Below are 57,273 nucleotides of genomic sequence, written 5' to 3' on the forward strand. Positions count from 1 at the left end.
AGCGCGGCGGGCGCGCACAGCAGCAGGCCGAGGCGCCGCTCGGCACGCTTGTTGTCACTCAGCGGGGCGCGGGAGCCGCGCCGGGACCGCTGCTCCGGTACGGCGGCGCGCCGTCCGCCGGGCTGCTCGGCCTCGGCCTCGGCGGCGGCCTGCGCGCCGGCCGGGGTGGCGTTCACGCTCATGGCAGAACTCCCTTGGACTCCAGCGCGTCGGAGATCGCCTTGCGCAGCTCGTCGGCGGTCTGCTCGGGCCGGATCGCCGACGGCGGCGACAGGATCGCCGACATGACGGTGGAGATGCTCTGGTAGGCAGGGGTCAGCGGCCGCACCGCCGGCTCCTTCAGCTCCTCCAGGATGGTCTCCTTCATCGGGTACGCCTCGGTCATCTCCGGGTCGTCGTAGACGGCCTCGATGGTGGGCGGCACGCCGTCGTTGACGGCGGAGAACTTCTGGTTCTCGGCGTTACGCAGGCAGCGGGCCGCCTCGAACGACTCCTCCGGGTGCTTCGAGTAGGTGCTGACCGCCAGGTTGACCCCGCCGATGGTGACCTTGCTGGGGGTGCCCGGGTCGATGCCCGGCACCCGGGCCCACTTCACGTTCTTCGCCAGGTCGGGGTTGGCCTCCTGGAGCGCCGGATAGACGAACGGCCAGTTCACCTGGAACGCGCCCTTGCCGGACTGGAACTCCAGCCGCACCGGATCCTCCAGCGCGTTGCTGAACGACGGCGAGGTCACGCCCGACGTGGCGAACCTCTGGAGCTGGTCGAGCGCGCGGACCGCGCCGGCGTCCATCTCCGCCTTCTTGCCGTCGTCACTGAGGATCTTGCCGCCGGCGCTCTCGGCGAGCGTGTTGTAGAGCACCACCAGGCCCTCGTACTGGGCGCCCATGGTGAGCACCTGGTACGGCTTGCCCTGCTCCTTGAGCTGCTGGGCGGCCGAGATCATCTCGTCCCAGGTCTCCGGCGGCTGCGACACCAGGTCGGACCGGTACCAGAGCAGCTGCACGTTGGTGTTCTTGGGCGCGGCGTAGAGCTTGTCCTCGTACCGGGCGGTGTCCAGCGGGCCGGCCAGCGTGCCCTGCTCGACCTCGGCCTTGTCCTGGCCGGTCCACTCCCGGATCCACTTGGCGCTGGCGAACTCCTGGGTCCATGTGACGTCCAGGCCGAGCACGTCCATCCCGGTGTCCTGTGCGGCGAGCCGCCGTACCATCTGCACCCGCTGCTCGTCGGCCTCGCGCGGCAGTACCCGGTAGTCGATCCGGTACCGCCCCTGTGCCTGCGTGTTGCAGGTGTCGACGACCTTCTGCAGGTTCTGCTCCGGCGGGTAGTACAGGTTGATCGTGGGGACGCCGCCGTCGCCGCCGGATCCGCAGGCGGCCAGCGGGGCCACCAACGCCAGCGCGGCGGCTGCCGCCGCCGCGCGTCCGGCCGGCCGCCGTGCGGCCGTGTCGGGGACTGTCGTCATCACCCTCCCCCTCTCTTCGGCGAAGAACCGGGGGGTGACCCGTGCCCCGGTGCACGGCAATACGACCGGGGCATCGGCCCGATCGCCCGACGCCCCGGGCGTGTCGTGCGGCTGAACGTGCCCGACCTGCGACGGAGCGAAACATCACGGACATGTGACGGCGACGGCACGAACCGGGCCGGGGAGATCGACACGTCGTCCCACGTAGTGAAACGGCGAGGCTACCCAGCGTCAGCGGTCTGCACTAGCGTGGGGCTGGCTCCGTAGCCGGCGCGTCGCCGTCGACGCCGATGCGCCTCCGGCCGTCCCCCATCGCCCGCCCGATCGGTTGGTTCTGACGGGAAGTGCCGTGCGCGCGTTCCCCGGTTGGGCAGGATTCCCCCGAGGAGGTGCCGTCGTGCAGGACACCCGCGCTCTCGCCCTGACGTTCGAGGTGAGCGGCCTGCCCCCGGTCAAGACCGAGGCCCTGTCCATCTTCGCCGCCGGGCACCGGCAGGCGACGAGGGTCCGCACCCTGCTCCAGGCCGCCTGCACGGCGGCCCAGCGCACCGGGTGGACCCCGCTGACCGGTCCGGTCGAGGTGGACCTGACCCTGCGCTGTCCGCCCGGGCACCGCACCTCCGACGCCAGCACGCTGCTGGGCGGCGTGTGCGCGGTGCTCCAGGACAAGAAGAGGGTCTCCTCCATCGGCCTCGCCCACCTCGGGGTGCTGGTCGACGTCGCGCTCTGGTCCGACGACCGGCAGATCCGCCGGCTGTCGTACGTCGAGGAGCCGGCGGAAGAGTTCTCGTATCTGGTCCGGGTGTCGGCCGTACCGACGATGGTTTGACCGACGTCCGCGGTGGGGTACCGCGGACGCCGACGAAGGGAGTGCCGATGTCGGAGCCACATGTCACGCTCGACCCGAGCGGGCTCGATCCGGTGCAGCAGAAGCTGCGCGGCCCGCTGGAGGATCAGCTGACGTCGGCCCTGCAGGCGGCCGCCGACCGGGTCCGCGCCGGCTACGCCGGCGAGCCGGTGGAGGACGTCTGCCGTCGGTTGCTCGACGAGACCCGCTCCGGCCTGCACCCGGACATCGCGGCCGGCTTCCAGCCGGACATGGACGAGTTCTGCCGGGTGGCGGTGGCGATCGTGCGGGGCGAGCTGACCTGAGCCCGCGCCGGCACGGAGATTGAGTACGCGTACCGATGGCGGGTCCGCCCGGGGCGGCGAGAATACTCCCCGTGCGAACCCGAATCATGATCGTTCTTGCCGTGCTCGGACTGACCGGGCTGATGGCGACCACCGGTTGTTCCCTGCGGCAGAGCATCTGCGGCAGCGACGAGTACCCGGTGATCGCGGTCGGCCCGCAGGGCGGCAGTTCCTGCGTGCCGGACGGCGAGGAGCCGTCCCCGCCGTACGTGCGCTACCCGGAGGGCAAGGTGCCGAAGTACGTCGACGACGAGTGGGACGTCTACTGGCGCACCCACGGCATCGACGAGAACAACAGGGTCATCGACCGCTGACGCGGTCCCGCGTCAGCTCCGCCGGACGTCGACCGAGACGACGTGGGTGCCGTCCGGGCGGTCGGCCTCCCCCAGCCGCACCGGGAGCCGGCCGCCGTCGGGCGGCCGCAGGCCGAGCCCGAAGCTGAGGTGTCCCTCGTAGTCACCGGCCACCGCCCATCCGCGCAGCGTCGGGAAGCGGATCGCCGCCGGTGGCAGGTCCGCCGTCCCGCCGCCGCGGGCGTCGTGCGCCTGGGCCGGGTCGAACCGCACCGACAGGTACGCGGTACCGGGCAGCGTGACCGGCGCCCCGCGCCCCTCGGTCACCACCTGCGGCACGTAGGCGACCTCGTAGGACGGTGTGGGTCCGCGGAAGGCGAACGTGATCCGGCTGAACCCCTCCACCGGGTGGTCGCCGACGCCGATCGCCACCAGGACGGGTAGCGGTTCCCCGGGCGGCGGGGCGACCGGCACCCGTACCCGATGGGCCACCCGGACCGGGCCGGCGGGCACCGCCCAGCCCCAGGTGGCGTGCCAGGATCCGGCGGCCGGCTCGGCCGCGGTAGGCACCGGCGGGGTGGGCGTGGCCTCCGGCGTCCCGGTGGCGGCCGGAGCGGACGCCGCCGCGACCGTCGGGGTGGGCGCCGGGGACGCGCCGTCGTGGCCGGTCGCCGTGCAGGCCGCCGCGAGCAGCACGACCAGGCCGGCGAGCAGCGGTACGCGCTGAGGAGTCATGACTCAGTGTCGCTCCGTGACCGGCTCACGCACCAGAGGCGTCCCACCCGGAATCCGCCAAGCGGTGAAGGGTGCCGGACGGGTCAGGACCGGGTCCGCAACTCCCCGGTCCTGACCCCGGCCGTCCGGTTCGGTAGCGGTCTGCGCCACGGGAACCCGGCAGGCGTGGCACGACGCCTTCCGCCGGGCTCCGCGCGGCGAGCCGGTATGCCCGCACTCAGCTCCACGGTGCTCTCACCACCGGACTCCGGTGCGCCCCCGTCTCACCCCGACGAGACGTGGACGCCGGCTCAGGTTAGGCGCGTCCGCGCAGGCCGGACAAGCGATCACCGGCGACCGCGCCTGTGATTGATGTCTATGCCGAATTGCGGCATGTCGGCGTAACGGGGTCAGCCGGTTTCGCGCTGTTCGACTTCGAGACGCGGACTGCGCCCGGCCTGCCGCGCCGGCACGGTCCGCGCCGCGACGGCACCGGCGACGAGCGCCAGCGCGGCCACGTGCAGCGCCCGTACGCCCGCCGGGGCGGGGACGCCGGCGGCCGGCAGCGCGGGCATCAGCAGGGCGCCGAGGCCGGTGACCGCCAGCGCGACCCGCCAGAACACGTTCGGGTTCGCCTCCGGCGCGGATTCGGGTACGCCGCCCGCCCGCAGGGCGCGGCGGGCCTCGTGCACGGCCAGGACGACCACCAGCAGACCGCCGCCGAGGCCGGCGACGACATCCGCGAAATGGAACCAGTAGACGCCGGTCAGCGCGCGGAAGTCGGCGACGCCGAGCAGCCGGGGCAGTCGCTCGCTGTGACTGAGCCGGTCCCACGCCACGTGACTGAACGCGCCGATCAGCGCCGAGCAGACGGTCACCTGCCAGGGGTGACGCACCCGGGCCAGCGTCACGTACCAGGGCCAGCCGAACAACCGCTGCCCGGGCAGGTGCACCGCGATTCCGGCGACCACGCGGCGCACCACCCAGGCGTACACGAGGGCGACCGGCAGGCACCACCAGAGCAGTCCGCCGAGCGTGTGCGTCCGCAGGTTCAGGGCCAGCGGCGTGCCGGTGACCAGGTACCCGACGTCCGGCGCCACCGCGCCGGTGCACAGCGCCACCCCGTCGAACCAGCCCGGCCGCCACTGTTTCAGCGGCAGCACCGGCGCCAGGTGCGACGGGAAGGTCAGCGGCACGTCCCGGACGTTACCGGCCCGCTCAGAAGTGATGGACCAGGTCGGGGAACGCGGCCAGCCGGATCACCCGCTGGTCGGACGGGTCCAGCTCGTCGTGCTCCAGGACCCAGGTGTTCTCGTTCGGGATGAAGACCGCGTTCATCCCGGCGGCCCGGGCGGGCAGGATGTCCGAGCGCGGCGAGTTGCCGATCATCCAGGCGGCCGCCGGGTCGAAGGCGTGCTCGCGGGCCAGCCAGCGGTAGGTGTCGGCGTCCTTCTCCGGGACGATGTGCGCGGCCCGGAAGTGGTGCAGCAGCCCGCAGGCGTCCAGCTTGCGCTGCTGCTCCTCGCGCTCGCCCTTGGTCAGCAGCAGCAGCTCGTGCCGGCCGGCCAGGTCGTCGAGCGTCTCGGCCACGCCCGGCATCAGCTCCACCTGGTGCCCGACCAGCGCCGCGGCGAGCTGCTCGATCTCGGCGCGCTCCCGCGCGGTGGCCGGCCGCTCGCGCAGCTTCTCCAGGCACTCGCCGAGACTGCGCAGGAAGACCTTGCTGCCGTAGCCGTGCGCGACGGCGTTGGCGCGCTCGATGTCGTCGAGCACCGCGCGGATCCGGGCCCGGTCCAGCGTGGGGTGGTCCAGCCAGGTGAGGAAGTCGTCGATGACGCGCTCGAACAGGACGTTGTTCTCCCAGAGCGTGTCGTCGGCGTCGAAGACCAGCACGGCGGCGTCCCGGCGCGACGGCATCGTGTCCCCCTCCCCCTCGCGGACCTCGCACACCGTACTGCCCGGTCGCCGGACGGGCCACGCGGATTATCCGGTCGGCGGCCCGTTACCGGCGGCTACCCGACTGCGGAATCCCTGGTCCGACGGCATGCTTCGGCCATGACGATCTCACCCGATCATCCACCTGGACGACGGCGCCGGCGGCGCGCCGCCGTCGCGGTGGCCGCGACGCTCGCCGTCGCGGGCGCGGCGCTGCCGGGATCCCCGGCACTTGCCGTCAACGCCTCACACACCACAGTGGTCGGCACCGACCCCGTCGACTGGACGCCGCACGCGCTGGACGGCACCGTCCACCGCATCCTCCAGATCGGCAACCGCGTGTACGTCGCCGGCACGTTCACCAAGGTGCGCAACGCCGGCCAGTCGGCCCAGCTGGCGATGCCCCGGCTGGTGGCGCTGGACGCGACCACCGGCCGGATCGACACCACGTTCCGGCCTCAGGTCAACGGCGCGGTCAAGGCGCTCGCCGCCGCGCCGGACGGTCGCTCGCTCTACATCGGCGGCGCGTTCACCACTGTCAACGGCACGGCGGCGTCCCGGCTGGCCCGGATCGACGCGGCCACCGGCGCCCGGGTCGCCGGTTTCACCACGCCGGCGCTGAACAACCAGGTGAACGACATGCGCCTGGCCGGCAACCGGCTGATCGTCGGCGGCGCGTTCCAGACCGTCGGCGGGGTGACCCGGCGTGCCCTCGCGGCGGTGAACGCCACCACCGGGGCGGCCGACGCGTCGGTCAACCTGAACCTGGCCGGCCCGCGCACGACCACCTCCGGTGCCACCGCGCCGGTGAAGGTCGAGGCGCTGGACGTCTCCGCCGACGGCCGACGGCTGGTGTTCGTGGGCGGCTTCAGCAGCGTCGCGGGCGTGGCGCGGCACCAGATCGCCGTCGCCGACCTGAGCGCGGCCGGTGCAACGCTCTCCGGCTGGGCCACCGACCGCTACCAGCCGCAGTGCGCGCGGACGATGCCGGTCTACATGCGCGGCGTCGACATCTCGCCGGACGGCACCTGGTTCGCGGCGGTCACCACCGGCGGCCCGTTCCCGGGCACGCTCTGCGACACCGCGGCGCGGTTCGAGTTCGGTACGGCCACCGGCGGCAAGCAGCCGACCTGGGCCAACTACACCGGCGGCGACACGCTGCTGTCGGTGGCGGTGACCGGCGCGGCGGTCTACGTCGGCGGGCACCAGCGCTGGCTGGACAACCCGCAGGGCCGCAACTCGGCCGGTCCGGGCGCGGTGTCCCGGCCGGGCATCGGGGCGATCCACCCGACCACGGGTAAGGCGCTGCCGTGGAACCCGACGAAGGACCGGGGCGTCGGCACCCAGGAGCTGTACGCCACCGACCGCGGTCTGTGGGTCGGCAGCGACACGGTGACGGTGGCCGGCGAGTACCACGCCCGGCTGGCGTTCCTGCCGCTGCCGTGAGCGCGCGGGGCGCGGCGGTACTCCCGCCGCGCCCCCGCATGCGGGTCAGCGGCGCAGGGTGAGGATCAGGTCGGCGACCAGCGCGGTCCACCCCGTCTGGTGCCAGGCGCCCAGGCCGGCGCCGTTGTCGCCGTGGAAGTACTCCGGGAAGCAGATCAGGTCGCGCCAGTCCGGGTGGGTCTGGAACAGCTGCGCGGCCCCGTAGATCGGCCGCCGCCCCCAGCCGTCGCGGGTGAACAGCGAGATCAGCCGCGCGGACAGGTCGTCGGCGATCTCGTCGAGCGTGCGCTTCACCCCGGACCGGGTCGGGTACTCGACCTGCAGGTCGTCGCCGAAGAACGCGGCGTAGTCGCGCAGCGCGCTGATCAGCAGGAAGTTCGTCGGCATCCAGATCGGGCCGCGCCAGTTGGAGTTGCCGCCGAACAGGCCGCTGGTCGACTCGGCCGGCTCGTAGCCGACGCTGAACTCCTGCCCGCCGAGCGTGACGGTGAACGGCTTGTCCAGGTGGGCCCGGGACAGCGTGCGCAGCCCGTACTCGGAGAGGAACTCGTCGGTGTCGAGCATCCGGGCCAGCAGCCGTACCACCTGGTCCGGGGCGACCATCGACAGCAGTCGCTGCTGGCGGCCGTCCGGCCCGATCCGGCGGGCGCCGATCACCTCCGCGTACTCCGGGCGGTTGGTGAGGAACCAGCGCAGCCGCGCGCCCAGCTCGGGCAGACGGCGCATGGTCCGGGCGGTCAGCCGGGTGACGGCTGCGAGCGGCAGCAGCCCGACCACCGAGCGCACCTTCAGCGGCACCTTCGTCCCGTCGGCCAAGCGCAGCACGTCGTAGAAGAACGCGTCCTCCGCGTCCCACAGCCCCTGGTGGTACGCGGCGGCGGCGATGTACGCGAAGTGCTCGAAGAACTTGGTGGCGGTGTCCACGTACGCGCGGTCGTGCTCGGCCAGCACGATCGCCATGTCGAGCAGGTTGAGCGCGTACATGGCCATCCAGCCGGTGCCGTCGGACTGCTCCAGCACCCCGGCGACCGGCAGCGCGGCCGAGCGGTCGAACGGGCCGACGTTGTCCAGCCCGAGGAAGCCGCCCTCGAAGACGTTGTTGCCGCCGGTGTCCTTGCGGTTGACCCACCAGGTGAAGTTGAGCAGCAGCTTGTGCATCACCCGGGCGAGGAACTCGTGGTCGCGGGAGCCGTCGATCTCGAAGACCTTCAGCGCCGCCCAGGCGTGCACCGGCGGGTTCACGTCCCCGAACGCCCACTCGTACGCCGGGATCTGCCCGTTGGGGTGCAGGTACCACTCGCGCAGCAGCAGCAGGATCTGCTCCTTGGCGAAGCCCGGGTCGACCCGGGCGATGGTGACGCAGTGGAAGGCCAGGTCCCAGGCGGCGTACCAGGGGTACTCCCACGGGTCCGGCATGGAGATCACGTCGAAGCTGTTCATGTGCCACCAGGCGCTGTTGCGCCCGTGCCGCCGGCCGGCCGGCGGCGGCGCGGAGCCGGGGTCGCCGGCCAGCCAGCGTTCGACGTCGAAGTGGTAGAACTGCTTGCCCCACATCAGCCCGGCGATGGCCTGGCGGGCCACCAGTGCCTCGTCGGCGGTGGTGGCGGCCGGGATGACGGTGTCGAAGAACCGGTTCGCCTCGGCCCGGCGCGCCCAGAGCACGGTGTCGAACCCGTCGCCCAGGTCGGCCGCAGCGGGCGGCGAGGCGGCCGGCGGCGGCGCGGTACGGGTCAGCCGCAGCCGGATCTGCCGCTGCTCACCGGCCGGCACGTCGAGCACGTAGTGCAGCGCGCCCTTGGTGCCGGTGCGGTCCGGGTTGACGGTGGCGGCGCCGGCCACGACGTGGTCGTTGATGCCGTCCTTCGGGTACGCCGACCGCCCGGGCAGCCCCCAGAGCCGCTCGGCGTTCGTCTCGTTGTCGCACAGCAGCGGCACCGGGTCGCCGTCGCCGGACAGCAGGATCTGGCCGAGCACCCAGTGGTCACCGACGAGGCGGGCGCCGCCCCGATCCCCGGCCTCCTCGCCGGTCAGCTTCGGCATCCGGTCGGTGCCGGGCAGGCCCCACGCCCAGGTGTTGCGGAACCACAGGGTGGGCAGCACGTGCAGCGTCGCGTCCTCCTCGCCCCGGTTCGCCACGGTGACCAGCACGCACATGTCGGTCGGCGACGCCTTGGCGTAGTCGACTGTCACCGCCCAGTACCTGTCGTCGTCGAAGATGCCGGTGTCGACCAGCTCGTACTCGGTGTCGTCCCGGCCGCGCAGCGCGTTCACCGCGACCAGCTCGTCGTACGGGAACGTGGCCTGCGGGTAGTGGTAGCGCCAGCGCATGAAGGAGTGCGTCGGGGTGCTGTCGAGGTACCACCAGTACTCCTTGACGTCCTCCCCGTGGTTGCCGCCGTCGCCGCCGAGGCCGAACATCCGCTCCTTGAGGATCGGGTCGCGCCCGTTCCACAGCGCGAGGGCGAAGCAGAACGTCTGCCGGTCGTCGCAGACGCCCGCCATGCCGTCCTCGTTCCACCGGTACGCTCGGGACCGCGCGTGGTCGTGGGGGAAGTAGTCCCACGCCGTGCCGTGTTCGCTGTAGTCCTCCCGGACGGTCCCCCACGCCCGCTCGGACAGATAGGGGCCCCATGCGCGCCAGTCCTGCTCCCCGGCGTCGGCCTGGGCGAGCCGGTGCCGCTCGGGGTCGGGGGACGCGGAGGTCGACCGGTCGGTGATCACTGGCACATCTTCGACGCCACCGGGGTACTTCTCCACAGCGGCCATTGTCGCCGTGGCATGTCACACCTCGCTGCCGGTGGAGGAAAGTTGATCGACATCCGTTTCGGGCCGCGGGTCTGCGGCGAACTGTCCGCCGCCGCCGCGCGGGAATGGCTGGTCACGGACGGGCGCGGCGGGTACGCCATGGGCACCGTCGCCGGGCTGCGTACCCGCCGGTACCACGGGCTGCTCGTGGTGGCCGATGACACGCCGGCGTCCCGCAAGGTGGGACTCGTGAGCCTCGACCCGGCGGTGACGCTGCCGTCGGGGCGGCAGGTCCGCCTCGGCGCGCACGAGTGGTCCTCGGGCGTGGTCGACCCGCGCGGCTTCGAGCTGCTGGAGCACTTCGACCTGGCCGACGGGGTGCCGCGCTGGCGGTGGCGCGTCGGCGACGTGGTGATCGAACGGGAGATCGCCATGACGTACGGCCGCTCCTGCGTGGCGGTGGTGCACCGGTTGATCTCCGGTGGCCCGGTTCGGCTGGACCTGGCGGCGGCCTGCACCTGGCGCGACGCGCACGGCGAGCGGCGCGCCGACGGCCCGGCGCCCCGGCTGGAACCGGCGGCCGGCGGCGCGGTGGTCGACGGCGCGTACCGCCTGGCCGGGCCGGACTGGACGCCTGCGGGGCAGTGGTGGCACGGGGTGCGCCACCGGACCGAGGCCGAGCGCGGTCTGCACCCGGACGAGGACCTCTGGTACGCGGGCCGGTTCACCGGCGCGCTCGACGAGCCGGGCGCGACGGTGTCGGTGCTGGCCTGGGCGGACGACCTGGCCGAGGAGCCGCCACCGGCGACCGCCGTGGTCGAGGCGGCCCGCCGGCGTAGCCGCGCGGTGGTGGCGGCGGCGAAACCCGGCGACGCGGTCGAGGCGACGCTCGCGCTCGCCGCCGACGCGTTCGTGGTACACACCGCCACCGGCCCGGACGTGGTCGCCGGCTACCCCTGGTTCGGGGCCTGGTCACGGGACACGATGATCTCCTACGAGGGCCTGTTCCTGTGCACGAACCGCGCCGACGAGGGCCGCGACCTGCTGCGGGCGTACGCGGCCACGCTGAGCGAGGGCATGCTGGCGAACACCGCCGACACCGGCCGGGTCGAGTACAACACCGTCGACGCGACCCTGTGGTTCCTGCACGCGGTGCACCGGCACGTCACCGTCACCGGCGACACCGACCTGGGCGACGAGCTGCTGCCCGCGCTGCACGGCGTGGTCGAGGCGCACGTCGCGGGCACCCGGTACGGCATCGGCGTGGACCCGGCCGACGGGCTGCTGGCGCAGGGCGGCCCGCCGGACGTGGCGCTCACCTGGATGGACGCCCGGGTGTACGGGGTGCCGGTGACCCCGCGTACCGGCAAGCCGGTCGAGGTGAACGCGTTGTGGATCAACGGGCTGGCCGGGCTCGCCGAGCTGACCGAGCTGGCCGGACGCGACGCCGCCGCGCTGCACGCGCTGCACCACCGGGCCACCGCCGCGTTCCGGGAGCGCTTCCCCGCCCCGGCCGGCTGGCTGCACGACGTGGTGGACGCGCCGGCGCCCGCGTACCCGCTGGGCGGGGCCGCGCACCACGACGACGACCTGCTGCGCCCCAACCAGCTGCTCGCCTGGTCGCTGCCGCACGCGCCGCTGGAGCCGGACGAGGCCGCGCTGCGCCGGATCACCGAGGCGCTGTTCACCCCGCTCGGCCCACGCAGCCTCGCCCCGGACTCCCCCGGCTGGACCGGCCGGCACCGGGGCGGACCCGCCGAGCGGGACTCCGCCTACCACCAGGGCACCGTCTGGCCGTGGCTGACCGGGCCGCTGCTGGACGCGTACCGCCGGGCCGGGCTGCCCACCGACGACCTGCTGGTGGGCCTGGTGGGCCACCTCGCCGAGGACGGACTGGGGTCGGTGAGCGAGACCGCCGACGGCGCGGCGCCGCACGCGGCCACCGGCTGCCCGTTCCAGGCGTGGTCGGTGGCCGAGCTGCTGCGCGCGCGGCGGATGCGCCGGTAACGCGTTACAGACCGGCAACCGGCGCGTCGCCGCCGGTTATCGACCCCTCGGCAGGATGGGTGCCGACCCCACCGGACACCGCGGCGACGCCGCCGCCGGGGTGGGGACGCCACAACTCAAAGGGGGCCGCGTGTCAGCTGACGCCGAAGTGATCGACATCCAGCCCGCCCGGCGCCTGCGGGTGCTGCTGCTCTCCTGGGAGTACCCGCCGGTGCTCGTCGGTGGCCTCGGCCGCCACGTCCACGCGCTGTCAGTGGCGCTCGCGGCCGCCGGGCACGAGGTCACGGTCGTCACCCGCCACGCCGAGGGCGCTCCCCTGGAGGAGTACGCCGAGGGCGTGCGCGTCGTCCGGGCCGCCGAGGATCCGGTCCGGTTCCCGCTCGCCACCGGCTCGCTGCTGGCCTGGACGATGGCGTTCAACCACACGCTCACCCGGGCCGCGCTGCGCGCCGCCTCGTCCGGCACCTACGACGTCATCCACGCCCACGACTGGCTGGTCGCGCACACGGCCGTCACGCTGGCCGAGCACCTGGACGTGCCGCTGGTGACCACGATCCACGCCACCGAGGCGGGCCGGCACCAGGGCTGGCTGCCGGAGGAGATGAACCGCACCATCCACGGCGTCGAGCACTGGCTGAGCAACGCCTCCGGCCGGGTGATCGCCTGCTCCGGGTACATGCGCGACCAGGTGGCGCGGCTGTTCGCCGTACCGGCCGGGCGCATCGACGTGGTCGCCAACGGCGTCGACGACCGGGCCTGGCGGGCGCGGCCGCACGCGGTCGCCTCCGCCCGGGCACGCTTCGCCGCGGGCGGGCCGCTCGTCGGGTACGCCGGCCGCCTGGTCTACGAGAAGGGCGTGCAGCACCTGGTGCACGCCGTGCCGCACCTGGCGAAGCGGCACCCCGGCCTGCGGGTGGTGATCGCCGGGGACGGGCCGTACCGGGACGAGCTGGTCGACCAGGCGCGGCGGCTGCACCTCGGGGACACGGTCCGGTTCGCGGGTTTCATGGACGCCACCCAGCTTCCCGCGGTGCTCGCCGCCACCGACGCCACGGTGATCCCCAGCCTCTACGAGCCGTTCGGCATGATCGCGCTGGAGGCGGCGGCGGCCGGCGCGCCGCTCGCTGTGGCGCGTACCGGCGGCCTGGCCGAGATCGTCGAGCCCGGGGTGACAGGTGTGACGTTCCCGCACGGCGACCCGGACGCGCTGGCCGGCGCCGTCGACCGGCTGCTCGGCGACGAGGTGTTCGCCCGGCGGGTGGCGCGTGAGGCGCGCACCATGGTCAGCCGGCGCTACACCTGGTCGGCGATCGCCGCCCGGACCGCCGCCGCCTACGCCACCGCCCGCCGCGACCACGACGCGTTCCAGGCCCGCCGGGCCACCGCCCTGCTGGCCGGCGACCGGTCGCCGATCGCCGTCCCGGAGGGGAACCTGCTCGCCGGCGCGGCAAGTTAGCGCTGACATGCGATAGGTACCGTCCGATCCGTTGGCTATTGTGGACCACTGACCAGCGGTGAGGAGTGCGGTGCGGGAGGTAGTGATCGCGGGGCGGTACCGCCTGCTCGAACTGGTCGGCCGCGGCGGGATGGGCCAGGTCTGGCGGGCGCGCGACGAGGAGCTGCAGCGCGAGGTCGCGGTGAAGCAGGTCGTGCCGCCGAACTGGCTCGCCGAGAACGAGCAGGACGAGCTGCGCGCCCGTACGCTGCGCGAGGCACGTACGGCCGCGCGGCTCAACCACCCCAACGTGGTGCGGGTCTACGACGTGGTCCGGGTCCAGGGCGAGCCCTGGCTGATCATGGAGTACGTCCCGTCGCGCTCGCTTCAGGAGATCATCGAGACCGACGGGCCGCTGCCGCCCGGCCGGGCCGCCGAGATCGGCCTGTCGGTGCTCGCCGCGCTGCGCGCCGCGCACGACGCCGGGGTGCTGCACCGGGACGTGAAGCCCGCGAACGTGCTCCTGGCCCGGGACGGGCGGGTGCTGCTCACCGACTTCGGGCTGGCCGTGTTCCAGGGCGGCGACGGCGCGATGACCCGGCCCGGCCTGGTCCTCGGCTCCCCCCAGTACGTGGCTCCGGAGCGGGCCGCCGAGGGCGTGTCGAGCGTCGAGGCGGACATGTGGTCGCTCGGCGCCACGCTGCACGCCGCGGTGGAGGGCCGCTCCCCGTACGCCCGCAGCACCGCGATGGCCACGCTCGCCGCGCTCGCCACCCGGCCGCCCGACCCGGCCCCGCACGCCGGCCCGCTGACGCCGGTGCTGACCGGGCTGCTGCGGCGCGATCCGCGTACCCGGCTGGGGCACCGCGAGACGGCCCGCCTGCTCGGCGTCGCCGCGGTGTCGGAGGCCGACGCGGAGGCCGCCGGATCGGGGAGCCGCGCCACCGCCCCGCCGGCCGAGCGGCCCGCCGGCGGACGCGAGGCCGACGCGGCGGGTGACGAGCCGGGAACACCGGGGAACCCGGTGGCCCCGGGCGGCATCTACCCGGACCTGATGCCACCGGCCGCCGCCGCCCGCGCGTGGAGCCGGGCGGCGAAGCGCAGCGAGTGGGCCCCGCCCGCCGAGGGCGACCGCGCGCCACCGAGCGGCGAGGCGGCCGACGCCGCCGGTCCGGCCGCCCGCGCGGACACCGGCGCTCCGGCGTCCCCGGCCGGCCGCTCGGGCGCGCTCGGGCACACGGACGCCGGCGGTTCCTCGTCGCCGATCGGCCGCGCGGAGGGGAACCTCCGTGGGGACGCGGGCGGCGGCTCGGGCGCGGTCGGCGGCTCGGGAGCCGTCGGAGGCGCGGGCGGCGGCGCGGGCGCGGTCGGCCCGGGCACCGGTCCGCAGGCGGCCGGAGGCCCGAGGACGGTCGGCCCGGGCACCGGTCCGCAGGCGGCCGGAGGCCCGAGGACGGTCGGCGGCCCGCCCGCCGCCGGTGGACCGGCCGGGGACGGCGGTTCGGGCGCGATCGGCCGCGCGGCCGCTGTGGGCCGGGCGGCACCACCGACCAGCGCCCGGCCCGGTGAACCGGAACGCGGCCACGCGGCCGAGCCGGAGCCGGCCGCGACCGCCGAGCCGTCCCGGGGCGGATCCGCCCGCCCGGCCCCGATCAGCCTCGGCCCCACAGTCCTCACCAGCTTCGTCGACCCGGGCAGCCCGGGCGGCCCCGAGTCGGCGCCCCGCGCCGACGCCCTCAGCCCGGTGCACATCGTCGGCCCCGGCGCCGCGCCGGTCGCCAAGCCTCCACCGGTCGCCCACAGCGGGCCCGTCGACAGCGGCGCGGTACACCCGGCCCCGCCCCGGCCCGCCGGCGTCCCCCGCCCCGCCGATCCACCGCTCACCTCCGACGACGGGAACCCGCTGCACCGCTGGGGACTCATGCTGGGCGCCGTGCTGCTGGCGGTGGCGACCGGGGTGGGCACCGCGCTGGCGATCACCGGTGGCCGCGACGACGCGCCGCAGGCGGGCAGCTCCACCGAGGCCGTCGCCCGCCCCTGGGACCGTCCGCCCGGGCCGGGCGTGCCGCCTCCGCCGTTCCCCTGCGTCCGCCCCGACGTGGCCGGCACGCCGGTCCGCAAGGGACCGCCACCTGACGACCCGCCGGTGACCGTTCCGGCCGGCTGGGTCTGGCCCGCCGACACCGGCGGCTTCCGGATCGCCCTGCCCGCCGGCTGGCTGCAACTGCGCTCCGGTGACACCACCTGCTTCCAGGATCCGGGGACGCGGCGCATCCTGGGCGTCGAGCCGTACCCGGGAGGTGATCCGGTGGGCCGGCTGAAGTCGTCCGAGCGGGACCTGACCTCGGCCGGCCGGCTGCCGCACTACCAGAAGGTCCGGCTGGAGTCCGACGGCCCGGGCGCGGCGTGGGAGTGCCGCTGGACCGCGCCGTACGGGGAACGGATGCGTGCGTTGCGCGTCCTGCCCGGCGAGCGGGCCGGCTGGACGCTCGGCTGGACCACCTCCGACGCCGACTGGTCCGCCGCCTCCAAGCAGTTCGCCGTCATCCGCGCGAGCCTCGGCACGGTCCGGCCCACCCGTACCGCGGGCTGATGCGGCGCGGCGGACACCACTTCCCCAGTGGACCGTCCGGCTGATGCTCCGCTGTCGCACGGGCTGACTACAGTGGCGTAGTTTTTGTGGATCAAGACCTTCGGGAAGGGCGAGCCGAGATGATGGGACCGTCCCACGCGCTCTCGGGCGCGGCGGTGTGGCTGACCGGCTCCTGGGCCATGGCCCAGTTCGCGGACTACCACCAGACACCGCTGGCCCTGGCGGTGGGCACCGCGGTCTGCGCCGGCGGGGCGCTCTTCCCCGACCTGGACCTGTCCGGGAAGGTCACCCGCAACCAGGGTGGCGCCACCGTGGCCCGCACCTTCGGCGTGGTCAGCCTCTTCGTCGCCGAGGTGATGGAGAAGATCTCGCTCGGCGTCTACTACGCCACCAAGCTCAGCAAGGACCCGCGCCGCAACAACGGGCACCGCACGCTGACCCACACCATCCCGTTCACCGTGCTCGTCGGCTGGGGCACCACCGCGCTGTGCGCCCACTACGGCAAGTGGGCGGTGGTCGGCATCCTCTTCTTCATGATCGGCCTGGCGCTGCGCGGGCTGTTCGACGAGTGGGCCGAGCGTGCCGGCTGGGTGGTGGTCACGCTGGTGTCCGCCGCCGCGGCCTGGTTCACGTTCGCCAACCTGCCCGGGGACCGGGGCTATCCGATGATCGGGCTCGCGGTCGGGGTGGGCTGTTTCGTGCACATCCTCGGCGACATGATCACCCGGGCGGGGGTGCCGATCCTGTGGCCCATCCCGATCAAACGCCGGATGTGGACGATGATCGGCCTGCCCAACAAGATCGCTCTGCGGACCGGCAGCAAGGCCGAGACCGTGGTGCTGCGCACCGCGATGACGATCCTGTCCGTCCTGGCCGCGGTGGGGCTGGTCGCCCCGTCGGTGCTGCAGCGCTTCGACATCCAGGTGTAGGTCAGCGCGCCTCGGCGCGTACCGGGCGGGTGGTGGCCGCCCGGGCCCGGATCAGCCGGGCGGTCCAGCCCACGCCGCGGGCGGTGAGCGCGTAGGCCGCCGTCGGCGGGAGGGCCAGCAGCGCCGCGATCCCGGCCACCAGCGGCACCCGGGCGCCGGGCACGTCCGTGGCGACCGCCGTCGCGGCGGCGTACCCGGCGGCCAGCCCGACCGCGACGAGCCCGGCGTACGCGAGCGCCGGACCGGCACGCCGCCGTCCCGCCGCCGCACCGAGCGCGACGGCCGGCGCGAACAGCAGCGGCAGCGCCGCCACACCGAGCAGCGCCGCGATCAGCACCAGCAGCGGCCCGGCCAGCGGGCCGCCCGGGTCGGCGCCGGTGACCAGCGCGTACGCCAGCAGGCCGAGGTAGCCGGCGACCGCCTCCGCGACGACGACGAGCCACGCCGCGACTGCTCCGGCGAGATGACGAGCGACAGTGGTGCCCACGTTGTCCCCTCCCCCGTGCGGACGGCGCCACGACCGTCCTGTGGGCACGGTAGCGCCCGGGGTGGCGGCGGGTAGAGGCCGCACCCGGCATCACGCTGGGTAGGGAAGCAGGCGTCGTCGATCGTCCGTGCGGACGATCGACGACACGCTAATGCGCATTAGCGCCGAGGTCTGCCTACTGTCGCGCGCCCGGTCGGCCCTTGTCAAGATTCCCGCCCGAACAACCGCCGGACGGCGGCGGGCGCGGTTGCTAATCCGCATTACATCAGGGAGTTCATCGAACGGAAATCTTCCGGCCACCCCTTGACAGGACGCCGGGAGAGCAGAGAGGCTCCATCCCGACCCGATCGCTAATACGCATTACCGGAAGTGGAAGGACCGACGTGACCCCTCCCCCCAGGCGTGTCACCCAGCGTGACATCGCGCGCATGGCCGGCGTCAGCCAGGCGACCGTGTCGCTGGTGCTCAACAACCGCACCGACGCCGACGTCCGGATCGCGCCGGAGACACGGGACCGGGTCTTGCAGGTCATCGCCGAGACGGGATACGCCGCCGACCCGGCCGCCCGCCGCCTCGCCTCCGGGTTCAACCGGATCATCGGCGTCTTCACCTATGAGCCGGCCTTCCCCAGCGGCAGCCGGGACTTCTTCCACCCGTTCCTGCTCGGCATCGAGGAGTACGCCGAACGGGTCGGCTGCGACCTGCTGCTGTTCACCAGCGCCCCGGTGGTGGACGGCCGGCGGCGCATCTTCCACCAGGACAACCGGCTACGGCTGGCCGACGGCTGCATCCTGCTCGGCCGGGAGATCGACGGCGCGGAGCTGCTCCGGCTCAACCGTGACGGGTTCCCCTACGTCGCCGTCGGACGCCGCGACGACGCCGGCGGCCCGGTGCCCTACGTCGGCGCCGACTACGCCAGCGCCGTCCACCGGCTGGCCGAGCGGGCGGTGGAGCTGGGACACCGGCGCCTGACGTACGTGGGCATGGGCACCTCGGCCGAGTCGTCGCACGACCGGCGCAGCGGTTTCCACGCCGGCGCGACCGGCGCGGACAGCGCCCGCCAGATCACCGCGACCGCGGAGACCGCCGATGCCACAGTCGACGGCCTGCGGGCCGACGGCAGCACCGTCGCCTTCGTGGAGGACTTCGCCACCGCCGTGGCGCTGGAGGCGGCCGCCCGCCGCAAGGGGCTGACGGTGCCCGGTGACCTGTCCGTCGTGACGCTCGGCGACCCGACCGTCCCGGTGCCCACCGACATCACGTTCACCGGGTTCCGCATCCCGCGCGAGGAGATGGGCCGCCAGGCCGTCGAGGTGCTGACCGGCGTCATCGACGGCAGCGCCGGCGGCCTCCAGCAACGGCTCCTGCCCTGCGAACTCGTCGAGGGCGACACCCTCGGCGTCCCTGGATCGGCGGCCGACCGGCGCTGACACGCCCGGCCGCGCAACTGGAAGGAAGCAAGTGGTACTAATGCGTGCGGACGTCCTCGTCGTCGGGGGCGGACTGGGCGGTGTCGCCGCGGCGCTGGCCGCGGCCCGTGCCGGCCGGTCCGTCATCCTGACCGAGGAGTTCGACTGGCTCGGCGGGCAGCTCACCAGCCAGGCGGTCCCGCCGGACGAGCACTCCTGGATCGAGCAGTTCGGCGCCACCGCGAGCTACCGGGAGTTGCGCCACGGCATCCGCGACTACTACCGCCGCCACTACCCGCTGACCGAGCGGTCCCGGGCGTGGACCGACCTGAACCCGGGCGCCGGCTGGGTGAGCCGGCTCTGCCACGAGCCCCGGGTGGCGGTCGCCGTCCTGGAGCAGATGCTCGCGCCGTACCGCGGGTCCGGGCGGCTGACGGTGCTGCAGCCGTACCGGCCGGTCGCGGCCGAGACCGACGGCGACCGGGTCACCGGCGTCACGCTCGTCCACCGGGACCGCGACGAGCGGATCGAGGTGGAGGCGCCGTACGTCCTGGACGCCACCGAGACCGGTGAGCTGCTGCCGCTGACCGGCACCGAGTACGTGACCGGGTTCGAGTCGCAGGCGCAGACCGGTGAGCCGAGCGCGCCCGCCGAGGCGCAGCCGCTGAACATGCAGGCGGTGTCCGTCTGCTTCGCGCTGGACCACGTCGACGGCGACCACACCATCGACCGGCCCGCCGGTTACGACTTCTGGCGCGACTACAAGCCGGACTTCTGGGGCGACCGGCTGCTGTCCTGGCGGTCGCCGCACCCGCGCACGCTGGAGATCGTGGAGCGCAGCTTCACGCCGAACCCGGACGACGACCCGCTGGGCGTCAACGCCGACCAGCGGCTCAACCCGGGCGACGGCAACCTGTGGACGTTCCGGCGCATCGCGGCACGGCGCAACTTCGTCGACGGCGCGTACGGCAGCGACATCACGCTCGTCAACTGGCCGATGATCGACTACTTCGAGGGCCCGGTCATCGACGTGCCGAACGCGTCCTGGCACCTGTCCCAGGCGCGCGAGCTGTCGTACTCCGTCCTGTACTGGCTGCAGACCGAGGCGCCCCGCGCCGACGGCGGCACCGGCTACCCGGGGCTGCGGCTGCGCGGCGACGTGACCGGCAGCCCCGACGGGCTGGCGCAGGCGCCCTACATCCGGGAGTCGCGCCGCATCCGCGCCGAGTACACGGTGGTCGAGCAGGACCTCTCCCTGGCGGTACGCGGCGAGCACGGCGCGGTGAGCTACCCCGACTCGATCGGCGTCGGCATGTACCGCATCGACCTGCACCCGTCGACCGGCGGCGACAACTACATCGACGTCGGCTCCTGCCCGTTCGAGATCCCGCTCGGCGCGCTCATCCCGCAGCGGATGGAGAACCTGCTGCCGGCCGGCAAGAACATCGGTACCACGCACATCACCAACGGCAGCTACCGACTGCACCCGGTCGAGTGGAACGTCGGTGAGGTCGCCGGCCTGCTGGCCGACTTCTGCCTTGCGCGGGGCGAGTCCCCGCGCGCGGTCCGCGGCACCCCCCGCCTGCTGGCCGAATTCACGGACCGCATCTCGGCCGCCGGCGTGGAATGCCGCTGGCCGCAGATCGCGGGCTACTGAACCCCCGGTGAGGAGAAGAAAGTGAGATACGGAAGACTGTCCGGCCTGGTCGCGGCGACCATGACCGGTGTGCTCGCCCTGACCGCCTGCGGCGGTGGCGGCGACGCCAAGGACGACGGTCCGGCGAGCCTGCGGATGACCGTCTGGTCGGCGAACGAGGCGCACCTCAAGCTGTTCAACGAGATCGCCGACGAGTACCGCAAGAACAACCCGGACGTCGCGGAGATCAAGTTCGACCCGCTGCCGTTCGAGAACTACACCACGACGCTTACCACGCAGATCGCCGGCGGCAACGCGCCGGACCTCGCGTGGATCTTCGAGAACTCGGCGCCGGACTTCGTCGCCTCCGGCGCGCTGAGCCCGCTCGACGACACGTTGAAGAAGGCCGACGGTTACCAGTACGACGACCTGTCCCCCGCCACCCTGAAGCTCTGGCGCAACGACGGGAAGCTCTTCGCGTACCCGTTCTCGACCTCGCCGTTCGGCGTGTTCGTCAACAACGACATGCTGAAGAAGGCCGGGCAGAAGACCCCGGCCGAGCTGATCGCGGCCGGGCAGTGGAACTGGGACACCGCGCTCGCCGCGGCGGGCGCCACCGCCGCGAAGTCGGGCAAGGCCGGGCTCGTGGTCCGCGACTTCGACTACAAGGGCTGGGACAACCTGGCCACGTTCTGGACCGGCTGGGGCGCCCAGGCGTGGAGCGAGGACGGCCGCAGCTGCGGGTTCGACAGCCCGGAGATGGTCGAGGCGATGACCACGTTGCACAAGGCGATCTTCACCGGCAAGGCGCTGCCCGGTCCGGGCACGACCGCCGACTTCTTCGCCGGTGACGCCGCCATGACCGTCACCCAGATCTCCCGCGCCTCCCTGCTGAAGGAGAACGGCTTCGACTGGGACCTGGTCCCGCTGCCGGCCGGCCCGAAGGGCCCGTACGCGGTGGTCGGCCAGGCCGGCATCGGCGTGATGAAGAAGAGCCCGCACGCCGAGCAGGCCGCCGACTTCCTGGCCTTCTTCACCAACCCCGCCAACTCGGCGAAGCTGGCCCAGTTCTTCCCGCCGCCGCGGCAGTCCCAGCTGACCGCCGAGACGCTCGCGAAGACGAATCCGAAGCTCAAGCCGGAGCAGCTGCAGAAGGTCGTCATCGACGGCATCACCAACGGCACTGTCAAGCCCAGCCACTCCGGGCAGGCCGAGCTGAGCCAGCAGGTGCGCGCCGCGCTCGACCCGCTGTGGAAGGCGGACGCGGACGTCAAGGGCGTACTCGACGGCGTCTGCTCCAAGATCCAGCCGCTGCTGGCGAAGTAGGGCCGAGGATCATGAACCAGACGGACACCAGGGTGGGCCCGGCCGCAGCCGGGCCCACCCCGGGCCGGGCCCGGCCGTTCTGGACCACCCGCCGCCGGGACCAGCTCACCGGATACCTGTTCATCACCCCGCAGCTGCTCGGCAGCGTGGTCTTCGTGATCCTGCCGCTGGTCCTCGTGGTCTGGTACAGCCTGCACGAGTGGAACGTGCTGGCCGGCAGCTTCGACTACATCGGCACCGACAACTACGCCGCGCTGGCCGACGACCCCAACCTGGGCCCGGTGCTGCGGTCGACCGGCCTGTTCTCGGTCGGCCTGGTCGTGTTCAACCTCGGCCTGGCGTTGCTGCTGGCCGTCCTGCTCAACCAGAGGCTGCGCGGGACCATCGTGTTCCGCACCCTGTTCTTCTCCCCCGTGGTGGTCTCGCTGGTCGCCTGGACCATCGTGTGGGGCTTCCTGTTGCAGGACAACGGCGGCATCAACGGCCTGCTCGACACGATCGGCGTCGACGGCCCCAACTGGCTGCGCGGCGAGGGCACGGCGATGCTGTCGGTGATCGTCGTGCAGGTGTTCAAGAACGTCGGCCTGAACATGGTGCTGTTCCTGGCCGCCCTCCAGGGCGTGCCGGCCGATCTGTACGAGGCCGCCGAGGTGGACGGCGCGAGCCGGATGCGCCAGTTCTGGCGGATCACCGTGCCGCTGATCAGCCCGACGATCATGCTCACGTCGATCATCACGGTGGTCGGCTCGCTGCAGGTCTTCGCGCAGATCGCCGTGCTCACCCAGGGTGGGCCCGGCACCTCGACCACGGTGCTCGTCTACTACCTCTACCAGCAGGCCTTCCAGTTCCATCACTTCGGCTACGGCGCGACGCTGTCGATCCTGCTGTTCGTCATCGTGCTCGCGCTGACAGTGCTGCAGTGGCAGATGCGCAAGAGGTGGGTCTTCCATGAATCGTGACCTGTCCCGGCGGACCAAGCTGGTGCTCTACGGGGTGCTGATGGTCCTGGCCGTCCCGTTCGTGTTCCCCACCTGGTGGATGGTCACCTCGTCGCTGAAGCCGGTGGCGGACATCTTCTCCTTCCCGCCGCAGCTGCTGCCGACCGATCCGCGGCTGGACGCGTACCGGCGGGTGTTCGAGCTGCAACCGTTCGGGCAGCAGTACCTGAACAGCCTCTACATCGCGCTGCTGGTCACCGTCGGCACGCTGGCCGTGGCGTCGCTGGCCGGATACGCGTTCGCGCGGATCCGGTTCCGGGGGCAGAACGTGCTGTTCCTGGTCGTCCTCGCGGGCCTGCTCATCCCGAGCGAGGTGACGATCGTGCCGCTGTTCCAGATGTTCTTCAAGCTCGACCTGATCGACACCCACTGGCCGCTGATCCTGGTGCCGATCTTCGGCGCGCCGAGCGTGCTGGCGACGTTCATCATGCGGCAGTTCTTCATCAGCCTCCCCGGTGAGCTGGAGGAGGCGGCGCGGGTCGACGGGCTGGGACGCTTCGCCACGTTCTGGAAGATCGCGCTGCCGCTGTCCCGGCCCGCGCTCGGCGCGGTGGCCATCTTCACGTTCCTGCACAGCTGGAACCTGTATCTGGAACCGATCGTGTTCCTCTCCTCGCCGGACAAGTTCACCCTGCCGCAGGCGCTCACCCAGTTCGTCGACGCGTACGGCGGTCCGATGTGGGACGTCCAGCTCGCGGCGGCGTCGATGACCGCGCTGCCGGTGCTGGCGGTGTTCGTCATCGCGCAGAAGCAGTTCGTCGAGGGCCTCGCGCACACCGGTCTGAAGGGATGACCGATCCGGTCGTCGGGATCGACATCGGCGGCACCAAGACCGCCGCCGCCCTGGTCGGTCCGGACGCGCGGGTGCTCGGCCGCCGCGAGGTGCCCACCCCCGCGCGCGGCGGCCCGGCCGCGGTGCTCGACGCCGCCGCCGGCCTGGCCGCGGACCTGCTCGCTACCGCCGGCCCCGGGCCGGTCGGGGTGGGCACCGCGGGCACCGTCGACCCGGCGACCGGCGCCATCCGGTACGCCACCGACAGCCTGCCCGGATGGGCCGGCACCCCGGTCGCCGACGAGCTGGCCGCGCGGCTGGGCCGGCCGGTGCGCGTCACCAACGACGTCGCCGCGGCGGCGCTCGGCGAGTGCTGGGCCGGCGCCGGCCGGGGCCGGGGGCACGTGCTGCTGGCCGCCGTCGGCACCGGGCTGGGCGGCGCGATCGTCAACGACGGGCGGGTCGAGGGCGGCGCCCGGGGCGCGGCCGGCCAGCTCGGGCACCTGCCGGTCCCGGGCGTGCACCGGCTGCGCTGCGGCTGCGGCCGGTACGGGCACCTGGAGGCGATCGCCTCCGGCACCGGCCTGGCCGCCGCGTACGCGCTCACCGGCGGTGACCCGGTCACCGGCCGGGAGGTGGCGCGGCGCGCGGCGGCCGGTGACGCGACCGCCCGTCAGGTCGTCGACCGGGCCGGCGCCGCGCTCGGCGCGGCCCTGGCCGGGCTGGTCGCCCTGCTCGACCCGGACGCGGTGGTGGTGGCCGGCGGCGCCGCCGCCACAGTGCTTCCCGCCGCGACGGCCGCCTACCGGGCGGAGCTACCCGGCGGCTGGGCGCACGTGCCGCTGCTTCCCGCGGCGCTGGGCGCCGACGCGGTGGTGGTCGGCGCCGCCCGGCTCGCCACCGCACCGATCCACCACGACGGAGGAACAAGCACGTGAGTGTCCTGGACGAACTCGCAGGCGGTCTGGTCGTGTCCTGCCAGCCCCTGCCCGACGACCCGGACGACCCGATGCGCGACCCGTACGTCCAGGCCCGCGTGGCCGCCGCCGTGGTCCGCGGCGGCGCGGTGGCGGTCCGGGTCAACGGCCCCGACGACGTGCGGGCGGTACGCGCCGCCGTCGACGTGCCGGTGATCGGGTTGTACAAGCACGGCACGCAGGGCGTGTTCATCACCCCGACCGCCGGGCACGCCCTGGAGGCGGCGCGGGCCGGATCGCACGTCGTGGCGGTGGACGCCACCGACCGTCCCCGGCCCGACGGCCGGACCTTCGCCGACACCGTCCGCGCGGTGCACGAGCAGACCGGCGCGCTGGTCCTGGCCGACGTCGCCACGGTGGCCGAGGGCGTAGCCGCCGTCGAGGCCGGCGCGGACGCGGTCGCCACCACGCTGTCCGGCTACACGCCGGCCGGCCCACCGATCGACGGGCCCGACCTCGGGCTCGTGGCGCGACTCGCCGCGCTGCTGCCCGTACCGGTGATCGCCGAAGGGCGCTACCGGACCACGGACCAGATCAGCCGGGCCTTCGAGGCGGGCGCCCACGCGGTGGTGATGGGCAACGCCGTCACCTCACCGCTGTGGATCACCCGCCGGCTGGTTCCGGCCACCCCCCGGGCGGCGAGCGCGCCGGAGAAAAGGGAGCATCGATGAAGAGAAGAACCCTTCTTGCGGCCACCGGCGCGGCCGGCCTGGCCACCGTCGCCCTCGGCGGCCCCGCCTTCGCCCGGCCCGCCGGCCGGCGACCGAGCGTGGCGCTGGTGCCGCTGGACGACCGGCCGGTGAACACGTACTGCGCCGAGATGACCGGTGCGAGCGCCGACGCCGAGGTGCTGCTGCCGCCGCGGAACCTGCTGGGCCGTTTCTTCACCCCCGGTGACGGCGCCGGCATCGCCCGCTGGCTCGACGGCACCGCCCGCGTCGACGGATACGTGATCTCGGTGAGCATGCTGGCGTACGGGGGCCTGATCGCCTCGCGTACCGCCGCACCGGCCCTGGCCGACGCGTTGCGCAACCTGGAGGCGATCCGGCGGCTGCGCGCACGCTGGTCCGACGCGGTGATCGAGGTGCACGACACGATCCAGCGGCTCGCGATCACCAGCACCGGCACCGACCTGGACAACTACCGTGACCTGCTGGTCCAGTGGGCCAAGCTGTACGACCAGGTGGTCAACCTGGGCCAGGAGTCGCTGCGCGGCCAGCTCGACGCCGTGCGGGCGCGCATCCCGGACGCCGTGGTCGAGGACTACCTGGCCGCGCGGGCACGCAACCACCAGGTCAACCGGCTGATGGTGGAGTGGGTCGCGGACGGGACGATCAGCCACCTGGTGCTCTCCGAGGACGACACCGCGCCGGTCGGCCTGGCCCGCGCCGAGCGGGTCGAGCTGGAGGCGCTGGTGGCGCGGCTCGGCGTCGGCGACCGGGTGGAGATCTTCCCCGGCGCCGACGAGGTCAACGCGCTGCTCGTCGCGCGGGTCGTCGCCGCCGGTGCCGCACCCACCTACCGGGTGGAGTACGCCGGGGTGTCCGGCGAGGGCTGGACCGCCGCGCTGGAGGGCATCCCGTTCGCGGAGAACATCCGCCGGCACGTCACCTCGGTGGGCGGCCGGGTGGTGACCGGCGACGCGGACATCGTCCTCGCGGTGAACACCCCCTCGGCGGCGGCCGGGCAGCGGGCCGCCGACCTGGACGCGTTCGTCGGCCGCATCGGTGAGCTGCTGGCCGCCGGCACCCCGGTGATCGTGGTGGACCCGCTGATCGTCAACAAGGGCGACCACGACCTGGTGTCCCGGATGGAGGCCCGCCTGGACCTGCCGGCGCTGCTGTCGTACTCGGGGTGGAACACCGGCGGCAACGCGCTCGGGCTGGCGCTCGCGCACGGCACCGCGCGGTGGGCGTACCTGCGGTCGTCCGGCAGCGGCTTCGGCGTGCCGGAGCTACGCGGGCCGGCCCAGGCGCACGCCGAGTACCTGCTCTACCGGTTCGTCAAGGACGACCCCTGGAAGAACGTGGTGCAGGTCGAGGCGTACGCGCACGCCCGTGCGCAGGGCTGGGATCCGCTGGCGCTGACCGCCGAGCAGAAGCGCTACTTCGACGGCTGGGTGCGCGACCGGCTGGTACCGCTGACCGAGCGGTACTTCGCCGACCACTTCGCCGGGCACGAGCTGGTGCTCGGGGTACGCGGACGCAAGACGTTCACCGCAACGCTGGACCGGGTCACCGCGGTGCGGGTCGAGCTGCCGTGGGACCGGCTGTTCGAGGTCACGCTGGAGCCGAGCCTCCGGCTGCGCTGACCGGACGACGCGGGTGCGGTCCCCGGGGCCGCACCCGCGTCACCGGGCCGTCAGCAGGCAGAACTCGGTGCCGTCCGGGTCGGCCAGCACCACGTCGCCGGCGGTGTGCCGGCCCGTACCGGCCCGGGTCGCGCCGAGCGCCAGCAGCCGGTCGACCTCCGCGTCCCGGTCGCCGTCCGCGACCAGATCCAGGTGTACGCGGTCCCGCCCGCCGGCGTCCATCAGCGGCGGGCCGCTCCAGGTGACCTTCGCGCCCCCGCGCGGCGACTGGATCGCTGTCTCCTCGTCCTGGTCCCAGACCAGCGGCCAGCCCAGAGCCTCGCTCCAGAACAGGCCTGCCGCCCGGGTGCCGTCGCAGTTGACAGCGCCGACCGGGCCGCAGCCGGCGAGGAAGGTGTTGCCCGCCTCGATGACGCAGAACTCGTTGCCCTCCGGGTCGGCGAGCACCACCTGGTCGTCGTCCGGCCCCTGGCCGATGTCGATGTGCCGCCCGCCCAGCGTCAGCGCCCGGCCGACGGTGTCCCGCTGGGCCTGCGGTGACGCGCTGGTCAGGTCGAAGTGGATCCGGTTCTGCACCGTCTTCGGCGCATCACCGGGCAGGAACCGGATGCGGAAGTCGCTGTGGGCGTCGCCGCCCAGCGCCACGCCCTCACGCGGGTCGTCGAGGATCTCCCGGCCGAGCACTCCGGACCAGAACCGCGCGAGCCGCAGCGGGTCGCCCGCGTCGAGGCTGACCGCGTAGAGGTGAACCGCCATCCGCCCGTCTCCGATCGCCCGCTGCCGACTGGCCGCAGCGTAGGCCGGACCGGTCCGGTCGCGCACCCGGATATCCGGCGGGCTACTTCGCGGGCAGGGTGCGCGCGAAGCGGACGCCCCGGTCGACCCAGCGGGCCAGGTCGGCGTCGCGCTCGCAGGCATCCGGCGGCACGGTGACCCAGCCGCGCATCTCCCGGCCCCGCATGACAGTCGCGTCGGCGCCGGGCTCGGCCAGGGCACGCTCGGCCTCGGCCGGGTCGACCCGGACCATCAGGCCGCCCGCGCCGCGCACCACCACCGCCATGTTGCCGCACAGCATCATCGCCAGGCCGCCGAACATGCGCCGCTCGGTGATGCCGGGCTCGTGCCCGAGGGCTTCCCGTACCCGGTTCGCCAAGTCCTCGTCGTAGGCCATGACGGCATCGTGGCATCCGGGTCCGACAGCGGGGCGCGGGTCAGGCGCCGACGCGCTGTTCGGGGATGGACAGGCCGTAGAGCGCCATCAGCTCCGGGCTGTCGATCCGGCTGCCGTCGGCCACCGAGTCGCACGCGATGTCGACGATCTGGTCCTTGTGCGCCAGTAGGTACGGCCGCGCCCCGACGTCGGCGCTGGCCAGCGTGGCGATGCCGGACCAGTGCCGGCGGCCGAACAGCATCGGGTAGCCGCGCAGCCCGTCGTAGGTGGCGCAGACCAGCACGTCCGGGTACGGCAGCGCGGCGACCCGGCGGACCGCCGCCGCGGTGAGCCCGGGCATGTCCACCGGCACCACGACGACGGCCTCGATGTCGTCGTCGGTGAGCGCGGCGAGCCCGGCCCGGATCGAGGAGCCCACCCCGGTGCCCCACGCGCGGTTGACCACCACAGTGGCGCCGGTCAGGTCGGTGGTCTGCCGCACCTGCTCGGCCGCCGCGCCCAGGACGACCACGACCTGTGCGCAGCCCGCCTCGGCCATCGTGTCGATCATCTGGCTGACCAGCGGCTTCTCGCCCTGGTGCAGCAGCGCTTCGGGTCCGCCGATGCGGCGGCCGCCACCGGCGGCGATGATCATTGCAGCGATGCGGTTCAGCGGTGCCCCCTCGATCAGGGGACGGACCGGGCACAGCCGCCCGGTCCGTCCCGTCGTACGCACACCGGGCCCAACGAGCGCGGCCGGGAGCGGGTAGCGGGGCAAAACGGAAAATTGCGTGACTATGCCGCGTCCGCGTAGCAGTCCACTGAGGACAGGTCGAGCGGGAACCGGACCGGGGTGTCGCCGAACAGCAGCCGGGTGGCCCGCGCACCGGCGGCGGTGACCGCGTCGGCGACCGCCGCCGCCTGTCCGGCCGGGCAGTGCACCATCACCTCGTCGTGCTGGAAGAAGACCAGCTCCGCCTCCGAGCCGGCCAGCTCGGTGCGCAGCGTCGCCAGCAGCGTGGAGGCCCACTCGGCGGCGGTGGCCTGGATGACGAAGTTGCGGGTGAAGCGCCCCCGCGACCGCGCCGCCCGGGCCGACGGGCTGTGCGGATCGGCCCCACCGTCCGGCATCGGCTCCTCCCCCTCGGCGAACCCCGCCGACCCGGGCGGGCAGGTACGCCCCAGCCAGGATCGGACCAGCCCGCCCGCCTCACCGGTGCGCGCCGCCGCCTCGACGTGGCCGAACGCGGTCGGATAGTTCTTCCGCAGCACCGCCAGCGCCGGCACCGCCGCGCCGCCGGTCTGCCCGTACATCGCCCCGAGCAGGGCCACCTTGGCCTTCGCCCGGTCACCGGCGAACGCGTCCCGGGCCAGCGCGGCGTACAGGTCACCGGCACCACCCGCCGCAGCCAGCCGCTCGTCGCCGGACACCGCCGCGAGCACACGCGGTTCGAGCTGGCCCGCGTCGGCGACCACGAACGTCCAGCCCGGGTCCGCCACCACCGCCCGCCGGATCACCTTCGGGATCTGCAACGCCCCGCCGCCCCGGGTCGCCCAGCGGCCGGACACCACGCCGCCTGGCACGTACTCCGGGTGGAACCGGCCGCCGGACACCCAGGCGTCGCGCCAGGCCCAGCCGTGCGCCGTCCAGATCCGGTACAGCTCCTTGTATTCGAGCACCAGCGGCGCCGCCGGGTGCTCCACCCCGCGCAGCACCCAGGCGCGCGTGTTCGGCAGGTCCACGCCCGCACGGGCGAACGCCCGCAACAGCTCCGCGGGCGAGTCGGCGTGCACCTGGCGTACGCCGAACGCGTCAGCGATCCGGGCCTGCAACTCGGCCAGCCGGCGCGGCGGCCCGCCGACCGGGGACGGCTCGCCGAGCAGGTCGGCCAGGATCGCGTCGTGCACGTCGGCGCGCCACGGCAGGCCGGCCGCGCCCATCTCGGCCGCCACCAGCGCGCCCGCCGACTCGGCTGCCACCAGCAGCCGGAACCGGCCGGGGTGGGTGGTCGCGGCGATCCGGGCGAGCTGGTCGGCGTACACCCGGGTCAACGCCGTGATGCCCGGACCGGGCGGGCCCGACGGCGGCTCGAAGAGCGCGGCCTGGGCGTGGCCCGGCGGCTCCGGCGGACGGGGCGCCGGGTCCGGCGGGACCGGCGCGCCGGTGACCCGGGCCCAGGCGGCCGGCAGCGCGCGCGGCTCACCCCACCGGCCCGCGTGCCCGAGCAGCAGCGCCTCGGTCAGCTCGACGTCGTGGCAGCGGTCCAGGCGCACCCCGGCGCGCAGCAGCGCCGGGTAGACGCCCGTCCAGGCGGCCCAGATCCAGCGGGGGTGCCCGGCGGCCTCGCGGGCGGCCACGGCGGCGGCCAGGTCGGTGACCTCCTCGGCCGGGCCGGACGGGGTGCCGTCGGCGTGCAGCGGTTGCAGCACGCCGCCGCCCCGCTCGTCCGCCACCACCGCCACCAGCACGGACGCATTCTGCCCCCTCCCCCTGACACGCTCCGGGGTGCAAGGAAGGGCCCCCTCTTAACGCCTGCGGTAGAGGAAGGGCCCCTTGTTAACGCGGCGTTAACAAGGGGCCCTTCCTTGCACCCCGGAGGGTTACTTGCCGACGCCGGCGGTCAGGCCGGACTGCACCTGGCGCTGGAAGACGATGTACACGATCAGCACCGGCAGCATCGCCATGGTCACCCCGGCGAAGAGGCCGGACCAGTCGGACTTGTAGCCCTGGTTGACCGACAGCTCGATCAGCCCTTGGGCGATCACCTGGTTCTTCGGCTCGCCGGACACCGACTGCATGAGCAGCGTCGGCAGGTACCACTGGTTCCACTGGCCGAGCACGTTGAAGATGCCGATGCTGATCAGGCCGGGCTTGGCCATCGGCAGCATCACGCTGAAGAACGTGCGGGTGTGCGAGGCCCCGTCGACCTGGGCCGCCTCGGCGATCGAGTCGGGCAGCGTCCGGAAGAACGAGTGCATGAAGAAGATCGTGAACGACAGTGACCAGGCCACGTAGACCAGGATCAGCATGAGGTGCTTGTTCGGGCCGAGCAGCGGGAGGCTCACCCCGGTGTTGTAGACGCCCTTGAACAGCGGCACCGCGGCCAGGTAGATCGGCAGCGTCAGCCCGGACAGGAACATCCAGTAGATCAGCCGGTTGCCGCGGAACTCGTAGCGCGCCAGGGCGTACGCGGCCATCGAGCCCAGCAGCATCGTCAGCGTCACGCTGAACACGAGCACGAGCAGCGTGTTCAGGAAGAAGCTGTCGATCCCGGCGGTCCAGGCGCGGGCGAAGTTGTCCCACTGCAGGGCGTCGGGGATCAGCGACAGCGGCTCGCGGATCACCTCGGAGTCGGTCTTGAGCGCCGACATCACCACCCACAGCAGCGGGTAGACCACCATGATCGCCCAGACCGCGAGGAACAGGTGTGAGAAGCCGTTGAAGATCCGGCCGCCGAAGCCGTTGCCGACGTTCCGCCGGTCCGCGGGCGGCCGGTCCGGCGGTGCCGTGTCGGACCGGGCCGGGCCGGAGGTGTGGGTCACAGTGCTCATCGTCCAGACCTCCTCAGTACTCGATCCGCTCACGGCGGGTGATCCTCAGCTGGAGCGCGGCCAGCAGGATGGTGAAGATGGCCAGCGCGACGGCGATGGCGCAGGCGTAACCGAACTGGCCCTTCTGGAAGGCGTTGAACTGGATCACCGAGGCGAAGATCTCGCTGGCGTGGTTCGGCCCGCCCTGGCTCGGCGTCATGACGAACACCAGCGCGTACATGTCCAGCGCGATGAAGCCCAGATAGACCCAGGCGACCGAGATGCTGTCCCGCAGCAGCGGCAGCGTCACCCGGAAGAACGTGTGGAACCGGCCCGCGCCGTCGAGGATCGCGGCCTCGTAGATGTCCTTCGGGATCGACTGCATCGCGGCGGAGAACAGCACCATGTAGAAGCCGGCGCCGCTCCACACCGCGATGAACAGCAGCCACCAGAGCACCGCCGGCACGCCGAGGAACGGCTCCGGGTCGGCGGTGAAGGCGATCGGGTTGTCCGCGTCGACCAGCCCGATCTTGATGAGCAGGCCGTTGATCAGGCCCTGCCCGTCGGTGCGGTAGATCTGCTGCCACATGACGGCGATGACCACCAGTGACAGCACCTGCGGGAAGAAGAAGATGACCTTGTAGATCCCGGAGCCGAAGACTCCGCGGATGCCGGCCCTGTCCTCGCGTCCGCCCACGTTGAGCAGGAACGCGAGGAACAGGGCCAGCGCGATCGTGAACAGCGGCACGGTGACCAGGAAGAACACGTTGTGCCAGAACGCCTTCCGGATCAGCTCGTCGGAGAACAGCCGGACGTAGTTGTCCAGCCCGACGAAGCGCTGGGAATCGGAGTACCCGCCCCAGTCGGTCAGCGAGTATCCCGCCGCCTGGGCGAACGGCCACACCACGTAGAACAGGTACAGCGCGACGGGCAGGGCCAGGAAGCCCGTGACGAAACGCGCGACTCCGTGCCGCATTGGACTCACTTCCTCGCGGTGATCAGGCGGTGCGGGTCTGCTTCTTGATCGACGAGTCCTTGGCGACCTTGTCGGCGGCCGCCTGCATCTTGTCGACGAACTGCTGCGCGGTCAGGCGGCCGGCCATCAGCTCCTCGGAGAGGTTCTGGCTCTCCTTGTCCAGGTCGGCGTAGAAGTCCGGGAACTTCACCGAGATCAGGTCCGAGCTGCCGTTCTTCATCAGCGAGTTCGCCGAGGCCAGCGCGGTGTCCTGGACGTTGTCGCCGGAGCCCTTGGTGGAGGCCAGCGACTTGGTCAGCTCGGCGAACTTCGCCGAGCCGGCCTTGGAGAGGATGGCCCGCAGGAACTCCTTCGCGGCCTCCTTGTTCGGCGCCTTGCTCGGCACCACGAAGCCCTCGCCGGAGGAGGCGAAGACGTCCTTGGCGGCCTTGTCCCCGCTCTTGCTCCAGTAGTCGGAGATGGTCATCTCGAAGCCCGGCGGGATGGTCGCGGCCATCTCGTTCTTCAGCCAGGTGCCGACCTGGATGAAGGCCGCCTTGCCGTCCAGGAACGCCTGCTGCGACTGGGTGTGGTCGAGCTTGCCCGGCAGCAGCAGCTTGTCCTTGACCAGCTTCTCCCACGGCTCCAGCGCCGCGACGATGCCGTCGGCCTTCCAGGCGCCGTCCTTCAGGTTGTCGATGTCGACGACTGCCTGCTTGCCGACGGCCTTCCAGATGCTGGCGAACAGCGCCCAGCGCGGGTAGTAGCCGTGCACCGCGTCGTGCACGTACGGCGCCATGCCCTTGGCCCTGATCTTCGGCGCGAGCGCGAAGAACTCGTCCCAGGTGGTCGGCGCCGTCCAGCCTTCCTTCTTGAACAGGGCGGCGTTGTACCAGTTGCCCCACACCGTGTACGCCACGTTGACGACGTAGAACTTGCCGTTCTGCGTACCGTCGGCGACCGTGCCCGGCAGCAGGCTGTCGGCGACAGTCCCCTCGCTGTCCCAGGCCGGCGCGGTGAGCAGGTCGTCCAGCGGCTCGATCGCGCCTTCGTTGATCAGCGTGCTGCGGTCCATCATGTCGGCGCCCGAGTTCATCACGAGGTCGCTCGGCTGCGTCGCCATCTTGGGCTGCTCTTCGGTCTTGATCTTCTGGGTGGAAGACATGTTGACCGTGATGTTCGGGTGCTTGGCGTTGAAGATGACCTTGTCTTCCTTGGCCCACTGGTCGCCCAGGCCACCGTTGAAGACGACCACCTTGACCGCGCTGCCGTCCTTGACGCCGAACGGGTTGTCCTTGCTCTTGGCCGCGCCGCCGCCGTCGGACTTGCTCGGCTCGCTGCCGGCGCACGCGCTCAGCAGACCCGCCGCCGGTACGGCCAGCAGACCGGCCGCCGCGGCGCGCCGCAGCAGGGTCCGACGGCTGACGTCGCCGAACTTCTCGGGGGAAACCGACATCTTGTCTCTCCTTGTGGGTCGGGTCAGGCGGTCCGCCGGAGGCGCCCGGCGTACCGCGACTCGAGGGCGAGGTTGTGCTCGTCCCCACCGGGGACGTTGGCGGAGAGGTAGACAGGGGGTACCTCTCCGGCCTGGTGGAACCGTCGTACGACCTCCGCGGTCAGCAGCTGCGCCAGCAGCGCCGCGGTGACCGAGGAGACCGCACAGACCGCGCCGCCGCCCTCGAGCGGCAGCAGTGCGTCGCCGTACGGCGCGCCGTTGTCCAGCACGACGTCGGCGAGGTCGGCGAGCCGGTGCCCGGAGGGGTGCCGAGGAGCTACCCGGGCGGTGTGCTCGACCGAGGTGACAGCGATCAACGGGTGGCCGCCGCGCTTGACGAGCGTCGCCAGCTCGACCACCGAGCCGTTGATGCCGGACTGCGAGGCGACCACGAACACGTCCCCCGGCTGCGGCGCCGCCAGGGCGTAGAGCTGGTGCGCCACGGCCGGGTCGCGTTCCAGCTTCGGGTCGGAGAGCACGTCGCGGTGCGCGTCGCCGTGCAGCACGAGGTCGTGCAGGGAGAGCCGGTTGGCGGGGACCAGGCCGCCGGCCCGGGCGACCAGTTCGGCGGCGAACGCCTCCGAGTGGCCGGCGCCGAACGCCTGGAGGACGCCGCCGGCGCGCAGCCCGGAGGCGATCAGGTCGGCTGCCCGGTCCACCGCCACGGCCTGGCTGTCCACCAGCCGGTCGAGCACCGGGCGGACCGCGTCGGCGTACCTCTGGGCACTGATCATGAGAGGGCCCCCTTCGCGGCCTTGTGCCCGTCGACGGCCTGGGCGGTACGCCGGAAGGCCGCGTGGGCGCGGTCGTGGGTGCGCTGCGCCACCGCGATGTAGAGCAGGTCGAGCACGACGAGCTGCGGGTGCCGGGCGGAGAGCGCGTCCGGCCGGAACGTGGTGGCCTGGCTGGCGGTGACCAGCACGATGTCGGCCAGCTCGGCCAGCGGCGAGCGGGGGAAGCCGGTGAGCGCGACGGTGGTGGCACCGCGGCTGCCGGCCTCGGCGAGCAGCTCGATCGTCTCCCGGGTCTGCCCGGTGTGCGAGATGCCGAGTGCGACGTCCCCGGCGCCGAGCAGCGCGGCGCTGGCGAGTCCCCCGTGCACGTCGCTCCAGGCCCACGCGGCGACGCCGATGCGGTGCAGGCTGAACTGCATCTCCTCGCCGACGAGCGCGCTGCCGCTGGCCCCGAAGATGTTCACCCGGCTGGCCCCGGCGATGGCGACCGCCGCGCGTTCCACCTCGGCCAGGTCGAGCAGCGCGGCGGTGTCGTGCATGGCCCGCGTGTCGGCGGCCATGATCTGGTCGAGCACCCGGGACAGCGGGTCGCCGGGCTGGATCTCCCGTCCGATGTCGACGGTCCAGCCGGCCGAGCGGGCCCGGCCGGTCTCGGCGGCGATGCCGAGCCGCAGGTCCGCGTACCCCTCGAAGCCCATCGCCCGGCAGAACCGGGTGATGGTCGCCGGTGACGTGCCGCTGCGCTCGGCCAGTTCGACGATGGTGGCGCGGGCGGCCGCCTCCGGGTCACTGAGCACGTGCTCGGCGACCCGGCGCAGCGCCCCGGTCAGCTCCCCCGTGCCGGCCCGGACCCGGGCCAGCACCCCGTCGGTGCCCAGCCGGTCGGCCGGACCGGCGTCGACCACCGCGGTCGCCGCGGAAGTCTCCACCTCGTGCTCGGCCATCGGCGGGCGCCTTTCGGAAAAGAATGTTAACTGTTAGTGGTAAAAGTTCTTACTGAAGGGCCCTCCGTGTCAAGGGCGTGGGTGAAGTTTTCAAACTGTTACCTGCCGCACCGGCGCGATCTTGCGCCCGGAGACGCGGCCGACCAGCATGGGAGCCATGTCGGACACCGTCGTGGTCGGCCTCGACGTCGGGGGCACCTCCACCCGCGCCACAGCGCTGAGCCTCGACGGCATCCGCCTGGGCGCCGGCCGCGCCGGCGGCGGCAACCCCACCAGCCACGGCGCCGACCGGGCCGCCGCCGAGCTGCTCGCCGCCCTGCGCGCGGCGCTCGCCGGCATCGACCCCCATCGGGTACGCGCCGGCGCCATCGGCCTCGCGGGGGCCGGCCGCCTCCTGGCCGACCCGCACGGCCGGGACGCGTTCGACCGCGCGTGGGCCGAGGCGGGGCTACGGTGCCCGTACGCCGTGCACGGCGACGCGCTGGTCGCCTACGCCTCCGGCACCGCCACCCCGGACGGCACCGTGCTCGTCGCCGGCACCGGCGCCATCGCCGCCCAGGTACGCGACCTGCGGCTGGACCGCACCGCCGACGGCCACGGCTGGCTGCTCGGCGACGCGGGCTCCGGATTCTGGCTCGGCCGCGAGGCGGTCCGCCGGCTGCTGACCGACCTGGACCGCGCGGAGACCCCCGGTGAGCTGGGACGCCGGGTGCTGACGGAGCTGACCGGCACGCCCGCTGTGGACGCTCAGCCGCGCGTGACGGCCGGCGCCGTGGTGCAGGCCGTGACCCGGCGGCCGCCTGTGGAACTGGCCCGGCTCGCGCCGCTCGTGGTGTCGTCGGCACGGGACGGGGAACCGGCAGCCGCCGCGCTGATCGCCGAGGCCGCGGCGCTGCTGGCGGAGAGCGTCTCCCGCATCCGCCCGCCGGGCGCGGCCGATCCGGTGGTGCTCGGCGGCGGGCTGCTCACCGGCGACACCCCGCTGGCCGGCGCGGTACGCGCGGAACTGGCCGGCCGGTGGCCGGACGCGCCGCTGCACAGCGCCGGGGACGGTGCGGCCGCCGCGGCCTGGCTCGCCGCCCGCGACCTGCCCGAGGTGACCGACCCGGCGGCACTGCACACCCGCCTGGTGCCCCCACCCGCCTGACCCGCCCGCCCCACCGCGCTGGCCGCCGCACCGCCCTGGCCTGCGCTGTGCCGCGCTGCCGCCCTGCCGCGCTGCGCTGTGCCGCCCCTGCGGCGGGGCGCCGTTGGGTGGAACGCCATGGGTGTCAAAACGCCGGTTTGACACCCATGACGTTCCACTCACGGCTTCCGGCAGTTCTCGGCGTGAGCCGGGCGCTCCGGCTGATCAGTATCGGTCTTGCGAGTTCGACTGGGCCTGGTGCCAGCCCTGCGGAGCGGGCTGACCCGGGTGGGCCTGCGGCGTGGGGCCGTACTGCGTGGGCTGACCCGGGTGACCCTGGGGCGCGCCGCCCTGCGGTGCGGGCTGATTCGGGTGCCAGCCCTGCGGGGCGGGCTGGCCCGGGTGACCCTGCGGCGCGGCGCCGTACGGTGCGGGCTGACCCGGGGCGGGCGGGAACGCCTGGCCCGGCTGGCCGTGCCCCGCCCCCGGGTACATGCCGGGCTGCTGCTGGCCGCCCGGGTACTGCGGCGCGCCCGCGAACTGCTGCCCGCCCGGGTACTGCTGACCACCCGGGAACGACGGCCCGCCCTGGTACTGCTGCCCACCCGCGAACTGCTGCGCCGCGGCCTGCTCGCGGGCCTCCTTGCGCGCCTTGACCGCGCGCACGATCAACAGGATCGGCAGCACGAAGACGTAGAAGAAGATCCGGTAGCTGTCGCCGTCGAAGAGGAACAGCAGGTAGAAGCCGTACCCGAAGAAGGCCAGGCCGATCACCACGTTGAGGATCCGGGAGCCGGTCCCCTGTTCCTTGACGACCGCGCCGACGACGACCATCGCGATGCCGCCGAGCATCAGCAACAGTGTGTAGAGGAGGAAGAACATGAGATTCCTGTCGATAGATGAGCGTGCCGGCTCACCCTAGGTCAGCTCGATCTTCTCCACTGCCCCGTTGCCTGTGGCAACCACCTCACTTGAGCTGCCCGGCGGTCAGTCCGGACTGGACCTGGCGCTGGAACGCCACGTACACCACGAGCACCGGCAGCACCGCGATGGTCAGGCCGGCGAACAACTGGGCGTAGTCACCGGCGTATCCTTGGCTGACCGCGAGCGAACTCAGTCCCTGGGCGAGCATCCGGTCCTGCCCGTCGCCGGGCAGCAGCACCTGGGGCAGCAGGAACTGGTTCCAGTGGCTGAGGAAGTTGAAGATTCCGACACTGATCAATCCCGGTCGCGCCATCGGCAGCATCACCCGGAAGAACAGCCGGAAGTGCCCGCATCCGTCGATCAGCGCTGCCTCCGCCACCGACGTCGGCAGCGTCCGGAAGAACGCGGTCAGGAAGAACACGGTGAACGGCAGCGAGTACGCGGTGTAGACCAGGATCAGGCCGGGCCAGGTGCCGAGCATGCCGACGCTGCGGACCACGAAGAACAGCGGCACCAGCGCCAGGAAGACCGGGAACATCATGCCGCCGACGAACAGGTAGTAGACGACCTGCCGGCCGCGGAACTCGTAGCGCGCGAAGACGTACGCGGCGGTGGCGCCGAGCAGCATGGTCAGGCTCAGCGAGCCGGCCACCACGACCAGGCTGTTGAAGAAGAAGCGGCCGATGTGGGCGGTGGTCCAGGCGCGCGTCCAGTTGTCGAAGCGCAGCGCCTCGGGCAGCCCCCACGGCTCGGCGACGATCTCGCCGTTGGTCTTGAGCGAGCTGAGCACCATCCACGCCAGCGGCAGCACGGTCATGGCGCCCCAGAGCAGCAGGAAGCCGTGCGAGAAGACGTTCGCGACGCCCAGCTCGCGGCGCGGCGGCCGGTCGGCGGGGGTGGCCGCACGGGTCGCGTCGGCGGCCGGGGCGCCGGTGTCCACGGTGGTCACGAGTACTCGATCCGATCACGCCGGGCGGTGCGCAGCGCCAGCACCGCCACCGAGAGGGTCAGGAAGAACATCGCCACGCCGATCGCCGAGGCGTACCCGAACTTGTTCTCGCTGCCGAACGACGTGTCGTACATCCGCAGCCCGATCACGTCGGAGGAGAAGTTCGGCCCGCCGTTCGTCATGAGCTGGACCAGGATGAAGCCGTCCAGCGCGGCGATGGCGAGGTAGATCCAGGCCACCTGGATGGTGTCCCAGAGCAGCGGAATGGTGATCTTCCGCAGCATCGTGGTGCGGGACGCGCCGTCGAGCAGCACCGCCTCGTAGATGTCACGCGGGATGGCCTGCATGGCGGCGCCGAAGAGCACCACGTAGAAGCCGACGTTGCTCCACACCATCACCGCCAGCACGCACCAGAACGCGAAGCGCGGGTCGCCGAGCCAGGCCGGGGTGGCCAGCCCGACGGCGCGCAGGGCGCCGTTGAGCAGGCCACTCGTCGGACTGTAGATCTCCTTCCAGAGCAGCGCGATGATCACCACCGAGAGCACCTGGGGGAAGAAGTAGACGAGCCGGTAGACCGAGGTGCCGCGCACCCCGGTCACACCGGCCCGGCCCTTGCGGCCGCCCATGGTGAGCATGCTGGCGAAGAACAGGCCCAGCCCGATCGTCACCACCGGCACCACGGCGAGCAGGATCGCGTTGTTCTTCAACGCGTTCCACACGTACCCGTCGTGCAGCAGCGTGCGGAAGTTCGCCATGCCGACCGGGTCGGCCTGCGCGGAGTAGCCCATCCAGTCGGTGGTGGAGATCTGAAAGGCCTGGAGGTACGGCGACAGCACGAAGATGCCGTACAACGCCAGTGGTGGCAGGAGGAACGTGAGGATCAGGGGGAGGCGGCCCTGTCGCATCACGCGGACCGCTTGTACTTCTTGACCGAGCTGTCCTGAGCGATCGAGTCGGCGCCCTTCTGGCACTGGTCGAGGAACTCGGCCGGGGAGATCCGGCCGCTGAAGAACTCGCCGCAGGCCGCGTCGACCAGGTTGCGCTCCAGCTTGCGGTAGTAGTTGTTGTAGACCCAGTTGAAGCCCTTGGACCCGGACGCGTCGAGCGCCTTGACCACGGTGCTGAGCCCGTACGGCAGCTCGATGCCCTCGGTCGCGCCGGCGACGACGGGCAGGCTGGCGACCTTCTTGGTGAAGTCCTGCGCGCCCTTGCGGGACAGCATGGTGCGGAAGTACTCCAAGCCGCCCGCGACGTTGCGCGCCTTGGCCGGCACCATGAACGGCTCGCCCGCGGTGCCGCGGATCGCCTCGTACGGCAGCTTGTCGCCGCTGCCCAGGCTCGGCGTCGGCGCGACCGTCATGTTGAACCCGGCCGGCGTGACGTCCTTCTGCTCGCTCTCCAGCCAGGAGCCGCAGGAGATGAACGCGGCCTTGCCCTGGCACCAGGCGGTCTGCGACTGCTTGTGGTCCAGGCCCGGGGAGCCGTCGAGGATGAACTTGTCCTTGACGATCTGGTGCCAGGCGTCGGCGGCGGTCTTCATCGCGTCCGACTTCCAGGCGTTGGGCTCCAGGTTGTCGATCGCCAGCGCCACGGACGGGCCGCCGAGCTTGATCGCGGTGGAGATCAGCGGCCAGCTCATGTAGCGGGGGTGCACACCGGCGTACGTCCAGGGGGCGATGCCCGCGGCCTTGATCCGGCGGCAGAGCGCGATGTGGTCGTCCCAGGTCTTGGCGTCCTCCCAGCCGCGGTCGGCGAACAGCTTCGTGGAGTGCCAGATGCCGTACACCGTGTAGGTGTAGTTGAGCACCAGGAACCGGCCGTCGTAGGAGCCGACCTCGACGGTGCCGGGCAGCAGCGTGTCCTTGACCGTCTTGCCGGGCGTGTCGAGGCTCGGCGCGGCGAGCAGCTCCCCCAGGTCGGCGAGCGCGTTCTGGGAGACCAGGCCGTTGAAGTCGATCTGGCCGGCGCCGGAGTTGTTCACCACGTCGGGCGGGCTGCCGTCGACGAAGCGGGGCTGGAGCGTCTTGCTGATCTCCGCGGTGGCGGAGTGCTTGATCTCCGCCTTCGGGTAGCGCTCCTTGTACATGGCCTCGTGGGCCTTTGCGTAGTCCTCCCCGAACCCGCCGTTGAAGATCACCACCTCCAGCGGGGCGTCCTCGGCCACGCCGAGCGGGTTCTGCTCGCTCTTGGTGCCCTTGTACGCGCTCTTGTCGCCCTCGTCGCCCCCACCCGACGTGGCGCAGCCGGCGAGCAGCCCGGCGGCGGGGGTGGCCAGCAGACCGGCGGCGGCGCTGCGCCGTAGGATCTCACGCCTGTTCATCGCATCTCCTCGGTCCGGGTACGCGCGGTGAGCACCCTGTCGCTTGTCTTCACAAGACGCATTTCCAATGAAGAATTTCTACGACAGTGCGACGGGGACCACAAGACCTCTCGACCGATCCGTTATCCGTACCGGTCGGGCCCGGCTGGCCTAGCCTGAGCCCATGCGCCGCCTGCGGCAGCTCGCGCAACGCACGCCGCCGGGGCGGGAGCGCTACATCGACCTGCTCCGGGCGCTGGCCATCACCATGGTCGTGCTCGGCCACTGGGGTGTCACGGTCATCGGGTACGACAACGGCCGCCCCGCCGGTCACTCCGCGCTGGGGGATCTGCGCTGGGCCTGGCCGCTGACCTGGGTGGCCCAGGTGATGCCGGTGTTCTTCCTGGTCGGCGGCTACGCCAACGCCGCCTCGCTGGCCGCCCGCCGGCGCCGGGGCGGGTCGGCGGCCGGATGGCTGGTCGACCGCAGCGCCCGGCTGGTCCGCCCGACCACCGTGTTGCTGCTGGTCCTGGCCGCCGGCGCGGGGATCGCCACGCTGCGCGGCGCCGACCCGGCGCAGGTGCGCACCGTGGTCTGGTTCGCCACCATCCCGCTGTGGTTCCTGGTCGCCTACGTCGCGGTGGTGGCGCTGACCCCGCCGATGTACGCGCTGCACCGCCGGTTCGGGCTCGCCGTGCCGACGGCGCTCGTGGTGCTCGTCGCACTCGGCGACCTCGGCCGGCTCCTCGGCCCGGCCGCGCTCGCCGACGGCAACTACCTGTTCGGCTGGCTGGCCGTCCACCAGGTCGGGTTCGCCTGGTACGACACCGCCCGGGCGGACACCCACCCCGCCGACGCGACCGGCGCCGGGGAGAGCGCCGGCCCTGCGGCCGATGCCGACGCGACCCGCGCCCGGACCCGGGGCCTGCTCCGCCGTCGGCTGCCGCTGTCCCGCCGGGCCGGCGTGCTCCTGCTCGGCGGCGGCCTGGCCGCGCTGGTGCTGCTCACGGTCGCCGGGCCGTACCCGGTGGCGATGCTCCACGTGCCGGGCGAGCGGCTGGACAACGCGGCGCCGCCGAGCGTGGCGCTGATGGCCGCGGCCGTCGCCCAGCTCGGCCTGATCCTGCTGCTGCGGCGCCCGGCCGGGCGCCGGCTGCGCCGGTCCGGCCCCTGGCAGGCGGTGCTCGCCGTGAACGCCGTGGTGCTCACGCTGTTCCTCTGGCACCTGACCGCCGCGGTGCTGCTCGTCGGCCTGCTGGACGCGCTCGGCGTGCTGCCCACTCCCCCGGTTGGCTCGGCGGCGTGGTGGGCGTGGCGCGTACCGTGGCTGCTTGCGCTGGCCGCGGTGCTGGCCGTGCTGGTCGCCGTCTTCGGTCCGGTCGAGGCCCGCACCCGCCGCCCCGCCGCGACCGGGCCGGCCGGGGCGGGTGGCCGGCGGCTGCGCGCCGGTCTGGCCGTCGCCGGGTACGCGGGCGTGCTGGTCGGCCTGCTGTTGAACAGCCTCGCGCCCAAGGCGGCCCCGGAGCCGCTGGGCCTGCCCGCCCCGGCGCTGGTGGCGTACCTGGCCGGGGCGGGTCTGCTGCGGCTGCTCAGGTCCGGACCGGCGGGACGGCGCCGGCCGGGGTGACGGTCACGCCTCGATCGAGGCGCGGATCGCGTCGACCATGATCGCCAGGCCCTCCCGGGCCTCGTCCTCGGTCAGCGTCAGCGGCGGGCCCATCCGGATCACGTTGCCGTAGAGGCCGCCCTTGCCCACCAGCAGGCCGCCGGCCCGGCACGCCTCGAAGACGCGGGTGGTCAGCGCCGCGTCCGGCTCCACGGTGCCCGGGTGGACGAACTCGACGGCGAGCATCAGGCCCTTGCCGCGTACCTCGGCGACCTGGTCCAGCCCGGCGACGGCCGCGCGCAGGCCGTCGCCCAGGATCGCGCCGACCCGGGCGGCGTTGCCCTGGAGGTCGTGGTCGAGCAGGTAGTCGAGCACCGCGTTGCCGGCGGCGGTGGAGACCGGGTTCCCGCCGAACGTGGAGAAGCTGATCGCCGGCACCGACTCCAGCACCTCGGCCCGGCCGACCACCCCGGCGAGCGCGAACCCGTTGCCGATGCCCTTGGCGAAGGTGAGCAGGTCCGGCGTCACGCCGTGCGCCTGGTAGCCCCAGAAGTGCTCTCCGGTACGGCCCCACCCGGTCTGCACCTCGTCGCTGATCAGCAGGATGCCGTGCTCGTCGAGCACCTTCTTCCAGGCCGCGAACAGCCCGTCCGGGCCGTGCACGAAGCCGCCGACGCCCTGGACCGGTTCGGCGATCAGGCAGGCCACGTCGCCGGCGGTCTGGGTGGCGAGCACCTCGCGCAGATCCTCGACCGCCGCGTCGACCCGGTCGGCGGCGTCGAGCCGGGCCAGCAGCCCGCGCAGCCGTTCCCCGGAGTGCAGCCAGGCCACCTGCAACGGGTTGAGCGCGCTGGCCGACCAGCCGCGGTTGCCGGTGACGCCCATCGTCGCGTACGACCGGCCGTGGTAGCTGTTGCGCACCGCGAGGATCTGGTGCGAGCGCCGGTGGTTGGTGGCGACGAGCAGCGCTGCCTCGTTCGCCTCGGTGCCGGAGTTGGTGAAGAAGACGCGGGCGTCCGGTATGCCGGAGAGCCGGGCGATCTTCTCGGCCAGTTCGACCTGCCGGCGGATCAGGTAGAGCGTCGAGGTGTGCACGAGCCCGGTCCGCAGCTGCCGTTCGACCGCCTCCCGGATCTCCGGGATGTCGTGGCCGACCATCGTGGTCAGCACGCCGCCGAAGAAGTCCAGATAGGTCCGGCCGGCCGCGTCGGTGACCCGGCGCCCGGAGCCGGCGACGAGTTCGAGCGGTTCGGCGTAGTAGAGCGGCATCCAGGACGGGAGCACTGCCCGGTGCCGGGCCAGCAGGTCGTCGGAGGTCATCGGCGCACCCTTCAGCGGAGGTGGATCCCCGCACGCTCCCACCACGACCGGGGCCGGGACAACCGGCACTGTTCGAGTCGGCCCGGCGGTAGCATCCGCCGGGTGCGGACGGATCAGGTGACGTTGCCGGGCGGCGCGGCGGGGACGACGCGGGCCCAGCTCCTCGCCGGGGTCCGGTCCTGGGTGGAGTCGGCGCCGGTGCGGCAGCTCGTGGCGCACTTCGGCGGCGACTGGCCCGACGGCGACCTGGCGGCCGTGCTGGCCGGGCTGGACGCGTTCTCCGCCCGCCGCTGGGACTTCCGGCAGGGACGGGAACGCCCGGACGCCCGCGAACCGGCGTTCGACCCGGCCACCGCCGGACTGGTGCTGAGCACCGCCGCCACGCTGGGCCTGGTCCGCGCCGCCGCGCCGGCCCGATCCGGGTACGCGCACCTGCTGGTGCTCGGCGGCCTGGCGCACGCCTGCCTGCGGCGCACCGCGTACGCGGCGACGCTGGCCCGGACGGCGGCCGAGGTGACCGGCGAGGTGGCGGTGCTCGGCAGCTTCCGGCCGCTGTCGGCCGCCGAGTCCCGCACGCTCGACGCCGCCGGCCTGTCCGGCTGCGCCACCGAGGTGGACGTCCTCGACGCCGGGGTACGGCTGGCCTTCGGGGTGGACGCGCCGGACGACGAGCACGGCGAGCCGGCCGGTCATCCGCACCGGGCCTGGTCCTCGCGCACCTACCGGCCGGCCGGGCTGCCCCCGGTACGGGTGCTCGCCGCGCCGTCCAGCGAACCGGACCGCCGTCGAGCGCACACCGCCGACACGCAGCGGTTCTGGGCCGAGCACGTGCGGCTGCGCGCGGACGACCCGGTGCTGATGGTGACCGCCCCGATCTATGTACCGTTCCAGCACTGCGACGCGCTGCGGACGCTCGCCGTGCCGTACCGGTGCGGCATCGAGACGGTCGGTGTGGACCCGGCCGCGCGCGCCGCGGTCGCCGTACCGGAGCCGACCCTGACGCCGGGCCGCTACCTCCAGGAGATCCGGTCGGCGCTGCGGTCGATGCGCGCGCTGCACGCGACGCTGACGGCGGGCTGAACCGGCGTCCGGGCCGGTGCCCGGCGAACCGCCGCGCACCGGCCCGAGAGCCGGGTGTCAGTTGACGTAGACCGCCGGGCTGCCGGTCTTGCTGGTGTCCTTCACCGGCGAGTACGAGGCGGTGAAGTACGCGGTGCCGAAGCACAGCGACGGGCCGGAGAACTTGGTCAGAACCTGGTTGGTGAAGCTGATCGAGTTGGTGGCGTTGGACGCCGTACCGGTCAGCGTGTTCGTGCTGGTGCGGTAGACGCAGGTGATCGCGCCGAGCAGCGAGTTGAGCACGACCGTGCTCTGGATCGGCGCCGCGGCCGTGCCGGAGATGGTGACCACGCCCGCACTGGTCACCGACGTGGTGTAGGGCAGGTTGTTGACGGTGACGCTCTGCACGCCGGTGGTGCCGAAGACGTTCGTCGTGCAGCTGGTGAACGACTGCGCGGTGAGGCTCTCGGTCGCGGTGCCGGGTGCGGTCGGGTTGGTCAGCACCCTGGCGCTGAAGCTGGACGCGGCGCACTTGACGCCGGTGCTGCCGCTGGTCGAGGAGTAGAACGTGGCGTTGGTGCCGCTGCGCAGGCTGGCCTGGATGACGTCGCCCACCGACACGGCGGTGCCGGCGGCGGTCGGGTAGGTCAGCACGGCGCTGGCGAGCGAGGTGGTGGGTGCGGCGGTGGCGGGGGCGGCGCCGACCAGACCGGTCAGCAGCGCCAGGGCGGCGAGGCCCGCGCCGATGCGTCCGTACCTGGGCATGGTTGTTCCTTCCGGCGGTGGGACAGAAAACGGTGCCGGCGGCGTCCGGGGTGGACGGAGCCGGTGGGCGCGGCGGCCGGGACCGGGCCGTCGCGGGTGGTGGTGCGCCGTTGCGGCCTCAGCGGGCCGGGCGGCGTGGCGCAGTGCGGCGTCGCCGCGTCACCTGGCTCTCTCCGGCCTTGGGGGGACGGGTCCGCGCGGCGATAATGGCAGCCATCCGGCCCTCCTTCGACGCGTTCGGGTGACCGATCGGGAGAGATCACCAGCGGTGACGAGGCGTGAACTGAGCGTGTCGAAAGTTATAAACCCCGGAGGGTCGTAAAGTCAACGCATCAAGAAAGGTCGATGAGTGACAGTCCCGAGCCCGCCGTCGCCGGCGCCCGTGCCCCTGCCGGGCGCCCGCCACGGCCGTGACCCGGACCGCGCCATCAAGCGCGGCCCGCGCCGCGTGCCGGCCGAGGAGGTCGCGGCGACCCAGCGCGACCGCCTCTTCGACGGACTGGTCCGGGAGGTCGCCAGCCGGGGGTACGACAACGCCCGGGTCAGCGACATCTGCCACGCCGCCGGGGTCACCCGGCCCGCGTTCTATGCGCTGTTCAGCGGCAAGCAGGACGCGTTCCTGGCCGCGTACCGGCACGGCATCGCGGTGGTGTCGCACCTGATGGAGGACGCCTACCGCGACGCCGGCCCGGACTGGCCGCAGGCCGCCCGGGCGGCGCTGCGCACCCTGCTCGACGTGCTCGCGAGCGTGCCCGCCTTCGCCCGGATGGCGCTGGTCGAGGTGGATGCCGCAGGTCCGGACGCCCGCCGGGAGCGCGACGCGCTGCTGAGCAGCTTCCGCCGGTTCTTCGCCGGCACCGGGCCGGATCCGGCCGGTGTGGACCGGGACGCGCTGCTGTCCGTAGTGGTCGGCGGCATCCACGCCACCATCCGCGAGCGGGTGGCGCAGGGGCGGGCCGAGGAACTGCCACTTCTGCTGCCGGCCCTCACGTACGCGGCGACCGCGCCGTTCCTCGGCCCACGCGAGGCGGGCCGCGTGGCGCGGGCGGCGGGGACGGACGACGGCCCGGCCACCACCGCGCCCTGCGCACCCGGCCAGCCCTGACCGGTCGGAAACCGCAGCGGTTTTTCACTTTGGCCGCTTTTGGCAAATGCCGCCCAACGATCTGCTACAGGCAGTTGACCGCCCCTTTACTCAGCGGTAACTTCGGCCTGCGCCCCTCGGCGCGCACATCCTGCGAAGCCAATTCACATCGTCGCAGATGAATTGATCTCGAAAGGGGCCGGCATGTCGGAGCAGATCGATCAGGTCGAGACCGATCAACCGCGGAGCGGCGTACGCTGGCGCCGGTTCGCCGTCACGTTCGGCGCCGTGGCGGCCGGCGCGGCCGGCATGGTGGTGCTGACCGCACAGGGTGTGCTCGGCGCGCAGTTCGCCATCTCGGGCATGCCGTTCACGGTCACCGCCGACAAACTGGAGGGCACCGGGTTCGAGCAGTTCGCCACGCTCGACCAGATGATCCCGGACAGCCCCAACCAGGGCGACACCGGCGGCCAGGTGCTCGTGATCGTCTCGGCGATCGACAAGGCCGAGCTGACCAATCTCTGCCAGAGCATCAATCTGGGCGGGACCAACCTGCGGATCACCGCCGGCAATTCCGGGAAGCCCGTCTCCGCCCGCACGCTCGTGGTCGACGGCGACGAGATCGCCGGTAACGCCTCCTTCAAGAACATCGACGTCGGGCAGGACGCCAGCACCGTCGACAAGGTTCCCGGGGTCAAGGGCAACCCGGGCGTGTTCGCCCAGCAGGCCGACACCGTGACCATCACCAACCTGCGGCAGAACAACTACGCCACCACCGCCGCCGTCTTCACGCTGCCCAACCTGCGCATGGGCTTCAGCTCCGAAGGGTGCTGAGGTGAGCGCGGGACAGCACTCGGCGCCTGCCGCCGGCGTCCGGACACGCTGGCGGCGCTGGCGCCGGGCGCGGCCGTTCACCGCCGGGCTGCTCATCGCGCTCGGCGGCGCGGAGATGCTCGTGACGCTGCGCGCGCCGCTCGGGGTGCTGCTGCACGTCGGGCCACAGGGGCTGGCCGCCTACCTGGTCCCCCTGGTCCTGGTGATCTGCGGCGTACTGCTGATCACCACGCCGCAGCAACGCGTCTTCTACGCGGTGCTCTCCCTCGTGCTCGGGCTGGTCTCCTGGCTCACCTCGAACCTGGGCGGGTTCCTGATCGGCATGCTGCTGGCGCTCGTCGGCGGTGCGCTCGCGTTCGCCTGGACGCCGGTCAAGCGGCGGGCTCCCCGCGCCGGCCCGGCCGCGACACGCGCCGAGGCGACACCCGCCGACGCGACGTCCGCCGAGACGACGTCCGCCGACACGACGCTCGCTGGTGCGACGTCCGCCGGCACGGCGCCCGGGCCGCGCGAGCCGATGGACGGCTCGGCGCCCACCGAGTCGCTCGACGCGCTCCTGTCGGCCGAGCCGGGGCCGCCGCGGCACACGCGGGCGGAGCGCGGCTGACTCAGCGGGCGGTGTCCGCGACCGCCTGCGCGAACACCTCGGAGCGGTGCTCGAAGTTGCGGAACCGGCCGTAGCTCGGCGCGGCCGGGGACAGCAGCACCACCCCACCGGCCGGGGTCAGCTTGCGGGACAGCCCGACGGCGGCGACCAGGTCGTCGGCCAGCTCGGTACGCACCGACGGCAGTCCGGACAGCGCCTCCACGATGCGGGGGCCGCTGTCCGGCACGCCGATCACGGTGATCTCCCGGCCGGCCAGGTGCGCGCGCAACGGGCTGTAGTCCAGCCCCCGGTCGGCGCCGCCGACGATCACGGTCAGCGGCCGTCCCTCGTACGCGTCGATCGCGTGCATGGCCGCGTACGGGCTGGTGGCGAGCGTGTCGTCGACGAACGTGAGCCCGGACGGGTCGGCGATCTCGGTGAGCCGGTGCGCCAGGCCCTGGAACTCGGCGACCGCCACGGCGAGGCTGTCCTTGCGCGCCACCACGTCGACGCCGAGCGCGTCCAGCACGGCGAGCGCGACGCAGAGGTTGCCCTCGTTGTGCCGCCCGACCAGCGGCAGCACGGCGCGCGGGAACAGCGGCGTGTCCCGCAGGTGGAACCACGGCGTGCCGTCCGGCCCGGTGGCGACGTGCGTCGTGTCCGGCGAGCCGGCCCGTACCGCGGCCCGGTCGCCCAGCTCCGCCGCCAGCCGCGGGTCGGCGCCGTTGACCACGACGGCGTGCGGGCCGTGCGCGATCAGGTTCAGCTTGTCCCGGTAGTACTCCCGCTCGCCGCCGTGCGCGTCCAGGTGCTCCGGGAACAGCGCGGTCACCACCGCCACGCGCGGCGAGTCGGTCAGGTCGGAGCACTGGTAGCTGGACAGCTCCAGCACGTACAGCTCCGCCTCGGGCAGGTCCAGCAGCGGCACCCCGATGTTGCCGCCGAACACGTTCGGCCGGTCCATCGCGGTGAGCAGGTGACTGATCAGGCTGGACGTGGTGCTCTTGCCCTTGCTGCCGGTCACCCCGACGGTCCGGTCCGCGTGGTCGGCCATCCACAGCGCGCTGCCCTGCGTGACCGGCACGGACCGGCGGCGCAGCTCCACCATCCACGGGTGGGTGTTCGGCACACCCGGGGAGCGGACCACCACGTCGGCGTCCGCCAGGCGCTCGAAGCCCTCCTCGCCGGTGACGAGCGGCGCGGCGGCGGCCAGCGGACCGTCCCAGGGCAGGGTGAGGAAGTTGGCGCTGTCGTCGACGACGACCAGGCCGGCCGGCCCGTGCGCGGCGATCGCGGTCACCGCGGCCCGGCCCTCGCGGCCGGCGCCCCAGACGGCGACATGACGTCCGCGCAGATCAGACAGGCGCACGGGCTCTCCTCGGACTCGGTCGACGGCGGGCAGGGTCCGGCCCAGCCGGACACGGACGGACGAACCAGGGCCTAGTATGGCGTGTGCCCAACGAGCAGCTGCGGCGGATGGACGCCTTCACCTTCCCGTCCTACTCGATCGACTTCGCCACCGGCGAGGTCCTGTTCGACTACGCCCTGACCGGTCCCGACGGCGAGCAGCGGTTCACCGAGGTGATCACGCTTCCGCTGCCGGCCGAGCCGGTCTCCGACGCCACGGCTGCCACCCTGTCCCGGGTGCTGGAGCTGCTGCACGTGGTCGCCGGAGTCAGCTACTACAAGGCCGCCGCGCCGCCCCGGCTGGTGCTGCCCGCGCCGCTGGGCGCCGCCGCCGTCGAGCTGGTCACCGCCGTCTACACCAAGGGCCTCGCCGAGTACGCGTACCGCAACGAGCTGCCGCACGTGCTGGAACTGCGTCCCGAGGTGCCGTCCGGCACCGTGGACCCGGCCGTGCCGGTGGACAACTCCGACCGCCGTCCGCTGTCGGCGGTGGGCGGCGGCAAGGACTCGATCGTCACGCTGGAGGCGCTGCGCCGCGCCGGCCTCGACCCGGTGCCGTTCTCGGTCAACCCGAACCACGTGATCGTGTCGGTGAACGAGGCGTCGGACCTGGTGCCGCTGGCCGCCCGGCGGCGGCTCGACCCGGTGCTGTTCGAGCTGAACGCCGCAGGCGCGCGTAACGGGCACATCCCGGTCACCGCGATCAACTCGCTGATCGCCGTGGCCACCGCCGTCCTGCACGGGCTCGGCCCGGTGGTGATGTCGAACGAGCGCTCCGCGTCCGACCCGAACCTGATCTGGAACGGCCACGAGATCAACCACCAGTGGTCGAAGGGCGTCGAGGCCGAAGGGCTGCTGCGCGCGGCGCTGGCCGAGCACGCGGGGCTCACCGAGCCGTACTTCTCGCTGCTGCGCTCCCTGTCCGAGCTGCACATCGCCCGGCTGTTCGCCGAGATCGACCGGTACGACGCGGTGGTGACCAGCTGCAACGCCGCGTTCAAGCTGCGCGACGCGAGCGAGCGCTGGTGCCGCGACTGCCCGAAGTGCCGGTTCGTGTTCCTGGCCATGGCGCCGTTCATGCCCCGCGAGCGGCTGACCGGCATCTTCGGCGGTGACCTGCTGGCCGACGAGTCCCAGATCCCCGGCTACCGGGAGTTGCTCGGCATCGACGGGCACAAGCCGTTCGAGTGCGTGGGCGAGGTGGAGGAGTCGGTGGTCGCGCTGAGCCTGCTCGCCCAGCAGGACCAGTGGCGCGACGCCCCTGTGGTGCGCGCCCTGGTCGCGGCGCTGCCCGACACCGCCTGGCAGGCGGCGGCCACCTCCGACGTGTTCACCCCCGGCGGCGACAACTACGTCCCCGCCCTCTACGCCAAGACCCTGACCGCCCTGACCTGAGTTGACCTGACCCCTCCCCCCACCAGCCCGCCCCCTCCCCTCCCCGCCCTCGCCGCGTCGATCATGAGGTTGGCGGCACGAATTCGGGCAAAACCCCGGCCCAACCTCATGATCAACACTCCCGCCTGATCGATCTTGGAGTTGTGGCACCGCGCAAACCTCACATGAGGAGCATTACGGGCGCCACAACTCCAAGATCGGCGAGGAGCGGCCCGAGCGGGCGGCGATCATGAGGTTGGACCGGCGGTTCGTTCGGGATCGGCACCGTCAACTCATGATCGACGCGGGCGAGCCCGTGGGGCGGGGCTCGGGGTCAGGGGGTGCGGATGGCGTCGAGGGCCAGCAGGGCCACGTGCAGGGACAGGCACCTGTCGACCGAGTCGAGGTCGGCGTCGAGGATGCGGCCGATACGGGCCAGCCGCTCGTAGAACGCCGGCCGGGACAGGTGCGCCGCGGCGGCGCCGGCCGACTTGTTCCGTCCCTGCTCCAGGTACGCCCGCAGCGTGCCGAGCAACTGCTCCCGCGGGTGGTGGGCGTCGTAGGCGAGCAGCGGCCCGAGCTCCCGCTCGACGAACGTCTGCAACCGGGGCTCGTCACGCAGCAGGTGCAGCAGCCCGGCCAGCCCCACGTGCGGCAGCCGGTAGCAGGGCAGATCCCGAGGATCCCGCCGGGCCGCCTCGGCGACCTGCCGCGCCTCGATCAGTGACCGGCGTGCCTCGCGCAGGCTGCTCACACCGGACCCGGCCGCCACCACGATCGCGGCCCGGGGCGGCGCGTCGACCGGCCGCGCGCTCCCCGACGCCACGGCCCGTCCGCCGGGACGGTCAGGCGACTCCGGCGGGCGGGACGCCGGAGGGCGGGCGGGGACGGCGTCGAGGCGTACCCGGCGCAACGCCGCGGCGAACGCGGACAGTGCCTTCTCCTCGGCGGCCGGGTCGGGGAGCGCCAGCAGCGCGCCCACGGCCTGGTCGTCGAGCGGGCTGGTCAGCGCGGTGAGCTTGGCGTCCCGGACGGCCTGGCTGACCGCCTCGGCGAGGTCGCGCAGCCGGGCCGGGCCGGCTTCCGGGTCCTCGGCGTCGGTGTCGCGGCGCGCGCCCCGGCGGGCGGCCGGCTCGTCGTCGGGGGCGCCCGTGTCTCCGGCCGGCTCGTCGGCGCGGTGGCGGACCACGACGCCGACCAGGTGGCGACGGTCCAGGACGACGCCGAGCGCCTTGGCGCGCAGCGCCACCTCGTCCACCGGGCGGGTGTGGTCGATCAGGGCGGTCAGCAGCGTGCGGTGGATCTGCCGTTCCAGGCCCTCGGCGTCGCGGCGGATCAGCCGGCCCAGCGCCAGCGTGGAGGCGGCCCGTTCGATCAGGATGGTCAGCCGGGTCGGCGGGGTGGACTCGGTGGCCGGCCAGCGCAGCAGCAGCCGTCCCCAGTCCTGTCCCCGGGCGCCGACAGTGGTGACGAGCCAGCCGCTGTCCGGGTCGTACGCGGTGCGCCCGGGCGGGCGGATCTGCCGGGAGTGCCGTTCCCAGCCGTCCAGCAGCAGTTGAGCGTTCTCCCCCGCCGGGTCGTACGCGAGCACCTGCCGGGACAGGTTCTCCAGCACCATCGGGCAGCCCGCCAGCTCGGCGGCCTGCCGCAGCACCTCGGCCGGTTCGGCGCCCTCCACCGACAGGTCGGTGAACCGCTGGTGGATCTCCTCGGTGGCGCGCAGCTCGGTGAGCTGGGCGTCCACGATCAGCGCGTGCACCGCCTCGGTGATGCGGACGAACGGGGTGCCCCGGCGCAGCTCGATCAGGGGCAGGCCGCGTCGTTCGGCGGCGGCGGCCATCACGCGTGGGACTCCGCTGACGTAGCGGCGGCCCAGTTCGACCACCAGCCCGGAGACGCCGACGTCGGCCAGGGCGCCGATGAACTCGCGGAGGCCGGCGTCGTCGCCGGGAAGGCCGATCCCGGTGGTGAGGACCAGTTCCCCGCCGCCGAGCAGGGTGGCGATGTCGGGCACCTCGGCGATGTGCACCCAGCGCACCGACCGGTCCAGCCCGGCGTTCCCCGCGACCAGGCGCGGCGCGCCGTGGCGCACGGGCACCAGGTCCAGCACCTCACGCACGGTAGGGAACACGGGCGACACGCTACCCTGCGTCACCACCGTTGCCGAAAGCCACACCGCCCGCCGGCCCGCGGAGAAGGCGGGGACCGGCGGGCGGGCAGACGGAACGAGCCACGGCGATCAGTCGACGCCGAACTCCATCGCGGCCCGGTCGAGCGCCTCGTCCTCGGCGGTGGGCACGCCCCGGGAGGCGATGGCCTCCGCGCCGCCCTGCGGCATGGCGCCGATCAGCCCGGTCGAGGCCGCCTGGGCGGCGCCGACGATCCGCTGCGGGGTGCCGCCGCCGACCATGCCGACGGAGGCGTACTGCTCCAGCTTGGCCCGGGAGTCGGCGATGTCGAGGTTGCGCATGGTGAGCTGGCCGATCCGGTCGGCCGGGCCGAACGCCGAGTCCTGGGTGCGCTCCATCGACAGCTTGTCCGGGTGGTAGCTGAACGCCGGGCCGGTGGTGTCCAGGATCGAGTAGTCCTCGCCCCGGCGCAGCCGCAGCGTGACCTCGCCGGTGACCGCCGTGCCGACCCAGCGCTGCAGCGACTCGCGCAGCATCAGCGCCTGCGGGTCCAGCCAGCGGCCCTCGTACATGAGGCGGCCGAGGCGGCGGCCCTCGTTGTGGTAGTTCGCGAGCGTGTCCTCGTTGTGGATCGCGTTGACGAGCCGCTCGTACGCGGCGTGCAGCAGCGCCATGCCGGGGGCCTCGTAGATGCCGCGGCTCTTGGCCTCGATGATCCGGTTCTCGATCTGGTCGGACATGCCCAGGCCGTGCCGGCCGCCGATGGCGTTGGCCTCCAGCACCAGGTCGACGGCGCTGCCGAACTCCTTGCCGTTGATCGTCACCGGGCGGCCCTGGTCGAAGCCGATGGTGACGTCCTCGGCCGGGATCTCCACGGACGGATCCCAGAACTTCACGCCCATGATCGGCTCGACCGTCTCGATGCCGGTGTCCAGGTGTTCGAGCGTCTTGGCCTCGTGGGTGGCGCCCCAGATGTTGGCGTCGGTGGAGTACGCCTTCTCGGTGCTGTCCCGATAGGGCAGGCCGCGCTCCAGCAGCCACTCCGACATCTCGGTGCGGCCGCCCAGCTCGGTGACGAAGTCGGTGTCCAGCCACGGCTTGTAGATCCGCAGTTGCGGGTTCGCCAGCAGGCCGTACCGGTAGAACCGCTCGATGTCGTTGCCCTTGAACGTCGAGCCGTCGCCCCAGATCTGCACGTCGTCGGCGATCATCGCGCGGACCAGCAGCGTGCCGGTCACGGCCCGGCCCAGCGGCGTGGTGTTGAAGTAGGCCCGCCCGCCGGAGCGGATGTGGAAGGCGCCGCAGGTCAGCGCCGCCAGCCCTTCCTCGACCAGGGCGGCGCGGCAGTCGACGAGGCGGGCGACCTCGGCGCCGTAGCTGAGCGCGCGGCCGGGCACCGAGGCGATGTCGGGCTCGTCGTACTGGCCGATGTCAGCGGTGTAGGCGCAGGGGACGGCGCCCTTGTCGCGCATCCACGCGACGGCTACCGAGGTGTCGAGGCCGCCGGAGAAGGCGATGCCGACACGTTCGCCGATGGGCAGGGAGGTGAGAACCTTGGACACAAGGAAGATTATGCACGGCGTCGCATGGTCATGCAAGCCAGTCCTCAGAGCGGGTCGTCACGCCCCAGCTCCCAGAACGCCACCGCCGCGGCGGCGGCCACGTTCAGCGAGTCCACGCCGCGCCGCATCGGGATCACCACCCGCACGTCGCTGGCCGCCTGCGCCGCCGCGGTCAGCCCCGGCCCCTCCGCCCCGAGCAGCAACGCCGCCCGCTCGCGCTGCGCCGGGGTCAGCCGCTGCATCGGTACGGCATCCGGCGCCGGCGTCATCGCGAGCACCGTGAACCCGGCCGCCCGGACCTGGTCCAGCCCGTCGGGCCAGCTGTCGAGCTTGGCGTACGGCACCGCGAACACCTCGCCCATGCTGACCCGTACGCTGCGCCGGTACAGCGGGTCGGCGCAGGTCGGGGACAGCAGCACCGCGTCGACACCGAGCGCGGCGGCACCCCGGAAGATCGCGCCCAGGTTCGTGTGGTTGTTGACGTCCTCCAGGATCACCACCCGCCGGGCGGCGGCGAGCACGTCGCCGGCCGAGCGCAGCGGCCTGCGGTGGAACGACGCGAGCACGCCCCGGTGCACGTGGAAGCCGGTGGCCCGCTGGAGCACGTCCGGCGTGGCCGCGTACACCGGCGCGTCACCGGTGTCCAGGTCGGCGAGCTGGTCCACCCGCTTGGCGTCGACCAGGTACGACCGGGCCGGGTAGCCGGCCCGCAGCGCCCGCCGCAGCACCAGCTCCCCCTCGGCGATGAACAGCCCGTGCGGCGGTTCCCAGCGGGTACGCAGCTCCACGTCGGTGAGCGCGCGGTAGTCGGCGATCCGGTCGTCGTCGGGGTCGGTGATCTCGTGGACGGGCACCAGGCGATTCTGCCCGGCACCCGGCTGCGGTTCCGGCGCGGGCCGGGTTTCCGTCGTCCCGGGCGGGGAAGCAAGCCGGGAGGCCGACGGTGACGGAGGGACCACGATGGGCGCGGAGCACGACGGCAACCTCCCCCGCGACGCCACCGTCGCCGACTACCTGGTGGCCCGGCTCGCCGAGTGGGGCGTGCACCGCTACTACGGCTACCCGGGCGACGGGATCAACGGCATGACCTCGGCGCTGCAACGCGCCGAGGCACGGGCCCGGTTCATCCAGGTCCGGCACGAGGAGACAGCCGGTTTCGCGGCCGGCGCGCACGTCAAGTACGGCGGCGGCCCGCTCGGCTGCGTGGTGGTGACCAGCGGCCCGGGCGCGATCCACGCCCTCAACGGCCTCTACGACGCGAAGCTCGACCACCAGCCGGTGGTGGCGCTGCTCGGGCACACCGCGCTGCCCGCCGAGGGCGGCGGCTACTACCAGGAGGTGGACCTGCTCGCGCTCTACAAGGACGTGGCCTCGGCCTTCCTGGCCCAGCTCGACGACCCGTCGCAGGCCCGGCACCTGGTCGACCGGGCCTGCCGCACGGCGCTGGCCCGGCGTACCGTGACCGCCCTGGTCCTGCCCTCCGACGTGCAGGACCTGCCGGCGGTGCCCGACCCGCCGCACGCCCACGGCTACTACCACACCAGCGCGGTGCCGAGCAGCGAGCCGGCGGTGCCGCCGGAGGCCGACGTGCGCCGCGCCGCCGAGGTGCTGCGCGGCGGCGAGCGGGTGGCGATGCTGGTCGGGCAGGGCGCGCTGGGCGCCGAGGACGAGGTACGCCGGATCGCCGACCGCCTCGGCGCCGGGGTCGCCACCGCGCTGCTCGGCTTCACCGCCGTCGACCACCGGCAGCCCTGGGTGACCGGCGCGATCGGCCTGCTCGGCAGCCGCCCGAGCTGGCAGCTCATGCGCGAGTGCGACAGGCTGCTGATCGTCGGCAGCCAGATGCCGTACTCGGAGTTCTACCCCCGGCAGGGCCAGGCCCGGGCGGTGCAGATCGACATCGACGGCAGCCGGATGGGGTTGCGCTACCCGACCGAGGTGAACCTGACCGGCGACGCCGGGCCGACGCTGCGCGCCCTGCTCACGGAGCTGGGCCCGGGGCCGGGCCCGACCGCCTGGCGGGCCACCCTCGCCGACGCCACCGGCAAGTGGCGGGCCTCGCAACGTGAGGTCGCCGCGCAGGCGGCCGACCCGGTCAACCCGCAGTCGCTGTTCACCGCGCTCGACGACGCGCTGCCAGACGACGCCATGCTCGCCGTCGACTGCGGCACCGCCACCGCCTGGTACGCCCGCCACGTGCGCGTCCGCCCCGGCATGCTGGCCAGCCTCTCCGGCACGCTGCTGTCCATGGGCGGCGGCATGCCGTACGCGCTTGCGGCGAAGTTCGCCCACCCGGACCGCCCGGTGATCGCGCTGCTCGGCGACGGCGCGATGCAGATGAACGGCGTCAACGAGCTGATCACGGTGGCGAGGTACTGGCGGGAGTGGGCCGACCCCCGCTTCGTGGTGCTGGTACTCAACAACCGGGAGCTGGCGTTCGTCAGCTGGGAGCAGCGCTCCGGCGAGGGCACGCCGATGTTCCCGGACAGCCAGGATCTGCCGGACGTCGCGTACCACAGTTGGGCCGAGGTGCTGGGCCTCGGCGGTGAGCTGGTCGACTCCCCCGACCGGGTGGACGGCCTGTGGCAGCGGGTGCTCGACGCGGACCGCCCGGTGGTGGTCAACGCCGTGGTGGACCCGGCCGAGCTGATGCTGCCGCCGCACTTCACCGCCGAGCAGGCCCGCAAGACCGCCGCCGCGGTGCTGCGCGGGGACAGCGACCGGGCCGGCATCGTGCGGCGCGGCGTACCGGCCGCGCTCGCCACGTACCGGCC

50 protein-coding genes (2 of these 50 running past the window's edge) are annotated in these 57,273 nt (G+C 73.2%); 24 read left to right on the plus strand and 26 right to left on the minus strand.

What is annotated here, in order from left to right:
* A protein-coding gene (locus tag NMK34_RS19950; RefSeq protein WP_318334725.1) for a sugar ABC transporter permease crosses the window boundary here: on the minus strand, positions 1 to 182 show its start. 820 nt of this gene lie to the left of the window's left edge; only the first 182 of its 1,002 coding nucleotides appear in the window; the start codon lies at positions 180 to 182; its stop codon lies beyond the left edge, outside the window.
* Entirely contained in the window at positions 179 to 1,462 is a 1,284-nt protein-coding gene (locus tag NMK34_RS19955) for an ABC transporter substrate-binding protein (protein WP_318334726.1), read from the minus strand. The genes NMK34_RS19950 and NMK34_RS19955 overlap by 4 nt, the downstream gene beginning before the upstream one ends.
* Positions 1,463 to 1,859: 397 nt before the next feature.
* On the opposite strand from NMK34_RS19955, the gene NMK34_RS19960 reads away from it, so the two are divergent.
* The 3 genes from NMK34_RS19960 to NMK34_RS19970 all read left to right on the plus strand — a co-directional run bounded on the left by NMK34_RS19960 (position 1,860) and on the right by NMK34_RS19970 (position 2,967).
* Positions 1,860 to 2,291: a hypothetical protein gene (locus NMK34_RS19960; RefSeq protein WP_135241065.1), complete on the plus strand. Its 432-nt coding sequence runs from the start codon at positions 1,860 to 1,862 to the stop codon at positions 2,289 to 2,291.
* 47 nt (positions 2,292 to 2,338) lie between these two features.
* Positions 2,339 to 2,614: a hypothetical protein gene (locus NMK34_RS19965; RefSeq protein ID WP_013287312.1), complete on the plus strand. Its 276-nt coding sequence runs from the start codon at positions 2,339 to 2,341 to the stop codon at positions 2,612 to 2,614.
* Positions 2,615 to 2,685: 71 nt separating this feature from the next.
* Positions 2,686 to 2,967: an SCO0607 family lipoprotein gene (locus tag NMK34_RS19970; protein WP_318334727.1), complete on the plus strand. Its 282-nt coding sequence runs from the start codon at positions 2,686 to 2,688 to the stop codon at positions 2,965 to 2,967.
* A 12-nt stretch (positions 2,968 to 2,979) separates the two neighbouring features.
* Here the strand turns inward: NMK34_RS19970 and NMK34_RS19975 are convergent, their stop codons facing one another.
* The 3 genes from NMK34_RS19975 to NMK34_RS19985 form a co-directional block, all read right to left on the minus strand.
* Complete coding sequence (locus NMK34_RS19975) at positions 2,980 to 3,681, minus strand: hypothetical protein (RefSeq protein ID WP_318334728.1); 702 nt, start codon at positions 3,679 to 3,681, stop codon at positions 2,980 to 2,982.
* Positions 3,682 to 4,070: 389 nt separating this feature from the next.
* Positions 4,071 to 4,856, minus strand: coding sequence for a DUF4184 family protein (locus tag NMK34_RS19980; protein ID WP_318334729.1), 786 nt, complete (start codon positions 4,854 to 4,856; stop codon positions 4,071 to 4,073).
* A 22-nt stretch (positions 4,857 to 4,878) separates the two neighbouring features.
* Positions 4,879 to 5,577: an HAD family hydrolase gene (locus NMK34_RS19985; protein WP_318334730.1), complete on the minus strand. Its 699-nt coding sequence runs from the start codon at positions 5,575 to 5,577 to the stop codon at positions 4,879 to 4,881.
* Between the two features lie 138 nt (positions 5,578 to 5,715).
* Here NMK34_RS19985 and NMK34_RS19990 point away from each other — a divergent pair, with 138 nt between their 5' ends.
* On the plus strand, positions 5,716 to 7,041 hold the full coding sequence (locus NMK34_RS19990; protein WP_318334731.1) for a hypothetical protein: 1,326 nt from the start codon (positions 5,716 to 5,718) through the stop codon (positions 7,039 to 7,041).
* 45 nt (positions 7,042 to 7,086) lie between these two features.
* Here NMK34_RS19990 and NMK34_RS19995 read toward each other — a convergent pair whose 3' ends face one another.
* Complete coding sequence (locus tag NMK34_RS19995) at positions 7,087 to 9,807, minus strand: MGH1-like glycoside hydrolase domain-containing protein (protein WP_318334732.1); 2,721 nt, start codon at positions 9,805 to 9,807, stop codon at positions 7,087 to 7,089.
* Between the two features lie 42 nt (positions 9,808 to 9,849).
* On the opposite strand from NMK34_RS19995, the gene NMK34_RS20000 reads away from it, so the two are divergent.
* The 4 genes from NMK34_RS20000 (at position 9,850) to NMK34_RS20015 (ending at position 16,750) form a co-directional block, all read left to right on the plus strand.
* The gene (locus tag NMK34_RS20000; RefSeq protein ID WP_318334733.1) at positions 9,850 to 11,793 is read left to right on the plus strand and encodes an amylo-alpha-1,6-glucosidase; all 1,944 of its coding nucleotides are present in this window, start codon (positions 9,850 to 9,852) and stop codon (positions 11,791 to 11,793) included.
* Positions 11,794 to 11,923: 130 nt separating this feature from the next.
* A complete protein-coding gene (locus tag NMK34_RS20005; RefSeq protein ID WP_318334734.1) occupies positions 11,924 to 13,249 on the plus strand; it encodes a glycosyltransferase family 4 protein in 1,326 nt (441 codons plus the stop codon).
* A 70-nt stretch (positions 13,250 to 13,319) separates the two neighbouring features.
* Positions 13,320 to 15,821, plus strand: a complete 2,502-nt coding sequence (locus tag NMK34_RS20010; protein WP_318334735.1) for a serine/threonine-protein kinase — start codon at positions 13,320 to 13,322, stop codon at positions 15,819 to 15,821.
* A 119-nt stretch (positions 15,822 to 15,940) separates the two neighbouring features.
* Positions 15,941 to 16,750, plus strand: a complete 810-nt coding sequence (locus NMK34_RS20015) for a metal-dependent hydrolase (protein ID WP_318334736.1) — start codon at positions 15,941 to 15,943, stop codon at positions 16,748 to 16,750.
* A 1-nt stretch (position 16,751) separates the two neighbouring features.
* Here the strand turns inward: NMK34_RS20015 and NMK34_RS20020 are convergent, their stop codons facing one another.
* Positions 16,752 to 17,237, minus strand: coding sequence for a hypothetical protein (locus tag NMK34_RS20020; RefSeq protein WP_318334737.1), 486 nt, complete (start codon positions 17,235 to 17,237; stop codon positions 16,752 to 16,754).
* 383 nt (positions 17,238 to 17,620) lie between these two features.
* Between NMK34_RS20020 and NMK34_RS20025 the strand changes: the two genes are divergently transcribed.
* Genes NMK34_RS20025 through NMK34_RS20060 form a run of 8 tightly spaced genes read left to right on the plus strand, consistent with a single transcriptional unit; the run spans position 17,621 to position 26,666 of the window.
* Complete coding sequence (locus NMK34_RS20025; protein WP_318334738.1) at positions 17,621 to 18,667, plus strand: LacI family DNA-binding transcriptional regulator; 1,047 nt, start codon at positions 17,621 to 17,623, stop codon at positions 18,665 to 18,667.
* Between the two features lie 40 nt (positions 18,668 to 18,707).
* The gene (locus NMK34_RS20030) at positions 18,708 to 20,303 is read left to right on the plus strand and encodes an FAD-dependent oxidoreductase (protein ID WP_318334739.1); all 1,596 of its coding nucleotides are present in this window, start codon (positions 18,708 to 18,710) and stop codon (positions 20,301 to 20,303) included.
* A 21-nt stretch (positions 20,304 to 20,324) separates the two neighbouring features.
* Positions 20,325 to 21,608 carry a sugar ABC transporter substrate-binding protein gene (locus NMK34_RS20035; RefSeq protein WP_318334740.1) on the plus strand — a complete coding sequence of 428 codons (1,284 nt, stop codon included), beginning with the start codon at positions 20,325 to 20,327 and terminating at the stop codon, positions 21,606 to 21,608.
* A gap of 11 nt (positions 21,609 to 21,619) precedes the next feature.
* Positions 21,620 to 22,567 carry a sugar ABC transporter permease gene (locus NMK34_RS20040; protein ID WP_318334741.1) on the plus strand — a complete coding sequence of 316 codons (948 nt, stop codon included), beginning with the start codon at positions 21,620 to 21,622 and terminating at the stop codon, positions 22,565 to 22,567.
* The gene (locus NMK34_RS20045; RefSeq protein WP_013475968.1) at positions 22,557 to 23,399 is read left to right on the plus strand and encodes a carbohydrate ABC transporter permease; all 843 of its coding nucleotides are present in this window, start codon (positions 22,557 to 22,559) and stop codon (positions 23,397 to 23,399) included. The genes NMK34_RS20040 and NMK34_RS20045 overlap by 11 nt, the downstream gene beginning before the upstream one ends.
* Positions 23,396 to 24,316, plus strand: a complete 921-nt coding sequence (locus NMK34_RS20050; RefSeq protein ID WP_318334742.1) for an ROK family protein — start codon at positions 23,396 to 23,398, stop codon at positions 24,314 to 24,316. The genes NMK34_RS20045 and NMK34_RS20050 overlap by 4 nt, the downstream gene beginning before the upstream one ends.
* Positions 24,313 to 25,026, plus strand: coding sequence for a putative N-acetylmannosamine-6-phosphate 2-epimerase (locus NMK34_RS20055; RefSeq protein ID WP_318334743.1), 714 nt, complete (start codon positions 24,313 to 24,315; stop codon positions 25,024 to 25,026). Before NMK34_RS20050 ends, NMK34_RS20055 begins: the two co-directional genes overlap by 4 nt.
* Complete coding sequence (locus NMK34_RS20060; RefSeq protein WP_318334744.1) at positions 25,023 to 26,666, plus strand: DUF4127 family protein; 1,644 nt, start codon at positions 25,023 to 25,025, stop codon at positions 26,664 to 26,666. Before NMK34_RS20055 ends, NMK34_RS20060 begins: the two co-directional genes overlap by 4 nt.
* Before the next feature lie 39 nt (positions 26,667 to 26,705).
* On the opposite strand, the gene NMK34_RS20065 is transcribed toward NMK34_RS20060, so the two are convergent.
* From NMK34_RS20065 to NMK34_RS20105, 9 genes are all read right to left on the minus strand, one after another.
* The gene (locus NMK34_RS20065; RefSeq protein WP_318334745.1) at positions 26,706 to 27,422 is read right to left on the minus strand and encodes a VOC family protein; all 717 of its coding nucleotides are present in this window, start codon (positions 27,420 to 27,422) and stop codon (positions 26,706 to 26,708) included.
* Positions 27,423 to 27,504: 82 nt separating this feature from the next.
* Positions 27,505 to 27,837 carry a TfoX/Sxy family protein gene (locus NMK34_RS20070; protein ID WP_318334746.1) on the minus strand — a complete coding sequence of 111 codons (333 nt, stop codon included), beginning with the start codon at positions 27,835 to 27,837 and terminating at the stop codon, positions 27,505 to 27,507.
* Positions 27,838 to 27,877: 40 nt separating this feature from the next.
* Complete coding sequence (locus tag NMK34_RS20075; protein WP_318334747.1) at positions 27,878 to 28,471, minus strand: NTP transferase domain-containing protein; 594 nt, start codon at positions 28,469 to 28,471, stop codon at positions 27,878 to 27,880.
* A gap of 140 nt (positions 28,472 to 28,611) precedes the next feature.
* Positions 28,612 to 30,285: a bifunctional 3'-5' exonuclease/DNA polymerase gene (locus NMK34_RS20080; protein ID WP_318334748.1), complete on the minus strand. Its 1,674-nt coding sequence runs from the start codon at positions 30,283 to 30,285 to the stop codon at positions 28,612 to 28,614.
* A gap of 132 nt (positions 30,286 to 30,417) precedes the next feature.
* Entirely contained in the window at positions 30,418 to 31,368 is a 951-nt protein-coding gene (locus NMK34_RS20085) for a carbohydrate ABC transporter permease (RefSeq protein ID WP_120569018.1), read from the minus strand.
* Between the two features lie 13 nt (positions 31,369 to 31,381).
* Positions 31,382 to 32,323, minus strand: coding sequence for a carbohydrate ABC transporter permease (locus NMK34_RS20090; protein ID WP_030500336.1), 942 nt, complete (start codon positions 32,321 to 32,323; stop codon positions 31,382 to 31,384).
* Positions 32,324 to 32,345: 22 nt separating this feature from the next.
* Positions 32,346 to 33,758: an N-acetylglucosamine/diacetylchitobiose ABC transporter substrate-binding protein gene (gene ngcE, locus NMK34_RS20095; protein WP_318334749.1), complete on the minus strand. Its 1,413-nt coding sequence runs from the start codon at positions 33,756 to 33,758 to the stop codon at positions 32,346 to 32,348.
* A 23-nt stretch (positions 33,759 to 33,781) separates the two neighbouring features.
* Complete coding sequence (locus tag NMK34_RS20100) at positions 33,782 to 34,531, minus strand: SIS domain-containing protein (protein WP_318334750.1); 750 nt, start codon at positions 34,529 to 34,531, stop codon at positions 33,782 to 33,784.
* Positions 34,528 to 35,475, minus strand: coding sequence for a MurR/RpiR family transcriptional regulator (locus tag NMK34_RS20105; RefSeq protein WP_318334751.1), 948 nt, complete (start codon positions 35,473 to 35,475; stop codon positions 34,528 to 34,530). The genes NMK34_RS20100 and NMK34_RS20105 overlap by 4 nt, the downstream gene beginning before the upstream one ends.
* A 157-nt stretch (positions 35,476 to 35,632) precedes the next feature.
* Here NMK34_RS20105 and NMK34_RS20110 point away from each other — a divergent pair, with 157 nt between their 5' ends.
* Complete coding sequence (locus tag NMK34_RS20110) at positions 35,633 to 36,622, plus strand: BadF/BadG/BcrA/BcrD ATPase family protein (protein ID WP_318334752.1); 990 nt, start codon at positions 35,633 to 35,635, stop codon at positions 36,620 to 36,622.
* Positions 36,623 to 36,826: 204 nt separating this feature from the next.
* Here NMK34_RS20110 and NMK34_RS20115 read toward each other — a convergent pair whose 3' ends face one another.
* From NMK34_RS20115 to ngcE (NMK34_RS20130), 4 genes are all read right to left on the minus strand, one after another.
* A complete protein-coding gene (locus tag NMK34_RS20115; protein ID WP_318334753.1) occupies positions 36,827 to 37,483 on the minus strand; it encodes a hypothetical protein in 657 nt (218 codons plus the stop codon).
* A gap of 85 nt (positions 37,484 to 37,568) precedes the next feature.
* A complete protein-coding gene (locus tag NMK34_RS20120) occupies positions 37,569 to 38,474 on the minus strand; it encodes a carbohydrate ABC transporter permease (RefSeq protein ID WP_412098902.1) in 906 nt (301 codons plus the stop codon).
* Positions 38,471 to 39,379, minus strand: a complete 909-nt coding sequence (locus tag NMK34_RS20125; protein WP_013287344.1) for a carbohydrate ABC transporter permease — start codon at positions 39,377 to 39,379, stop codon at positions 38,471 to 38,473. Before NMK34_RS20125 ends, NMK34_RS20120 begins: the two co-directional genes overlap by 4 nt.
* Positions 39,379 to 40,794, minus strand: coding sequence for an N-acetylglucosamine/diacetylchitobiose ABC transporter substrate-binding protein (gene ngcE, locus NMK34_RS20130; protein ID WP_318334754.1), 1,416 nt, complete (start codon positions 40,792 to 40,794; stop codon positions 39,379 to 39,381). The genes NMK34_RS20125 and ngcE (NMK34_RS20130) overlap by 1 nt, the downstream gene beginning before the upstream one ends.
* A gap of 163 nt (positions 40,795 to 40,957) precedes the next feature.
* On the opposite strand from ngcE (NMK34_RS20130), the gene NMK34_RS20135 reads away from it, so the two are divergent.
* On the plus strand, positions 40,958 to 42,400 hold the full coding sequence (locus NMK34_RS20135; RefSeq protein WP_318334755.1) for an acyltransferase: 1,443 nt from the start codon (positions 40,958 to 40,960) through the stop codon (positions 42,398 to 42,400).
* A 3-nt stretch (positions 42,401 to 42,403) separates the two neighbouring features.
* Here NMK34_RS20135 and NMK34_RS20140 read toward each other — a convergent pair whose 3' ends face one another.
* Positions 42,404 to 43,699 (minus strand): aspartate aminotransferase family protein, encoded by a 1,296-nt coding sequence (locus tag NMK34_RS20140; RefSeq protein ID WP_318334756.1) that lies wholly within the window; start codon positions 43,697 to 43,699, stop codon positions 42,404 to 42,406.
* Between the two features lie 117 nt (positions 43,700 to 43,816).
* On the opposite strand from NMK34_RS20140, the gene NMK34_RS20145 reads away from it, so the two are divergent.
* On the plus strand, positions 43,817 to 44,779 hold the full coding sequence (locus NMK34_RS20145) for a hypothetical protein (protein WP_318336382.1): 963 nt from the start codon (positions 43,817 to 43,819) through the stop codon (positions 44,777 to 44,779).
* A 57-nt stretch (positions 44,780 to 44,836) separates the two neighbouring features.
* On the opposite strand, the gene NMK34_RS20150 is transcribed toward NMK34_RS20145, so the two are convergent.
* Positions 44,837 to 45,523 (minus strand): Tat pathway signal sequence domain protein, encoded by a 687-nt coding sequence (locus tag NMK34_RS20150; protein ID WP_318334757.1) that lies wholly within the window; start codon positions 45,521 to 45,523, stop codon positions 44,837 to 44,839.
* Positions 45,524 to 45,872: 349 nt separating this feature from the next.
* On the opposite strand from NMK34_RS20150, the gene NMK34_RS20155 reads away from it, so the two are divergent.
* From NMK34_RS20155 to NMK34_RS20165, 3 genes are all read left to right on the plus strand, one after another.
* Positions 45,873 to 46,628 (plus strand): TetR/AcrR family transcriptional regulator, encoded by a 756-nt coding sequence (locus NMK34_RS20155; protein ID WP_318334758.1) that lies wholly within the window; start codon positions 45,873 to 45,875, stop codon positions 46,626 to 46,628.
* Between the two features lie 183 nt (positions 46,629 to 46,811).
* Positions 46,812 to 47,441, plus strand: coding sequence for a DUF6230 family protein (locus tag NMK34_RS20160; RefSeq protein WP_135241096.1), 630 nt, complete (start codon positions 46,812 to 46,814; stop codon positions 47,439 to 47,441).
* A 1-nt stretch (position 47,442) separates the two neighbouring features.
* Positions 47,443 to 48,048, plus strand: coding sequence for a DUF6114 domain-containing protein (locus NMK34_RS20165; protein WP_318334759.1), 606 nt, complete (start codon positions 47,443 to 47,445; stop codon positions 48,046 to 48,048).
* A gap of 1 nt (position 48,049) precedes the next feature.
* Here the strand turns inward: NMK34_RS20165 and murD are convergent, their stop codons facing one another.
* Positions 48,050 to 49,396 (minus strand): UDP-N-acetylmuramoyl-L-alanine--D-glutamate ligase, encoded by a 1,347-nt coding sequence (murD, locus tag NMK34_RS20170; protein WP_318334760.1) that lies wholly within the window; start codon positions 49,394 to 49,396, stop codon positions 48,050 to 48,052.
* Between the two features lie 83 nt (positions 49,397 to 49,479).
* Between murD and NMK34_RS20175 the strand changes: the two genes are divergently transcribed.
* Positions 49,480 to 50,829, plus strand: coding sequence for a hypothetical protein (locus NMK34_RS20175; protein ID WP_318334761.1), 1,350 nt, complete (start codon positions 49,480 to 49,482; stop codon positions 50,827 to 50,829).
* 313 nt (positions 50,830 to 51,142) lie between these two features.
* Here NMK34_RS20175 and NMK34_RS20180 read toward each other — a convergent pair whose 3' ends face one another.
* The 3 genes from NMK34_RS20180 to NMK34_RS20190 form a co-directional block, all read right to left on the minus strand.
* The gene (locus tag NMK34_RS20180; protein ID WP_412098903.1) at positions 51,143 to 52,984 is read right to left on the minus strand and encodes a PucR family transcriptional regulator; all 1,842 of its coding nucleotides are present in this window, start codon (positions 52,982 to 52,984) and stop codon (positions 51,143 to 51,145) included.
* A gap of 63 nt (positions 52,985 to 53,047) precedes the next feature.
* Positions 53,048 to 54,499 (minus strand): argininosuccinate synthase, encoded by a 1,452-nt coding sequence (gene argG / locus NMK34_RS20185; RefSeq protein ID WP_013475951.1) that lies wholly within the window; start codon positions 54,497 to 54,499, stop codon positions 53,048 to 53,050.
* Positions 54,500 to 54,543: 44 nt separating this feature from the next.
* Positions 54,544 to 55,356, minus strand: coding sequence for a TrmH family RNA methyltransferase (locus NMK34_RS20190; protein ID WP_412098958.1), 813 nt, complete (start codon positions 55,354 to 55,356; stop codon positions 54,544 to 54,546).
* A gap of 103 nt (positions 55,357 to 55,459) precedes the next feature.
* Here NMK34_RS20190 and NMK34_RS20195 point away from each other — a divergent pair, with 103 nt between their 5' ends.
* On the plus strand, positions 55,460 to 57,273 hold the 5' portion of the coding sequence (locus NMK34_RS20195) for a thiamine pyrophosphate-requiring protein (protein ID WP_318334764.1). 19 nt of this gene lie beyond the right edge of the window; 1,814 of the gene's 1,833 nt are visible here — the first part of the coding sequence; it begins with the start codon at positions 55,460 to 55,462; its stop codon lies beyond the right edge, outside the window.

It is taken from the genome of Micromonospora sp. BRA006-A, assembly GCF_033433935.1.
GTDB classification, from domain to species: Bacteria; Actinomycetota; Actinomycetes; order Mycobacteriales; family Micromonosporaceae; genus Micromonospora; species Micromonospora aurantiaca.

Bases quoted from the DNA above. Each gene is read 5' to 3' on its own strand.
- NMK34_RS19955 (WP_318334726.1), bottom strand. From the start codon at position 1,462: ATGACGACAGTCCCCGACACGGCCGCACGGCGGCCGGCCGGACGCGCG.
- NMK34_RS19965 (WP_013287312.1), top strand. From the start codon at position 2,339: ATGTCGGAGCCACATGTCACGCTCGACCCGAGCGGGCTCGATCCGGTG.
- NMK34_RS19975 (WP_318334728.1), bottom strand. From the start codon at position 3,681: ATGACTCCTCAGCGCGTACCGCTGCTCGCCGGCCTGGTCGTGCTGCTC.
- NMK34_RS19985 (WP_318334730.1), bottom strand. From the start codon at position 5,577: ATGCCGTCGCGCCGGGACGCCGCCGTGCTGGTCTTCGACGCCGACGAC.
- NMK34_RS19990 (WP_318334731.1), top strand. From the start codon at position 5,716: ATGACGATCTCACCCGATCATCCACCTGGACGACGGCGCCGGCGGCGC.
- NMK34_RS19995 (WP_318334732.1), bottom strand. From the start codon at position 9,807: ATGGCCGCTGTGGAGAAGTACCCCGGTGGCGTCGAAGATGTGCCAGTG.
- NMK34_RS20015 (WP_318334736.1), top strand. From the start codon at position 15,941: ATGATGGGACCGTCCCACGCGCTCTCGGGCGCGGCGGTGTGGCTGACC.
- NMK34_RS20030 (WP_318334739.1), top strand. From the start codon at position 18,708: ATGCGTGCGGACGTCCTCGTCGTCGGGGGCGGACTGGGCGGTGTCGCC.
- NMK34_RS20040 (WP_318334741.1), top strand. From the start codon at position 21,620: ATGAACCAGACGGACACCAGGGTGGGCCCGGCCGCAGCCGGGCCCACC.
- NMK34_RS20045 (WP_013475968.1), top strand. From the start codon at position 22,557: ATGAATCGTGACCTGTCCCGGCGGACCAAGCTGGTGCTCTACGGGGTG.
- NMK34_RS20050 (WP_318334742.1), top strand. From the start codon at position 23,396: ATGACCGATCCGGTCGTCGGGATCGACATCGGCGGCACCAAGACCGCC.
- NMK34_RS20060 (WP_318334744.1), top strand. From the start codon at position 25,023: ATGAAGAGAAGAACCCTTCTTGCGGCCACCGGCGCGGCCGGCCTGGCC.
- NMK34_RS20065 (WP_318334745.1), bottom strand. From the start codon at position 27,422: ATGGCGGTTCACCTCTACGCGGTCAGCCTCGACGCGGGCGACCCGCTG.
- NMK34_RS20070 (WP_318334746.1), bottom strand. From the start codon at position 27,837: ATGGCCTACGACGAGGACTTGGCGAACCGGGTACGGGAAGCCCTCGGG.
- NMK34_RS20075 (WP_318334747.1), bottom strand. From the start codon at position 28,471: ATGATCATCGCCGCCGGTGGCGGCCGCCGCATCGGCGGACCCGAAGCG.
- NMK34_RS20085 (WP_120569018.1), bottom strand. From the start codon at position 31,368: ATGAGCACTGTGACCCACACCTCCGGCCCGGCCCGGTCCGACACGGCA.
- NMK34_RS20090 (WP_030500336.1), bottom strand. From the start codon at position 32,323: ATGCGGCACGGAGTCGCGCGTTTCGTCACGGGCTTCCTGGCCCTGCCC.
- ngcE (WP_318334749.1), bottom strand. From the start codon at position 33,758: ATGTCGGTTTCCCCCGAGAAGTTCGGCGACGTCAGCCGTCGGACCCTG.
- NMK34_RS20100 (WP_318334750.1), bottom strand. From the start codon at position 34,531: ATGATCAGTGCCCAGAGGTACGCCGACGCGGTCCGCCCGGTGCTCGAC.
- NMK34_RS20105 (WP_318334751.1), bottom strand. From the start codon at position 35,475: ATGGCCGAGCACGAGGTGGAGACTTCCGCGGCGACCGCGGTGGTCGAC.
- NMK34_RS20110 (WP_318334752.1), top strand. From the start codon at position 35,633: ATGTCGGACACCGTCGTGGTCGGCCTCGACGTCGGGGGCACCTCCACC.
- NMK34_RS20115 (WP_318334753.1), bottom strand. From the start codon at position 37,483: ATGTTCTTCCTCCTCTACACACTGTTGCTGATGCTCGGCGGCATCGCG.
- NMK34_RS20125 (WP_013287344.1), bottom strand. From the start codon at position 39,379: ATGCGACAGGGCCGCCTCCCCCTGATCCTCACGTTCCTCCTGCCACCA.
- ngcE (WP_318334754.1), bottom strand. From the start codon at position 40,794: ATGAACAGGCGTGAGATCCTACGGCGCAGCGCCGCCGCCGGTCTGCTG.
- NMK34_RS20135 (WP_318334755.1), top strand. From the start codon at position 40,958: ATGCGCCGCCTGCGGCAGCTCGCGCAACGCACGCCGCCGGGGCGGGAG.
- NMK34_RS20140 (WP_318334756.1), bottom strand. From the start codon at position 43,699: ATGACCTCCGACGACCTGCTGGCCCGGCACCGGGCAGTGCTCCCGTCC.
- NMK34_RS20150 (WP_318334757.1), bottom strand. From the start codon at position 45,523: ATGCCCAGGTACGGACGCATCGGCGCGGGCCTCGCCGCCCTGGCGCTG.
- NMK34_RS20160 (WP_135241096.1), top strand. From the start codon at position 46,812: ATGTCGGAGCAGATCGATCAGGTCGAGACCGATCAACCGCGGAGCGGC.